At 45.6% G+C, this 57671-nt stretch carries 46 protein-coding genes (2 of these 46 running past the window's edge); 19 read left to right on the top strand and 27 right to left on the bottom strand.

Annotated elements, in window-relative coordinates; translation table 11 throughout:
• The 3 genes in view from GA520_RS10790 to GA520_RS10780 are tightly spaced (at most 33 nt apart) and all read left to right on the top strand, a layout consistent with a single transcriptional unit that may run on beyond the window.
• A protein-coding gene (locus GA520_RS10790; protein WP_163336601.1) for a 2-phospho-L-lactate transferase CofD family protein crosses the window boundary here: on the top strand, window positions 1-991 show its 3' portion. 1310 nt of this gene lie to the left of the window's left edge; the window shows 991 of its 2301 coding nt (coding positions 1311-2301); its start codon lies beyond the left edge, outside the window; its stop codon occupies window positions 989-991.
• A gap of 27 nt (window positions 992-1018) precedes the next feature.
• Window positions 1019-1402: a response regulator gene (locus tag GA520_RS10785; protein WP_240910061.1), complete on the top strand. Its 384-nt coding sequence runs from the start codon at window positions 1019-1021 to the stop codon at window positions 1400-1402.
• A 33-nt stretch (window positions 1403-1435) separates the two neighbouring features.
• Entirely contained in the window at window positions 1436-3430 is a 1995-nt protein-coding gene (locus GA520_RS10780) for a response regulator (protein ID WP_163336602.1), read from the top strand.
• Between the two features lie 121 nt (window positions 3431-3551).
• Here the strand turns inward: GA520_RS10780 and GA520_RS10775 are convergent, their stop codons facing one another.
• On the bottom strand, window positions 3552-3689 hold the full coding sequence (locus GA520_RS10775; RefSeq protein WP_163336603.1) for a hypothetical protein: 138 nt from the start codon (window positions 3687-3689) through the stop codon (window positions 3552-3554).
• Between the two features lie 14 nt (window positions 3690-3703).
• Entirely contained in the window at window positions 3704-7462 is a 3759-nt protein-coding gene (gene hrpA / locus GA520_RS10770) for an ATP-dependent RNA helicase HrpA (RefSeq protein ID WP_163336604.1), read from the bottom strand.
• 206 nt (window positions 7463-7668) lie between these two features.
• Here hrpA and galU point away from each other — a divergent pair, with 206 nt between their 5' ends.
• Both galU and priA read left to right on the top strand, forming a co-directional pair.
• Window positions 7669-8541 carry a UTP--glucose-1-phosphate uridylyltransferase GalU gene (gene galU / locus GA520_RS10765; protein WP_163336605.1) on the top strand — a complete coding sequence of 291 codons (873 nt, stop codon included), beginning with the start codon at window positions 7669-7671 and terminating at the stop codon, window positions 8539-8541.
• Window positions 8538-11060: a primosomal protein N' gene (gene priA / locus GA520_RS10760; RefSeq protein ID WP_163336606.1), complete on the top strand. Its 2523-nt coding sequence runs from the start codon at window positions 8538-8540 to the stop codon at window positions 11058-11060. Before galU ends, priA begins: the two co-directional genes overlap by 4 nt.
• A 151-nt stretch (window positions 11061-11211) precedes the next feature.
• Here priA and GA520_RS10755 read toward each other — a convergent pair whose 3' ends face one another.
• Together GA520_RS10755 and GA520_RS10750 are read right to left on the bottom strand one after the other, a co-directional pair.
• Window positions 11212-12762 (bottom strand): GGDEF domain-containing protein, encoded by a 1551-nt coding sequence (locus GA520_RS10755; protein WP_163336607.1) that lies wholly within the window; start codon window positions 12760-12762, stop codon window positions 11212-11214.
• A 200-nt stretch (window positions 12763-12962) separates the two neighbouring features.
• Complete coding sequence (locus GA520_RS10750) at window positions 12963-13991, bottom strand: KamA family radical SAM protein (protein WP_240910062.1); 1029 nt, start codon at window positions 13989-13991, stop codon at window positions 12963-12965.
• Between the two features lie 95 nt (window positions 13992-14086).
• Here GA520_RS10750 and maeA point away from each other — a divergent pair, with 95 nt between their 5' ends.
• Window positions 14087-15823: an oxaloacetate-decarboxylating malate dehydrogenase gene (gene maeA / locus GA520_RS10745; protein ID WP_163336609.1), complete on the top strand. Its 1737-nt coding sequence runs from the start codon at window positions 14087-14089 to the stop codon at window positions 15821-15823.
• A gap of 74 nt (window positions 15824-15897) precedes the next feature.
• Here the strand turns inward: maeA and GA520_RS10740 are convergent, their stop codons facing one another.
• The gene (locus GA520_RS10740; RefSeq protein WP_163336610.1) at window positions 15898-16101 is read right to left on the bottom strand and encodes a cold-shock protein; all 204 of its coding nucleotides are present in this window, start codon (window positions 16099-16101) and stop codon (window positions 15898-15900) included.
• A 566-nt stretch (window positions 16102-16667) separates the two neighbouring features.
• Here GA520_RS10740 and GA520_RS10735 point away from each other — a divergent pair.
• The 4 genes from GA520_RS10735 to GA520_RS10720 are packed head-to-tail and all read left to right on the top strand — an operon-like array spanning window position 16668 to window position 21573.
• On the top strand, window positions 16668-17534 hold the full coding sequence (locus GA520_RS10735) for an alpha/beta fold hydrolase (protein WP_240910063.1): 867 nt from the start codon (window positions 16668-16670) through the stop codon (window positions 17532-17534).
• Window positions 17531-19168 (top strand): fatty acid CoA ligase family protein, encoded by a 1638-nt coding sequence (locus GA520_RS10730; RefSeq protein WP_163336611.1) that lies wholly within the window; start codon window positions 17531-17533, stop codon window positions 19166-19168. Before GA520_RS10735 ends, GA520_RS10730 begins: the two co-directional genes overlap by 4 nt.
• Window positions 19169-19171: 3 nt before the next feature.
• Window positions 19172-20164, top strand: a complete 993-nt coding sequence (locus tag GA520_RS10725; protein ID WP_163336612.1) for an NAD-dependent epimerase/dehydratase family protein — start codon at window positions 19172-19174, stop codon at window positions 20162-20164.
• Window positions 20146-21573 carry a M48 family metallopeptidase gene (locus tag GA520_RS10720; protein ID WP_163336613.1) on the top strand — a complete coding sequence of 476 codons (1428 nt, stop codon included), beginning with the start codon at window positions 20146-20148 and terminating at the stop codon, window positions 21571-21573. The genes GA520_RS10725 and GA520_RS10720 overlap by 19 nt, the downstream gene beginning before the upstream one ends.
• 50 nt (window positions 21574-21623) lie before the next feature.
• On the opposite strand, the gene GA520_RS10715 is transcribed toward GA520_RS10720, so the two are convergent.
• The 13 genes from GA520_RS10715 to GA520_RS10655 all read right to left on the bottom strand — a co-directional run bounded on the left by GA520_RS10715 (window position 21624) and on the right by GA520_RS10655 (window position 34088).
• Window positions 21624-22352 (bottom strand): TlyA family RNA methyltransferase, encoded by a 729-nt coding sequence (locus tag GA520_RS10715; RefSeq protein ID WP_163336614.1) that lies wholly within the window; start codon window positions 22350-22352, stop codon window positions 21624-21626.
• Window positions 22353-22383: 31 nt separating this feature from the next.
• Window positions 22384-23487 carry a tol-pal system YbgF family protein gene (locus GA520_RS10710; RefSeq protein WP_163336615.1) on the bottom strand — a complete coding sequence of 368 codons (1104 nt, stop codon included), beginning with the start codon at window positions 23485-23487 and terminating at the stop codon, window positions 22384-22386.
• A gap of 29 nt (window positions 23488-23516) precedes the next feature.
• Window positions 23517-24803, bottom strand: a complete 1287-nt coding sequence (gene tolB / locus GA520_RS10705) for a Tol-Pal system beta propeller repeat protein TolB (RefSeq protein ID WP_163336616.1) — start codon at window positions 24801-24803, stop codon at window positions 23517-23519.
• Window positions 24804-24832: 29 nt separating this feature from the next.
• Window positions 24833-25672 carry a TonB C-terminal domain-containing protein gene (locus tag GA520_RS10700; protein ID WP_163336617.1) on the bottom strand — a complete coding sequence of 280 codons (840 nt, stop codon included), beginning with the start codon at window positions 25670-25672 and terminating at the stop codon, window positions 24833-24835.
• A 30-nt stretch (window positions 25673-25702) separates the two neighbouring features.
• Window positions 25703-26122, bottom strand: coding sequence for a protein TolR (gene tolR / locus GA520_RS10695; RefSeq protein WP_163336618.1), 420 nt, complete (start codon window positions 26120-26122; stop codon window positions 25703-25705).
• 127 nt (window positions 26123-26249) lie between these two features.
• Window positions 26250-26951, bottom strand: a complete 702-nt coding sequence (tolQ, locus tag GA520_RS10690) for a protein TolQ (protein WP_163336619.1) — start codon at window positions 26949-26951, stop codon at window positions 26250-26252.
• A 171-nt stretch (window positions 26952-27122) separates the two neighbouring features.
• A complete protein-coding gene (gene fabZ / locus GA520_RS10685; protein WP_240910064.1) occupies window positions 27123-27572 on the bottom strand; it encodes a 3-hydroxyacyl-ACP dehydratase FabZ in 450 nt (149 codons plus the stop codon).
• Entirely contained in the window at window positions 27573-28313 is a 741-nt protein-coding gene (locus tag GA520_RS10680) for an SDR family NAD(P)-dependent oxidoreductase (protein ID WP_163336620.1), read from the bottom strand.
• A gap of 11 nt (window positions 28314-28324) precedes the next feature.
• Window positions 28325-29728 (bottom strand): NAD(P)/FAD-dependent oxidoreductase, encoded by a 1404-nt coding sequence (locus tag GA520_RS10675; protein ID WP_163336621.1) that lies wholly within the window; start codon window positions 29726-29728, stop codon window positions 28325-28327.
• Between the two features lie 54 nt (window positions 29729-29782).
• Window positions 29783-31174, bottom strand: a complete 1392-nt coding sequence (locus tag GA520_RS10670; RefSeq protein ID WP_163336622.1) for an NAD(P)/FAD-dependent oxidoreductase — start codon at window positions 31172-31174, stop codon at window positions 29783-29785.
• 7 nt (window positions 31175-31181) lie between these two features.
• A complete protein-coding gene (locus GA520_RS10665; protein ID WP_163336623.1) occupies window positions 31182-31433 on the bottom strand; it encodes an acyl carrier protein in 252 nt (83 codons plus the stop codon).
• Window positions 31434-31581: 148 nt separating this feature from the next.
• On the bottom strand, window positions 31582-32835 hold the full coding sequence (locus tag GA520_RS10660) for a beta-ketoacyl synthase (protein ID WP_163336624.1): 1254 nt from the start codon (window positions 32833-32835) through the stop codon (window positions 31582-31584).
• A 452-nt stretch (window positions 32836-33287) separates the two neighbouring features.
• The gene (locus tag GA520_RS10655) at window positions 33288-34088 is read right to left on the bottom strand and encodes an SH3 domain-containing protein (protein WP_163336625.1); all 801 of its coding nucleotides are present in this window, start codon (window positions 34086-34088) and stop codon (window positions 33288-33290) included.
• A 425-nt stretch (window positions 34089-34513) separates the two neighbouring features.
• Here GA520_RS10655 and GA520_RS10650 point away from each other — a divergent pair, with 425 nt between their 5' ends.
• From GA520_RS10650 to GA520_RS10640, 3 genes are all read left to right on the top strand, one after another.
• Entirely contained in the window at window positions 34514-36865 is a 2352-nt protein-coding gene (locus GA520_RS10650; protein ID WP_163336626.1) for a cyclic nucleotide-binding domain-containing protein, read from the top strand.
• Window positions 36866-36881: 16 nt separating this feature from the next.
• On the top strand, window positions 36882-37901 hold the full coding sequence (locus tag GA520_RS10645) for a tRNA-dihydrouridine synthase (protein ID WP_163336627.1): 1020 nt from the start codon (window positions 36882-36884) through the stop codon (window positions 37899-37901).
• 71 nt (window positions 37902-37972) lie between these two features.
• A complete protein-coding gene (locus GA520_RS10640; RefSeq protein ID WP_163336628.1) occupies window positions 37973-38284 on the top strand; it encodes a phasin family protein in 312 nt (103 codons plus the stop codon).
• A 12-nt stretch (window positions 38285-38296) separates the two neighbouring features.
• Here the strand turns inward: GA520_RS10640 and murJ are convergent, their stop codons facing one another.
• A complete protein-coding gene (gene murJ, locus GA520_RS10635; RefSeq protein WP_240910065.1) occupies window positions 38297-39949 on the bottom strand; it encodes a murein biosynthesis integral membrane protein MurJ in 1653 nt (550 codons plus the stop codon).
• A gap of 307 nt (window positions 39950-40256) precedes the next feature.
• On the opposite strand from murJ, the gene fusA reads away from it, so the two are divergent.
• Window positions 40257-42317, top strand: coding sequence for an elongation factor G (gene fusA / locus GA520_RS10630; protein WP_163336629.1), 2061 nt, complete (start codon window positions 40257-40259; stop codon window positions 42315-42317).
• Window positions 42318-42326: 9 nt separating this feature from the next.
• Window positions 42327-42839 (top strand): molybdenum cofactor biosynthesis protein B, encoded by a 513-nt coding sequence (locus GA520_RS10625; protein WP_205749203.1) that lies wholly within the window; start codon window positions 42327-42329, stop codon window positions 42837-42839.
• An 85-nt stretch (window positions 42840-42924) separates the two neighbouring features.
• On the opposite strand, the gene purM is transcribed toward GA520_RS10625, so the two are convergent.
• Window positions 42925-43977, bottom strand: a complete 1053-nt coding sequence (gene purM / locus GA520_RS10620) for a phosphoribosylformylglycinamidine cyclo-ligase (protein WP_163336630.1) — start codon at window positions 43975-43977, stop codon at window positions 42925-42927.
• Between the two features lie 613 nt (window positions 43978-44590).
• On the opposite strand from purM, the gene GA520_RS10615 reads away from it, so the two are divergent.
• Complete coding sequence (locus GA520_RS10615) at window positions 44591-44782, top strand: DUF2065 domain-containing protein (RefSeq protein ID WP_240910066.1); 192 nt, start codon at window positions 44591-44593, stop codon at window positions 44780-44782.
• Window positions 44783-44820: 38 nt separating this feature from the next.
• Here GA520_RS10615 and GA520_RS10610 read toward each other — a convergent pair whose 3' ends face one another.
• The gene (locus tag GA520_RS10610) at window positions 44821-46038 is read right to left on the bottom strand and encodes a tetratricopeptide repeat protein (protein WP_163336632.1); all 1218 of its coding nucleotides are present in this window, start codon (window positions 46036-46038) and stop codon (window positions 44821-44823) included.
• 169 nt (window positions 46039-46207) lie between these two features.
• Between GA520_RS10610 and mgtE the strand changes: the two genes are divergently transcribed.
• Both mgtE and GA520_RS10600 read left to right on the top strand, forming a co-directional pair.
• Entirely contained in the window at window positions 46208-47590 is a 1383-nt protein-coding gene (gene mgtE / locus GA520_RS10605) for a magnesium transporter (protein ID WP_163336633.1), read from the top strand.
• 33 nt (window positions 47591-47623) lie between these two features.
• A complete protein-coding gene (locus GA520_RS10600; protein ID WP_163336634.1) occupies window positions 47624-48733 on the top strand; it encodes a S1C family serine protease in 1110 nt (369 codons plus the stop codon).
• A 57-nt stretch (window positions 48734-48790) separates the two neighbouring features.
• Here GA520_RS10600 and GA520_RS10595 read toward each other — a convergent pair whose 3' ends face one another.
• Window positions 48791-49831: a hemolysin family protein gene (locus tag GA520_RS10595; protein WP_163336918.1), complete on the bottom strand. Its 1041-nt coding sequence runs from the start codon at window positions 49829-49831 to the stop codon at window positions 48791-48793.
• Between the two features lie 213 nt (window positions 49832-50044).
• Here GA520_RS10595 and GA520_RS10590 point away from each other — a divergent pair, with 213 nt between their 5' ends.
• Entirely contained in the window at window positions 50045-51574 is a 1530-nt protein-coding gene (locus tag GA520_RS10590; RefSeq protein WP_163336635.1) for a leucyl aminopeptidase, read from the top strand.
• On the opposite strand, the gene dusB is transcribed toward GA520_RS10590, so the two are convergent.
• The 5 genes from dusB to rplI form a co-directional block, all read right to left on the bottom strand.
• Window positions 51550-52500, bottom strand: a complete 951-nt coding sequence (gene dusB, locus GA520_RS10585) for a tRNA dihydrouridine synthase DusB (protein WP_163336636.1) — start codon at window positions 52498-52500, stop codon at window positions 51550-51552. The two genes, GA520_RS10590 and dusB, sit on opposite strands and share 25 nt — an antisense overlap.
• Before the next feature lie 162 nt (window positions 52501-52662).
• Window positions 52663-53187: an LptE family protein gene (gene lptE, locus GA520_RS10580; protein WP_163336637.1), complete on the bottom strand. Its 525-nt coding sequence runs from the start codon at window positions 53185-53187 to the stop codon at window positions 52663-52665.
• A gap of 88 nt (window positions 53188-53275) precedes the next feature.
• Complete coding sequence (gene leuS, locus GA520_RS10575; protein WP_163336638.1) at window positions 53276-55765, bottom strand: leucine--tRNA ligase; 2490 nt, start codon at window positions 55763-55765, stop codon at window positions 53276-53278.
• Between the two features lie 158 nt (window positions 55766-55923).
• The gene (gene dnaB, locus GA520_RS10570) at window positions 55924-57306 is read right to left on the bottom strand and encodes a replicative DNA helicase (RefSeq protein WP_163336639.1); all 1383 of its coding nucleotides are present in this window, start codon (window positions 57304-57306) and stop codon (window positions 55924-55926) included.
• Window positions 57307-57465: 159 nt separating this feature from the next.
• On the bottom strand, window positions 57466-57671 hold the end of the coding sequence (rplI, locus tag GA520_RS10565; RefSeq protein WP_163336640.1) for a 50S ribosomal protein L9. Its footprint extends 250 nt past the window's final position; the window shows 206 of its 456 coding nt (coding positions 251-456); its start codon lies beyond the right edge, outside the window; it ends in the stop codon at window positions 57466-57468.

Genomic DNA, 57671 nt, shown 5'->3' with positions numbered 1-57671 from the left:
GGTAGAAGGGAAGATACCGATTTATCTTGATCGCTCTATTGTGCGTAAACAAGGTTATATCCCTATTGAATGTGGTATTTATTCAAGTGCAGCAATGGCTGAAAGAGGTGTCATTCAGCACGATCCCGAGAGTCTGGCCCAGGTTGTAAAGGTCCTTTATGCAACCAGGGACTGTTTGGAAAATGAACAGATTGGCGGCAAGCCTGCAGGTGGAAAACATGGCTTAGGAACGGATGAAAAGCAGCGGGTGTATACGATATTACCCAGTACACGATATGGCCAGGTTCGAACAAGGTTATCAGAGATAGAATTTATCTACCCTGAAAATGACAATCTCCCTGTCGCTGCAGAAAAACTTATAGATATCTTTACGGAAATAGTCTGGCAGCATCATGACATCCCGCTTACTCACTTAGGTTACATGAGAGGGATTCGTTTTATGGATGTCGACGGATGGCCACGTAATCAGCGCTGGGACAACGTCTATTCGTTTTTCGATCCAGAAGATATGATGATAAAGATTCGGGTAGATCAGTTTGAGGATTCAAAAAAGCTGGAAACGGCATTTCTGATAGCGCTCGGGCAGTCACTTCTTGGGAATTATGCCCATGCCAAAATGGTAAAAGAAATTTCCAGTGATAACCTGTTTCTTGGTAAGGTATATCATCTCTATCTGCGTGACGAGAGTGAGAGAGTTACACATTTTAGTTCTGTTGAATTAGATGACTACCTGAGATTTTCAAGGATGTTTCCCGGACCCGATCTTGATCATTACACCCGGCTGATTAATGGCGATGAAGGGTTTACACCGCCAGGGTTATTAATGGGGTTGATGTATGCCTGGTATCTTGAGAATATGCTGGCCACGCACATCGAGTACAAGATGGCGGTCATGAAGATTCCACAGACAAACCTCATCCCGGACCAGAAAAAAATGGTAGTGAGGCGAAAGAAAATGATATCCTTTTTCAGGGACGTTGTTTTCTCCTGAATCACTCCTGCTGCTTATTGGATCACCATGGAAGGAAATATAAAAATACTTGTTATCGATGATGAGAAAATTGTACGTGATATTGTTAGGTTATGGCTGGGACGGGTGGGCTTCGACGTGCGTGTTGCTGAAAATGGCCGTATCGGTATAGAAATGCAACGAGCAGATCCTGCCCAGGTTGTTATCTGTGACCTGATTATGCCTGAACAGGAGGGGATGGAGACTATCTCCCAGTTGCGAAAGGAGTTTCCTGATACCGGGGTGATAGCAATATCCGGAGGGGGACAAATCGCTCCGGATGCGTATCTTAATGTTGCCGGGCAGTTAGGTGCCTTTAAAATGTTCACTAAGCCGCTACCTATGGAAAAGGTGGTAACAGCCATCAATAGCTGGGTAGAGGGTGATTTCTAAAACCATCCTTTACTACATTACCCTCACATTTTCATGACCACCAAAACACTTGTCGTTGATAATAATCCGGTTCTTCTCCGGGCTGTCTCAGCTTTTCTCGAGAGGGAGGGATGTGTCGTTACGACTGCCACAAACGGCCTTGAAGCACTTAATGTTATCAAGGAGGACAGGCCGGATATTATTTTTACCGATCTCGTTATGCCGCTTGTAGGTGGCGAACAGCTTTGTAAGATTGTTCGCAACACGCCGGAGTTCAAATCAATTTTTCTCGTTGTTGTATCCGGTATTGTTTTAGAGGACCTTGAAAATATACTCTCAGCCGAATATTACGACCTTTGCATTGCCAAGGGCACACTCAAGGATTTACGGGAACACATTCATGAGGCACTTGAGCGATTTCTTGCCAGTAAGGATGGGGAAAACAAGCATGGCGATACAGTAACAACCAGGATCCCTGAAGGGTTGAGAAAATCGAATATCGCAATGGAGCTTCTGTCAGAAAGACGGCACCTTAAGACGATACTCGAAAGTTTGCATGAAGGGATTATCGAGCTTGATAAAGAGGGAACGGTTGTGTCTGCCAACTATGCGGCCTTGTCTATCCTTGAAGTACGGGAAGAAAGTATTGTCGGCAAGAGTTACAGTACTTTTCCCTGGCCGGAATACGCTGAGGAAATTAAACGTTGGGTCAAAAGCAGGGTTGTCGATAAAGAGAAAGAGCTCATTGTTGGTGAAGAAGATCCCATTCATTTCAAGGGAAAGGTGATCACCCTCACATTTATTCCTGTCAACAGGGGGGAGACTGTTTTTTCAGTTTGCATATTACGTGATATAACACGACAGTATAGGGCAGAAATGCATGAACGTGAGTTGGATAATGCAATGGGACTCCTGCGGAAAATGGAATCCCTCAGTTCCATGGCAGGTGGTGTTGCCCACGACTTTAATAACCTTTTAACTGTTATCTGTGGCAATCTTGATCTGGTGATGCATCAAAAAGATATGGGAATGCCGAAGGACCAACTTGACCTTATTGCGTTTGCCCATACGGCAGCATATAAAGCCGTTGATTTGGCAAGGAAAATATCACATTCATCACCCTTTGGCATTGTCAGTCATTTTGAAACAGATCTGGAAGAGCTTGTGTCTGGCTCAGTACAGAGCTTTAACCGTGAAAACAATTCCAATTGTCACCTGAATGTGCCGCAGGATAAGATCACCGTCAAAGTCGATCAGCAGCAAATGCATACGGCCATAGAGAATGTATTGCAGAACAGCCTCGAAGCCTCTGACTCAGAGTTTATTGATATTGACATCTCCATTAAGACATTTGAAGAAAAGGCGGTAATAAGCGGTCAATATATTCCTGAAGGGAGCTATGCCTGTGTTGCTATAACCGACAAGGGCAGGGGGATCATCGCAAAAGACCTGATGAAGGTCTTTGACCCATATTATTCGACCAAACAAAGAGGTGCTTCAAAAGGTATGGGGCTTGGTTTAACTGTGGTGTACTCAACAATGCGCAACCATAGTGGATATGCCCTGGTCGAATCAGAAGTGGGGAAGGGAACGCAGGTTAGCCTGCTTCTGCCTGTAAGCAAGGTCGAAAAGATTGCAAAGGGACTTAACTATAATGTCAATGGTGATAGAAAGATCCTGCTGGTTGAACAAGATGTCCAGGCGAGACAGATTTGTAAAACAATTCTGGAATTCATTGGTTGGACTGTTTTTACAGACGAAGATCCGGATCGTTTGTCTGAAATCGTGTTTCACGATGAAGGTGATGAGTCATGCGTCCGCTTGATCTTTATATCCAAACAGTACTTTGATCGCGCTGAATTCCAGCAGTTCCTTCAGTTCGCGAAAGGGGTTGCTCCTGCCGTGGACATTGTTGTTACAGGTCTTCCAGCAAGAGACCAGGATGCAGAACTCTATTGTGAGCAAGGTGTTAATACAACCCTCACCTTACCATATACATTTGAGGGGATAAAAAAGGTGCTTGGGGAATTGTGCCTTATGCCCCTATAGTTCAGCCTCTTCTGCAGCCGTAGATCAGGGGCAACCAGCAAACCATCTATAAATATTACAAGCGAAATATAATATTCAGGAAAAGTAAGGGTCAGGTTTTTACCGTTTAGGTTGAGGTTTCTTATTTCCTACGCCTGTTTTTCCTGTTCATTATAAGAAATCCTGCCACAAAGAGAGGGAAACCGAGCAGGGGCTGTTGGTTGTGAAGCAGGAATAAACCGGTCATGCAAAGCAGAACACCAATAAGTACTCTATTCATGCGGTTTCATTTTATTAACATTTAGCCAATAATTTCTGGCGGAATTTTTGTAACTTTTTGGGAGAGATTGGTTGGGAAGTTTTAATTTCCGGCGAAAACAGGGATATCCTATATTCACCGATAAGTACTTTATACTGTTTCAACAACTCAACCGCTTCATCATTTAATTCATCTTGTTTGTCAGTCAATTCCCTGCAACTGGCCAGGTGTGGCTTGAGTTGTGCCATCTTTTCGCCGTCTTTTGAAGGGTTTGCATAATATCTCTCTATCCTGATGTCGAGGCTTCTGAGCTGCCTGATGGCTGTTGCTATGTCATGCTTATCCTGTTCCCCGAAATAATGTACTGGCACAATTTCATCCATGAGATTGTTGAAATCCTTAACCTTCTCTGCTGAAAAAAGATGGCCACTTTTATCAAGTTTGCAAAAACGATTCAGCCTTTGCCGCACTTCGTTTTTTTTCCTGATAACAGTGATTGCCTCATCTGCGAACTGCTGGGCCTGCTTAAAAAAACCTTTTTGCCGAACCTCTGCTACGTTATTTTGAAATACTTCCCTTTCAGGTATTTCGCCATTGATAGAAGGGAAGAGCGTGCGCATGACGAAAGATATAAATTGGCCGCGCAACTCCTCTGTTTTTATCCCCTCCATGAGAAACGCCTTGGTTGATGGGCCGGAGAGTAACGATACTGCATATTTACGGAAGGATTTATATTCAGCAGCAAACTGTATCCTGTACAGATACTCAACACCCTTGCGGTTGTTTTTCCGTGCCAGGTGACGATCAGTTGTGAAATCGACAGCGACCGCCCCTTTTTCAGGTTGTATAACCAGAAACGGGTAAAAGAAACCGATAATATCGTTGGCGGCATTGTGTACCGGGATATTGCGAGGCAGATCATGAAAAGCCCATTTTTTGGTGGAAAGTGTTTTCCACTGGTTCAGAGATTCTGGCAGTGCTACCTTCTGGGCAGATTTCTGGCTACTTCCCGGGGTGGATGGGGTGAGAGTGTCAGACAATAATTTTTTGAAGTTTCTGCCAGCTGCAACTTTATTTCCATTATTATCGATAAGTACGAACCGGGCCATGAGATGGGTCGGAACCTCTGCGGGCCAATCCGACCTGTTGATCTGCAGGGAGTAGAGTTTATATATGCTGCTTTCAAGACTATGATAGAGAGACCCTTTATAGATGTTGAGGTCATCAAGTAGTCTGTCAACGGCGACATTGACAGGGACGAGGTGTCGCCGCAACTTTTTGGGAAGTCCCTTGAGTAACAGAGTGACTTTTTCTTTCAAAAGGCCGGGAACAAGCCATTCGAATATTTGGTCAGAGATGGTGTCTGCTGACATTAAGGGAATCTTTACACTCATTCCATCCTCTTTGCTGCCAGGTGAAAAAACGTAGTCTACAAGGAGTTCAATCGATCCAGCATGGATAGAGTTCGGATAATCGGCAAGCTGATTTTCGTCGGGCCTCCTGTTAAGGACATCCGCATCTGTCATAAGCAGTCTTTTATGTCCGTGTCGTTTCAGGTACCGGTTGAGTGTTGATTTATCGCAGACATGTGCAGGGAGTTTGTCAGCATAAAACAGAAAAAATGAACTCTCATCATTTAGAATGCTGCCGCTTCGGAGCTTATCCTCTTCCTTTTGCCATTTCTCAATGAGGGCTCTGTTTTTATTTAGAAACAGATACTTGCCTTGCAATCCTCCTTCAATAAGTGCGGCCTGGATGAAAATTCCCCTTGCCACAGGAATGTTTTGATCATTTTGTTTTGGGAAATTAACCGTTCTGGCAGCGACAACCACTAGCCCAAACAGGGACACCTTCTCGTCGGCAACCACTTGCCCCGACTTCTGGTTCCAGCGCGGATTAGACCAGGAATATTTAACAAGGTGGCGGCCAATACACTCAAGCCACTCAGGTTCGATTGTTGCAACTGTAAGTGCATAGAGTCGGTTTGTCTCAAGAAAGGAGCCGGCGACGATCCATTGACCACCGCTTGTGAACTGATGAGATCCGGGAAAGATCATGAGCTCTTTATTGGAGCCATTTTGGTATATCTTTCCTTGTTTTTTGCAGGCAATATTGCGAAGAAATCCGGTTGTCAGTGCCCTGTGCACCTGTTGGTAAGAGGCATCCTCGTTATTGTCGGTGAATTCCGGGTTTCTTTTCAGGAGCCTGTCTAGCTGTTCGTGGAGGTCAAACCACTCACGCATCCTTTGAAATGAGAGGTAATTCGTCTTGCAGTATTTTTTTAGTTTCGACCAGGATCGGGAACCTCCCACTGCTGTATGGAAGTGATTCCACAGGTTCAGGTATCCCATAAAGTCAGAATGCGGGTGAGAGAACTGCTTATGCACTGCATCGGCTTCTTTCTCCTTATCGGTGGGACGGGAACGAGGATCCTGAATGGCAAGGGCTGCGGCAATGATTTTTACTTCCTTGAGACAGTTTTCTGCACTGGCCTCTATCAGGATACGCGAGATGCATGGGTCAATTGGAAAACCAGCCATCATTTGTCCGGTTTTTGTGAGCTGATTATCTTTGCTTATCGCACCGAGTTCAAAAAGTAGCCTGTAACCGTCACGTATGGCTGGACGTTGCGGTGGATCTATAAAAGGATAGTCCTCAATAGAGCCAAGTCGCAGTGATATCATCTGCAGTATAACTTCTGCAAGATTGGATCGTTTAATTTCAGGAAGGGTGAATTCTTCACGATCCAGATAGTCTTCCTCATCGTAGAGCCGGATACAGACGCCAGGACCTACACGTCCGCAACGTCCCTTTCGTTGATTGCAGGATGCCCGGGATACTCTTCGAACTGGGAGACTTGTTGTTTTTGATCGCCCACTGTAGTAGGACATTCTGGCAAGACCGCTGTCCACGACATAGCGTATCCCCGGAACGGTAAGTGATGTTTCTGCAACATTGGTGGCGATGACAATCTTACCATGGTGATGCGGCTGGAAAATCTGCTTTTGCTCATGTGAGGCAAGTCTGCCAAAAAGAGGGAGTACTGAAGCCGGACTGACCTTATCGGCCACGAGTTCGCAACAGGTACGGATATCTTTCTCAGTAGGCAGGAACGCGAGGATATCACCTGGTGGTTCATTCCTGAAGATTCGGACAATTGTTTCTGCACAATGTTCTACATATCCACTCCTGTCATCCTGGCTGGTGTCTGGCAGAGGTTGATACCTGACTGTAACTGGGTAGGTCCTGCCACTAACGGAGACAATAGGTGCATTACCAAAATGTTTTGAAAATGCGTCGGTATCAATTGTGGCTGAGGTGACAATAAGCTTAAGATCCCGCCTTTTTTGCAGGAGGTTTTTGAGGTATCCAAGCAGAAAGTCTATATTGAGACTTCGCTCATGGGCCTCATCCAGGATGATGGCCCCATACTGGCGGAGGAGTTTGTCGTTTCTGCTCTCCGCAAGCAGGACGCCATCGGTCATGAATTTGATGCGGGTATTTTTATTGGTATGATCGTGGAAACGTATTTTGTATCCGACCAGGTGCCCGTCTTTCCCAAGTTCTTCGGCAACACGTCCTGAGATGGAGGTGGCAGCGATGCGTCTCGGTTGTGTGCAGCCGATAATTTTATCGCCGATATCTAGGTGTTCAAGGCATATCTTGGGGATTTGGGTAGTTTTTCCCGAGCCGGTGTCGCCAGCTACAATGACCACTTGGTTTGTGATAAGTGTTGCAGCAATTTCCTCGATTTTTTCGACTATGGGGAGCTCTTGAGGGTAAAAATATTTCATGAAAAATCGTGGCTCGGGGTGATGATTTATGTTATGTCAAATGAGTAAACTGCAATAATATAGTTTTATTTGCTGCCTAATGGCTGTGTGCCTGTCCTTCCTGCGACCAGGGATGGAATTGTTTTTGCAGAATGCGCGATGAAATATCAAACCATGACCTATTACCATAGGTTTTAAATTTCCGTCACCACAATTTAGAGGCGAATATGAAAGTACGCAAGGCGGTTATTCCCGTTGCCGGGCTTGGTACCAGGTTCTTACCGGCCACCAAGGCCATACCAAAGGAAATGCTGACCATCGTTGATCGACCTACTATACAATACATAGTTGAAGAGGTGGTTGCATCCGGTATAGACCAGATAATATTTGTAACAAGTGAAGGCAAGTCTGCCATTGAAAATCATTTTGACTACAACTTTCATCTCGATAGCGTACTGAAGGAAAAAAACAAGGTTGCCCTGGGAGAGGAATTGAACAACATCTCAAATCTCATTGATATCGTCTCTGTCAGGCAAAAAAAACCATTAGGGCTGGGACATGCTATCTGGACAGCCCGCCATGTTGTTGGCAATGAGCCGTTTATGGTCCTGCTTGGTGATGATCTTGTACTTGCCAAGACGCCTTGCGCCAAACAGATGCTCAACCTGTTTGATGATGTCGGAGAGTCGATCGTAGCTGTTCAACGGGTACCTGCGGACCAGACATATCAATATGGCATCGTGGAAGGAGAGAAAAACGGCAGGGACCGTACCCACAAAGTAACCCGTATGGTAGAGAAACCCGCACCGGGTACCACAGATTCAGATATGGCGATTATCGGTCGATATATTCTGATGCCTCAAGTATTCGACCTTCTTGGCCGGACAACACCGGGCCATGGAGGTGAGATCCAACTCACAGATGCCCTGCTTGCTCTTTCTAAAAAAAGGGCAATGTACGCCTACGAGTTTGAGGGGACCCGTTATGATGCCGGGGATAAGCTTGGTTATCTGAAAGCAATTCTCGCTTACGGACTGACTCACCCGGTATTAAAGGAAGGGCTAAAAGCTCACATCAGGGAGATCGCCGCTACCATATGATGCTGTTAGAGGTTGCCGTTGCCGCTCCAATAGGAAAAACGCTGACATATAAATATGATGACAGTTGTTTACCTTCAGGCGATGTGAAAGACATTGTTGGCAGGCGGGCACTGGTACCTCTTGGACGACGCAGGATTACAGGCTATATCCTTGGTGAAGCTGGTTCTGTCGAAAAAGGTGTAAAAGTCCGGGAAATTAGCTGCCTGCTGGACGACACCCCTTTGTTTCATCGGGAGATTATTGATCTCTTTCGCTGGACTGCGAAATACTATCATTACCCAATCGGCGAGGTTATAAAAACAGCCCTCCCGGCCGGTCTCACTCCCCACTCCGTTAAAATACTCAGCCTGTTTGAAGATAAACATGATGAATTTATTCTGAACATAGGTGAGAATTTACCGGATTGGGGAGAAAAACTTATAACCGTTGGCCGACTGACGAGTTCCCAAAGCCAGGAACTTCTTACCGGGAAAAAATATCGAAAATCAATCAACGACTTGATTGAAAAAGGGGTTCTCCGCATTGAGGATAGCCTTGTCCTGGATACTGTTCGAGAGAAACGCGAGACCTGTTATTTTTTGAAAACAGAATTACCTGATGAACTGACTCAAGGAGAGGCTCCGGACAGGACTAATTATAAAAAAGTACAGAAGGATATCCTCCACAATGGTAGTGGACTCAAACTGAGTGAGGCCAAAACACTCTATTACCTTCACCGGTTTTCAACCGCTAAAGGCAATAATCGGGTTCCGAGGAAGGAACTGGTTGATGCCTATTCAGGAGCCTCTGCAACGATTCCTGCCCTGATTGAAAACGGTTTTGTCGAGCAGGTTGAGAAAAGGGTTTTCAGAAGTCCGCTGGGAGAGCAGCTTCCATATTTCGCAAAACCGATCAATCTTACGACAGGGCAGCAACAGGTTCTTGAAAAGATTATTCCGGCCATAGAAGTGAAACAGTATGCCCCATTTCTACTTCATGGGATAACTGGTAGTGGCAAGACTGAAGTGTACCTGCGGGCTGCGGAAAAAACACTTGATTGTGGCCGAGATGTGCTGGTCCTCGTACCCGAAATAGCCATTGCCACGCAGCTTGAGGCACACTTTGTCTCGCGTTTTGAAGAAAAGGTTGTACTTCTGCATTCAGGGTTATCCAAGAGTGAAAAATATGACCAATACCATCTGGCGTTGAGCGGTTCAGCAAAAATTGTCATTGGCGCACGTTCAGCCGTATTTGCACCACTTAAGGATATTGGACTCATCGTGGTTGATGAGGAACACGACAGTAGCCTGAAACAGGACGATAAGTTGAGATATAACGGTCGGGATCTTGCCATCGTGCGGGCGAAACGATGTGGTGCTACGGTGCTGCTGGGCTCCGCCACGCCTTCTGTTATCAGCTATCATAACTGCATGACAGGAAAGTATACCCTGCTGTCACTGCCTGACAGGGTGGGGGATCGAAAGCTTCCAGCCGTTACTGTAATTGATCTTACCAAGGGGACTCCCGCAGATAAAAAAAATTTGTTTCGATTGCCGCTGAAAAATGCCCTTCGGGAGAACGTGGAAAAATCACAACAAAGTGTCATCCTCCTTAATCGCAGAGGATTTGCCGCTTCTGTCTTGTGCAAGGAATGTGGCCAGCCGGTACAATGTAAGAATTGTAATGTCTCGCTGACCCGACACCAGGCGAAACAAAAGCTCATCTGTCACTATTGCGGCTACGATGTGCATGAGAAAACGGTGTGTGCATCGTGCGGGTCGACATCGCTTGTGTCGGTGGGGATTGGTACCGAACGAGTGGAAGACGAAGTCAAGCAGTTGTTTCCAGAGGCTCGAGTTGCCAGGCTTGATACTGACACGGCAGCAGACAGAAAGGTGTTTCTCCGGCTCATCAAGGAGATGCGCCAGGGAGATATAGACATTCTTGTCGGAACCCAAATGATTGCCAAAGGGCTACATTTTCCAGGAGTGACATTGGTCGGTGTCGTCTGGGCTGATGGTGGACTCTGTATTCCTGATTACAGAGCAGCCGAAAAAACCTTTCAACTCATAACACAGGTGACAGGTCGGGCCGGGCGGGGTGATGTGCCCGGGAGAGTCTTTATCCAGACAATGAGGCCTGATCACTATGCGCTGCAGTATGCCAGGGAGCATCGGTACGAAGCTCTGGTAGAAAAAGAATTGGCCCTGCGCAGCTCACCACTGTATCCGCCTTTTGTACGACTTGTAACAATTCATATAAGTGGTGAAGACGAGTTGAAGGTCAGCCGTTGTGGTGTAGATATTGCCAATACCTGCAGGCAGTATATCGCTTCTGCAAAACTTGATCTGGAACTGCTTGGTCCAGGCCCTGCCCCCATCGATAAGATAAAAAACCGGTTCAGGTGGCAGTTACTGCTCAAGGGGGCAAACCTGGAACACCTGCACCGGCTCTGCTCTTTTATACAGGGCACAAATCGAGAGATTTGCTCTGCCGGCTGCAAGATTGCCCTCGACGTAGATCCTGAAAATATGATGTGAGCAAGGTTCGGCGGTTATCTGTTTACTTGCCTTAGGCCAACTTCATTGTTGCATTCAAAATATTATCCGTAAAATATCAAACGGATACCTTGGATGAAATTTTGAATGAGCCTCGAATAGAAAAAACTTTTATGGCTTTTCAAGTTTCTCTTTAGAACGAAAACCATTTCTTCTTGGCCTGATGAAGGGAGACTTTATTCCTTCCCTTGTTTTTTGCATCATACAGGGCTTCATCGGCCTGACTGATGAAGTTGCTCTTGGAGAAATCGTCTTCTATTCCCGGTTTGCTGGCCGCACAGCCAAAGCTTGCTGTAACATTGTAACTCTTAAGGTTGTCTTCAAAAGAGTGTTCCTCAACAGCGGCTCGTAACTTTTCTGCGACGATCATCGCTTCGCCATCTGTCGTATCCGGCAGTATGATTGCAAACTCTTCACCTCCATAGCGGGCGAGGGTGTCGTATTTACGCAAATACTCTTTGAGTAATTTGCTGAATTCAACAAGTATGAAATCACCGGTCTGGTGTCCGTAGGTGTCGTTGAACTTCTTGAAATGATCAATATCGGCAAGTAGCAGGGAGATAGAGGCCTCGGATCTTCCTGCCCGACTTATCTCCTGATCCAGAGTGTTTTGGAAATAACGATGGTTGAAAATTCCTGTCAGGCCGTCAATGTTGACGAGGTTGTCGAGTATTCTGTTTTTTTCTTCGAGTTCGCTGGTCAGGTTCTCAAGGGAGATCTTAGCTTGAATCAGCTGTTTGTTCATCTGGTCGTAATCAAGGTTAAGAAGGCTGAGGCGAATGTTTGCCTCCTGCAGGATCTCCTGAACAGATTTGGTGTTCTTAATTTTGAGATTGAAATAGCTGCCGGCCTGATCAACCTGGAAGTGAATTTCTGTGAGAACCGACTCAATGGCTTCATGGCTTAAATTCAGTAGTTTTTTCGCCTCTCTTTGAAACGCTTTGTGGTGCTCCTGTGGTTTATCAGAGAACAATATATTAGTGAGGTGGTTTGAAAGATATACTGCCTTGATGGTTTGATCAATCTTCTTGCTGTCACCTTTATAGTTTTCAGGAGCATGGTGGTAAACAATCGGCAGCAGGAGAGCCTCGGGGAAGCCCCATGCTTTGGCAACCTCAAAACCAATAGTCGCATGATCAACACCAAACATCTCCACCTCGATAGCGGTCGCTTCCTCACCATCGTCTTCAACTCGTTGCAGGACTTGGTCATATTCCGATGAGAGGGTTCTGGCCAGTATCAGTTCACCGAGATTTTGCAATAATCCTGAGATGAAAATCTCCTCGGTGTCTGCCCCTTTCACCTTTTCAAGAATAAGTTTTGAGGCTACTGCTGAGGCCAGAGAACGCTCCCAGAATTTTTGAAAATTGAATCGACTTTCGTTTTTTCCGGCCTTTATGGTTAAAAATGAAAAAGAAAGGACCAGGCTGCGGACTGCATTGGTCCCAAGAATGGATACAGCCTGTTTTATTGAGCCGATCTGTTGGGGAAAACTATAGAAGGCCGAGTTGGAAACTTTCAATATCTTGGCAGACAATGATATGTCCTGTGACACCAAGGCAGCTATGTCAGCAAGTGTTGTATCCTCTTTTGTGGTTAAAGAGATAAGTTTGGTGGCGACATTAGGGAGAGTCGGCAACTCTTCGGAGGTCGTGACTTTTTGAAATATTTCTTCTCTATTCATAACTCTCTGTAGTTACTAGTTAAAGGAGTGATTATGTGGACAGTGTTTGTTAGTACGTGTCACTGATTATAACGTTAAAGCCACGGGATTAGCAAGAAGCACTCGTTAAAAACAATTCACTATGCCTCATCGCGAATGTGAGGTGCAGTGCTTGTTATATGACTAAACTCATTGTCGGAAAAAGAAGGCCGGAGAAAACCCTAAAATGAATCAACTGGCTCAGGATAACTACAGACTTCTCCCCTGAAGTTTCTAAAGACAAGATCTCTGCCAGACTGCAGGAGGTAGTTTGGGGTCAAGGGAATTTTACCTTTTCCACCAGGGGCATCGAGTGCATATATCGGTATTGCCATACCGGAAATATGTCCATACAGCTCTTGCATAATCTGGATACCGCACTTCGTGGTGGTACGGAAGTGGTTGGTGCCGCGGGTAAGATCTCCCTGGAAAAGGTAATAGGGTTTAACCCGGATACGGAGCAGTTTGCAAAACAGTTCTGCAAGAATCTTGCTGTTATCGTTGATGCCGCGAAGAAGGACCGTCTGGCAGCCAACAGGTATGCCGGCATCAGCAAGCATGGTACAGGCTCTAATGGACTCCTTCGTCAGCTCTGCAGGGTGGTTGAAATGGGTGTTTATGTAAAGCGGGTGATGGCTACTGAGCATTCGTACCAGTTGCGGCGTGACCCTCATCGGCAGGCTCGATGGCATGCGGCTGCCTATCCGAATAATTTCAACGGATGGTATGGAACGAAGTTTGGTAAGAATTCTATCAATTGTGCTATCGGGAAGGTGAAGGGGATCGCCTCCTGATATGAGGACTTCACGTATGGTGGGATTACTCCGGATATACTCAATGCTGCGATCAATGGCTTTCTTGGATATTGCCATCCGCTCGGTGCCGACTTTTCGTTTACGGGTACAAAAACGACAAAACGCACTACATTGACCTGTGACGAGAAAAAGAACCCGATCCGGATATTTATGTACGAGGTTTGGTGTTTTACTGAGATCTTCTTCGCCAAGGGGATCAGGGATACATGTAGTGTCTTGAATTTCCTGAACATCAGGAACGTATTGTGCGCGAATTGGATGTCCGTGTAGACGAATCTGGTTCAGTATATATGAGTTGATCCTGACAGGAAATTGATTGATTACATCAGGAAGTTCAATAAAATCACATCCAAGATGTTTCTTCAAATCTTCAGAAGTGGTAATACTGTCTTTCAAAATAGTTTGCCAGGTTTCCATGGGCGGACATTATGTGAATGGGGAGTGGGATTGTCAATACGTCAATTTCATGAGATCAGGAGAATAATTAAGCAATGTCCAAGATACAGTATAAATTTAAATACGATGAATACGGTAATACCAGGGAAATAGTTGTCTATAGCAGTGGAACCGGTGTGAGTTCAATGAGCTTTGTGAACAAGGGTACAGCCTTTAACAGTAAGGAAAGGGTCCAGTTCGGTCTTGAAGCATCCCTGCCTCCAGGAATCCGCGATATTGACGATCAGGTTGCTAATACCCGACGTATTGTTGAGAGCAAGGTGGATGATATTGAGAGATTCATTTTTGTTCGGGCACTGTACGATCGCAACGTAGCCCTTGCTCATGCACTGATCCGTAGCGATCTCGAGAAATACATGGGCATTGTCTACACTCCAACCATCAGTGAAGCCGTTAAAAAATACTCATCCCTTTACAGACAGGCAAACGGCCTGCACTTCAATCCCGGTAATATAGATATGGCGGAGGATATATTGCGCCGGTACATGAACAGGGATATCAGGGTAGCCGTTGTTACAGACAGCCAAGGCATACCCGGAATGGGAGATCAGGGAGCAGGTGGCATCGCAATATGTCTAGGAAAACTGATGCTCTATACCCAGGGTGGAGGGATTGCGCCCTGGCATTGTCTGCCAATATCGCTTGATGTCGGTACTGATAACGAATCATTATTGACAGATAGGCAATACCTTGGTTGGCGAAAAAACAGATTGCAGGGTGAGGAGTATCTTTCATTCATCGGTCGCTTTGTTCGGGCTTTCCGGAATGTTTTCCCGGATGCCATCTGTCAGTGGCAAAATTTTTCACGACCTAACGGGTTCAGCATTCGCGACGCTTTTGCCGATGAGTTGATCTCGTTTAACGATAACATTCAATCAACTGGTGGGTTGGCTCTTGCTGCAATTATGTCGGCCATGCGGAAGAAAAAAGAATCGATCCGTAATCAGAAATTCCTGGTACTGGGTGATGAATCTGAAAGTATAGGAATTTGCGAGCAGATTCTGTCGATGCTGGTTAACGAGGGATTGGAACGTAAAGACGCCTTGAACAGTATCTTCCTTGCAGACAGGGCTGGCATGATCACAGAAGAGCAGGTTGGTGAGTATTACGTTAGGCCTTTTGCTAAGGATCCATCTCTTTTCAGGAGTTTAGGCGTGTCTGCAAACCCGACTATACCAGAGTTTATTAAACATGCAGGTATCACTGTCTACATTTCGACCCTTGAAGGTGATGGCTGCATAGATAAACAGGTTGTGTCGGCACTTCTTGAAAATAGCGAAAGCCCTGTGATCCTGCCGCTTCACCCGTCCACGGATATGAGTGATGTATGCGTCAGGTCTATTTATGATTGGAGCGGTGGCAGGGCGTTGGTTGCAAGTGGAAGCACGAAAAAAGAGTTCACCACTTCAGGAGTAGAATGGCAGGTAAGTCAGGCTCATAATGTGCTGATTTTCCCTGGAATCGCTTTAGGGGTTCTGGCATCAGGTGCCCGTGAAATCGTACCCCAGTTCTTCACTGAGGCCGCCCGGACGGTTTCTGGAATGGTGACTGGGGCTGAACTCGAAAAGGGAATATTGCTCCCTCCCTTGCATGACCTGGAAAAGATCAGTAATAAAGTAGCTCTTGCGGTGGCGATGTGCAGTGTGAAGGAAGGGTTGAGCAGACCCTGTGCCTTTTCTACTTTTAAACATGAAACGGATGAGAGCAGGCTGCGTGAATTGATCAAGAGAATGCGCTGGGAACCGAATTACCTGCCGCTTGTTGCAATGTAACAAGGAGGGGTGAGGGTTTGGCAAAAAAAAAGCCCTGCCGAATGGCAGGGCTTTTTCTCTGATATACTAAAGTTCTAAGCAACTTTTTGAACATTGTCAGCGGCAGGTCCTTTGGGGCCGTCAACGATTTCAAAACTTACTCGTGATCCCTCTTCAAGAGATTTAAATCCTTCAGATTGGATTGCAGAGTAATGGACGAATACATCCGGTCCACCGTCTTGCTCGATAAACCCAAAACCTTTTGCGTCATTAAACCACTTCACTGTACCTTCTGCCATTGTGACTACTCCTTTTGTACTCAGGCTCCCCCAAGGAACCTCATAATAAAAACACCAACACTTTCGTCGGCTGACTTTCAGCTGATTGCCAAAACAAAAAAGACACTTCCAATTGGTATGTGCGGTAAACCATTATTTAACGGGTAAATAAGGATGTTTTGAACCACAGCGTTACAAGCCGTTTAGCACAAACCCTATGTAAAAGCAACAGTTTTGTGTGAGGAAACAAGATTTACTGTAAATGTTAGGAGTAGTTACGGGAATGGTTATTAAAAACTGTTAGTCATGCATGTATCGGTATTCCAATTCCATTCTATTTGAATAGTATATTGCGGGTCGAGTTTTTATTTATTCCAATGAGATGTGAAATAATCAGAATTTGATTGGAAAAAGCAGTGAAATACGGAAAGAGGTAAAAGCAGTTGACATTGCTGAACCCCACTGTTTAATCTACCAGCGTTATATGAATTATGTATGTAAAATGTCTTTTATCCGCTACTTAAAGTATCATATTGCCAGAACATTAGCTTTAAATTGATGCCAAAAAATATTTAGAGGAACTCTCTTTGCTCGCTGAATACCCTTTTTCATTAAATACCTTCACCATCGCCGGCCATAAAATGAACTATCTGGATGAAGGAGAGGGGCCAGTCGTCGTACTCGTGCATGGCAACCCGACCTGGTCCTACTATTACCGAAACCTGGTGCTGGAACTTCGTAAAAACCATCGGGTTATTGTGCCGGATCATATCGGTTGTGGTTTATCTGATAAACCACAACAATATAGCTACACACTTTCACAGCATATATCAAATCTTAGCTCTCTTTTATCTTCTCTGGAGTTAACCGAGTATTCACTTGTTGTTCATGACTGGGGTGGGGCTATCGGGATGGGATGTGCAGTGAAAAATCCAGATCAACTGCGAAAGATAGTTGTACTCAATAGTGCTGCTTTCAGATCCTCCAGGATACCTTTCAGAATCAGTGTCTGTCGATGGCCTATTCTGGGACCATTGATTGTCAGGGGGCTAAACGGTTTTGCCCGCCCTGCGACATTTATGGCAGTGAATGTGCCACTGAAAGAAGATGTAAAAAAAGGTTATTTACATCCATACAATAGCTGGGCAAGCAGAGTAGCTGTGTCGGCATTTGTCCAGGATATACCCCTTAAACCTTCTCACCAGAGCTATGACACACTGGTAGAAGTAGAAAATGGTTTGCAGGGTATTGCAGAAGCAAAGATACCAATGCTCATCCTCTGGGGTGGTAAGGATTTTTGTTTTAACGATCATTTCTACGATGAATGGCTGGATCGTTTTCCCGCTGCGGACCATTACTATTTCCAGAATGGTGGTCATTATATTCTGGAAGATAAAGCGGAGGTTATAATACCCCAAATATCTGAATTCTTAAGAACGGAGATGGAAAAATGACAGGGAAACCTGTTGTAAATATCGCTGATATTTTCTCCCAAACTGCTGTAGAGCAAGGTGAGAAGACGGCTGTTATCGAAGCTTCTTCCGGAAAAAAACTGAGTTTTAAAAATTTACTCAAACTTTCAGACGGCTATGGAGGATACCTCTCTGAAAAAGGTGTTCACCCAGGCGACAGGGTCATGCTCATGGTTACGCCGTCTATCGATTTTATTGGCCTGACATTTGGCCTTTTTAAAATCGGTGTGACAATCATTCTCATCGACCCGGGTATGGGATATAGGAATCTTCTTCGATGTATTGAAGGAGTTCGGCCCGATATCTTTATCGGGGTGCCCAAAGCGTATTTATTCTGCACCATCTTTAAGAAGCCTTTTCATTCCGTTCGGAAAAAATTCTGCTGTGGATCGTCTTTTGGTATATTGGGCCAGGATATAAGAAATAAGGCTCGAAGTTGGGGGCAGACGTTCTCAGCTTATAAACCCGTGAAAGACGATCTCGCCGCAATAATATTTACCACTGGTTCAACGGGTCCCCCAAAGGGTGTGCGCTATGAACACTCAATTTTTGCCTCTCAATTAGACCGTATTCGTGATTATTACGGGATTAACGCCAGTCACACTGACCAGCCAGCTTTCCCACTCTTTGGTCTCTTCTCCGCAGCACTCGGAGCGACGACAGTTATACCTGACATGGATCCGACAAAACCAGCACAAGTTGACCCAGTTCGTTTTGTCGCATCACTGCAAAAATATGATGTGACATATTCATTTGGTTCGCCAGCTATCTGGAATGTGGTGAGTAAATATTGTTGTAAGAATAAAATTATTTTACCAGGTCTGCAAAAAGTTCTTATGGCAGGTGCACCGGTTCCTGGTGAAATGCTGAAGAGGGTAACGTCCATACTCTCGCCAGCCGCAGAGGTCTATACTCCATATGGCGCGACCGAGAGCCTCCCGATCGTTTCTATCGAGAGCCGTGAAATTCTTGAGCAGACATTGACTCAAAGTAAAAGAGGTAAAGGTACCTGTGTCGGGCGACCTCTCCCTGGTATTGATATAGAGATCATTCAAATCGATGAAAATAGAATTGATTCATACCAAAATGTGCGGCCGGTTGCCACAGGCGAAATTGGCGAGATTATTGTCCGGGGTAATGTTGTAACCAGGGCCTACGAGAATAACAGTGAAGAGACGGCCATGGCCAAGATAAAGGATGGCGCAGGGTTCTGGCATCGAATGGGAGACACTGGCTATATCGACAAAGAAGGGCGATTGTGGTTCTGTGGGCGTAAAGCCCACAGGGTGAAGACTGTTTCAGGAGTGCTGTATACAATCCCCTGTGAGGCAATCGTTAATGTTCATCCTGATGTGTATAGGTCGGCCCTGGTAGGTGTACCTGTTGACAATTACAAAAATCAGGAACCAGTCCTTATTGTTGAACCTGAAAAATCCTTTACTGGGGATATCGACTATTTGCTGGAAGGGGTTCGCAACCTTGCCGCGCAAAGTGATATTACGAACACTATTAAAATTTTCTTGGTTCATAGAGATTTCCCTGTTGATATCCGTCATAATGCAAAGATATTTCGTGAAAAACTGGCTGTGTGGGCGGCGGAGCAAATAGCGGGCTGAGATATGAAAAAGATACTTGTAACTGGCGGTGGTGGATTTGTTGGTAAGAGTGTGGCCAAAATGGCAGCTGCAAGAGGGATTGAGACAACAGTAATAGGACGAAACAGTTATCCCGAAGTTGAAAAGCTCGGGATTCGCTGTGTGCAGGGTGATATTCGGGATGCCTCTTTTGTCAAAAATGCCTGCAGGGATGTGGACACAGTTTTTCATGTTGCCGCCATAGCCGGTATCTGGGGTCCATGGCAGGATTATTATTCTATCAATGTACTTGGCACGGAAAACATCATTAACAGTTGTCGTGAAAACAAGGTGCCAAATCTTGTATATACATCGACTCCTTCAGTTGTTTTTAACAGGGAAAGTATAAAAAACGGAGACGAAAGTTTACCATATCCGGAAACTTTTCTTTGCAACTATGCAAGAAGCAAAGTTATGGCAGAAAAAATGATACTGGCTGCCAATTCGTCAGCTCTTTCTACCTGTGCCCTGCGTCCCCATCTTATCTGGGGACCCGGAGACCCTCACCTTGTTCCACGGCTTCTGGAAAAAGGACGGCGTAAACAGCTCAGAGTCGTCGGAAATGGCAACAATCTTGTAGACATCTCATATATCGAAAATGTTGCCCATGCTCATTTATTGGCAGGTGATAATCTCTCTGGGCCTGCAACTGCAGCGGGTAAACCTTATTTTATCAGCCAGGGGCAGCCCGTCAATTTATGGGATTGGATTAATGATTTGTATCTCAAAACCGGGATTGAACCAGTAACCAAGTCAGTGCCATTTACGCTCGCCTACTACGGCGGTGCAATACTGGAAACAATGTATACTGTTATTGGTAAGCGGCAGGAGCCAAAAATGACACGATTTCTTGCCGAACAGCTGGCCAAATCTCATTATTTCTCTATTGCCAATATAGAAAGAGACCTCGGATATCGACCGGTTATTTCGACCGAGGAAGGTATGGAGATACTTCTAAAATGGATCAAGAATTTATGATGAAACGATTCAGGGCAATCCTGGCAACACTTCTGGCACTACTTGTATTCAACCTGACCCTCATGGAATCAGCTCATGCCTTTAGTATTGGGGAGGAACGGGAAGTAGGGGAGAAGCTGTTATATTCAGTGCGGACTGCTTTCCCGTTGATTGATGATCCGGATCTCGTAGCGTATCTGACAACTTTAGGTGAAGATGTGCTTGAAGTTACCGGAATCCAGTATTTTGACTACCACTTCTTCCTTATTCAGTCTAACGAATTCAATGCTTTTGCTGCTCCTTCCGGGCTGGTTTTCTTCTATACCGGACTTATCAGCGCCATGAACAGTGAGGAGGAGTTTGTTTCTGTGTTAGCCCATGAGATAGGTCATGTGGTGAAACGACATCTAGCCGGTCGTATTGAAAAAGGAAAGATTATCGGAGTTGCCTCCATGGCTGTTGCCATTGCAGCCCTTGCCCTTGGCGGAGGGGAGGCGACTCAAGCATTATTAACAGGCTCCCTGGCTGCTGGACAGAGCGCAACCTTGCATTTTAGTAGAAAGGATGAAGAAGAGGCAGATCGACTTGCCTATGACTGGATGAAACAACTGGGCAAGGATCCGGCAGGGCAGGCTGCCATGCTCAAGACCATGCGCAGGGTCAGCCGATATAGAAGCGAAAAACTCCCTCAATACCTGCTCACTCACCCAAATCCTGAAGACCGTTTGGATTATGTTGAAGGGTTGATAAGCAGTGATCATGAGTTACCCAGACGGAGAGAGGAACGAGATCAATTCAACTTCCTGCGTTTCAAGTACAGAATTATGAGTAAAGTCAGTGACAGTGTTGTTTACCGAGCACACCTGGCTAACGTGCTCAGCGATTCACGCTCAACAGAATTTGACCGTATTATGGCGAAATACGGTCTTTCACAAATTGAAAGGGTAGCAAATAATCATGTACGCTCCCTCAAACTCTTGGACGAAGTGTTGGAAGTATTCCCGGATAGGCAGATCCTGTACACTGATAAAGGTGTTTCTTTGTATAGCGCAGGTCGTCTAGCTGAGGCAATCTCAATCCTTGAGAAGAGTTGGGCGCTCGACAATGAAGACCTCTACGCAGCCGAGTACCTGGCTCGATGTTATCAGGCCCTTGGCGACTTTGAACGGGCAAATACTCTCTACAAAACCGTTTCGTATGGTTTACCTGAATATTCGAAAATCTATTTTGAGCTTGGCAAGATAGCAACCAGCCGCCAAAAACAGGGTGAGGCTTCGTTGTATCTTGGAAAGTATTATTTGTATGAAGGGAAATTGAAATTGGCGACCTTCAGCCTGCACAATGTTGCAAAGTTGAAAACAGCTGATGATGCGGTCCGGAAAGAGGCAGAAACACTCCTTGAACAGATTAAAAGGCTCGAGAAGAAATAGTTGTGGTGGATTGCCGGGCACTCTGTTCGGAGAAGTTGCTTTTTACCTTCTCATTGAGACTCAAGAAGGATAAGAAATTCTGTATTTCCTTTGGGTCCCTTAATGGGTGAGGTAATAACACCCTTATCTACAAGTCCAATGGATTCTGCAAATTCCTGTATTCGCAGAATAGCCTCACGATGCAGTTCAGGGTCTCGTACCACACCGCCTTTGGCGATTTTTTCCCTGGGCAGCTCAAACTGGGGTTTTATAAGGGCAACAATCTGAATTGTCTTATCAAAGAGGCCGAATAGCGGTGGAATGAGTTGTGTGATGGAGATAAAAGATGTGTCCATGACGGCGAGTTGCACTGAGTCCGGCACTTCTGTTCTGGTGATTTTCCTGGCGTTAAACCGCTCGATGACAACCACTCGCGGGTCCTGCCGGAGTTTCCAGTCAAGCTGACCGTACGCAACGTCTACTGCGTAAACCTTTGCTGCACCGTTTTGCAGGAGACAGTCAGTGAAACCTCCGGATGATGCTCCAACATCAATACAGCATAAACCTTCAGGGTTTACGGGGAATGTGTTCAGTGCTTTTTCAAGTTTATAGCCGCCCCTTGAAACATAGGGACACCTCTCCTTGACCCGCAGGGTTACCCCCTGTTGGTATGAACTGCCTGCCTTATCAGCGACTACTTCATCAACAAGTACTTCGCCGGCACCAATAATACCACGCGCAGTTTGGATGTCAGGAGCCAGGCCTTTCTCGACAAGGAGCTGATCAAGCCTTTTTTTCACGTATTATCTAGATACACAAGAGCGTTGTCACTTACAGATTGTTCAGTTTATCCTTGGCAATCCCGGCTTCCGGAGATGACCCATAATGGGTGATGATCTTTTTGTAAATCATCTTCGCAGTCTCATTATCGGCAAGACGCTCGAATGCCATAGCCTGTTTCAGGGTTGCTGAAGCGGCTTTCGGGTGGGTTGAATGTTGTGAGATGATCTTTTGGTATTGGAGAATTGCCTTGTCGTATTCTTTTTGTGCAAAGAGACTTTCTCCCATCATAAAGTTTGCGGTGACAACGGTATCTTTGTCATTGTTTGCTGAAGCAGCCTTACTGAAGGCTGAATACGCCTTGGCAAATTGATTCTGGTCAAATAACACCTGCGCTTCGTGTAGTGGAGACGCTTCGACAGGAGCGGTTTTGGCATTACCTGAGGTGGCCTTGACTTTGGTGGCGGCTACGTCCTGAGTAGTGGTTTTGGGTGTGTCTGCTGGTTTTGGTGTTGAGCTTGTGCTCGGTTTAGCGGTTGTTGATGCAGCAACCGAAGAGCGTGTGGTAAACACCTGTTTTTTCCTGTCAGCAGTAATGTTTTTCACAGTACCTGATCCGCTTTGCATAGAGGTACTGGCTGCAAGTGCCTTGGCTTTTGCCTCATCTGCTTTTCTCCTGGCCTCTTTGGCACGTCGCTCCGCATCACGAACCCGTGCATCCTGAATGGCCTGGAGATTTTCCTCCTGTACTTTTAGTTTTTCGTTGAGTTCGGCAATGCGTGCTTCTTTTTCTAACTGCTCCTGCTGGATTCTGCGTAAGGCTTCTTCACGTTTTTCAGCCTCGGAGGTCGCAATATGGGTAATATTCTGCTCGAGATTTAGGTTTTTTTCCTTGAGCATGGTGTTCTGACGACTCGTTTCGTCTAGCTGGCTTTTGAGGCCGAGGATCTCACGTTCCAACTGGTCCATCTGGTTGGAAGAAGCAGCCTGTCGTCTCTGAATATCACCGACTGTTGTTGATTTCATTTCCTCAAGCCGTTTGTTAACAACATGCAGTTGGTACTGCAGTCGCTTCACTTCATCCTGTGAAGCACAGTTGGTGAGAAAAGGTGCAACAGCTATAGCCAGGAGTATATTTCGAAAAGAGTTTTTCATCGTTCTCATCTATTTGTAATTATATATATTTATCGAGACCACTGAGGGTAGGTGTGGCTTCCCGGAAAGGCAAGGACCCTTCTCTGGAATGAACCGTTCTTCATGATAGCGTAGATCTGGTGTTTTTTGCCATCCCTTTTTGAAAAGATGATCTGGTTACCGTCCGGGGACCACATTGGCGATTCATGGTGACTTAAGTCAGATGTGAGCTGCTCAGCAGGCGCTCCCGGTTCTGGTTTGGTGGTGAAGAGTTGGTAGACACCGTCACGAAGGCTTGAATACACAATAAGGTCTTCCTTCGGTGACCATGAAGGTTCAGCGTTTTCAGACCCCTTGAAGGTGATACGCTGGGTATTTCGGGTGCGCAGATCCATCACGTAAAGCTGTGGTTTACCGCTCCTATCCGAAACAAAAACTATACGACTCCCGTCAGGTGACCAAGTCGGTGAGACATTAATTCCCGCTCTCTTCGTGAGCTGTTCAATGATACGACCTTTGTCATCAAGCATAAAAAGATCAGGATTACCATTGACTGAGAGTGTCAGGATCATTTTTGTGCCGTCGGGTGACCAGGCCGGGGCCAGGTTCATACCTTTTCTTCTTGACAGTGCGCGGGTAACCTTGGATTGGTTGAGTTTCGTGATATACAGATTGGCATTGCCGGTGTGGTATGAAGTATAGCTAAGTGCTTTGCCATCCGGTGTGAAGCGTGGGGAAACAATCAGGTTTCTGTGTCTGGTGACTTGCCTCAGTTTACGGCCCAGTATGTCAGTGAGGTATACTTCCTTCGCGCTTTTGTTATGTGACACAAAAGCAATCTGACTTGAAGCGATTCCTCTGGTTCCGGTTAGTTCCTCAATAACATCATCACAGAACTTGAAAAGCATCGTTTCTTTCTGTTTGATGGTTCCGGAAAAGGATTTGCCCATCATGGTTTCATTGCCTGCAACATCAAACAGGCGCAGTTCAAGGGTAATTCCTTTTGAGGTCAGGGCATAGCTGCCTTGCACAACAAAATCGGCACCCAGGTTTTTCCAGTTGGTGTTTTGTGTCCCACCGTATTCTGAAGAGGGTATGATTAAAATAATCCCATGAAACTTCAGGGCTTTGGCAAGAATGTCAGCAAGATCTCCGCCAAGTTTCTGTTTCTGGCCATTCAAATCTTTATTCAGCAACCAGGGAACGGCAAATGAGATTTTGCGTGCTTCAGGGGCAGAAATATCGAGATAAACACGATCGGCTCCATGACTCAACTGAGCAAAGAGCAAAAATGATATGAAAAATATATTGAATTTTATGAGGTTGAAGAATTTCATAGGTAGTAGGTTGTGTATGTGAATTAAGATTATCTTATTTGTCCGGGGGAGAAAATCAGCCCTATCTCCAAACGCTGCTTTTTAAGGACAGGCGGTATGGGGGGGAGTTTCCCGACGTCCTGCAGGGTCTTGGTGACAAATCTGTCGAAGATGCGATCTCCTGATTTCTTTTCAAAAAATGAATCAGCTATCTCTCCATTTTTACGTATAGTAATAACAACACTGGCACTTAGTGAAGGATCCCATGTTTTGTATTCGGGAAGGCTCCAGAGTGATTGCAGCCGGGAGTTTATGGTTGCATAATATTGTGTCTCAATGGAACTCAACTGTCCGCCTGAACGGGCGGAAGATGGTGTGTCCCCAGTTGAATTAGTGTTCCTGGGCGTCGGTTTGGTGCGAACCTGCTGCAACATCTTTTTTTCGCGCGCGGCCTCTTCAGCCAAAAGTCTCGCCTGCTCATCGGCCTCCTGCTGAGCTTTGAGCATCTCAGCAAGTTTCTGGCGTTTCAGCGCATCCTGGTTGGTCTTTTGTGGCTCCGGCTTTTTGACAATTTTCTTTTTCTTCTTTTTCCGAAGAGGTTTTATCGATACAGCTTTAGGCGGAGCGGCTAGTGGTTCCGGTGCGGGTGGTGCAACAGAGACAGCTTTTTCTGGTACGGTTTCCTGAAGAGGTTTACTCTGTGGCTCGGGTGCACTGATTGACTCAGGTGCTGCCGGTTGTTCAGTAAGGTTGACAAGGTTGACCGTATAAATATCTTCATATCGCGGTTTTACATCGAAGATATCAGGTAGATAGACGGCGGAAAGCCCAACGAGTAGATGAAATCCTACTGCCAGATTGAGTGGGATTTTCCAATGGTTTCCCGTCATATATGTCACCCGGTATTGCTGTGCCACGTATTATTTTTTTTCCTCTGCAGGTTTGGTTACCATGCCGAGCTTGTCAAAGCCAGCCGCTTTGATATCGGCCATCAGGTTCACAACTGCACCGTATTGTACCTTCTTATCTGCTTTGAGATAAATTGGTTGTGATTTCTGTTCCGGTGAGAGCTTGTCAAGCTGTTGAAAGAGTACAGCCTGGTTCATCTCGGTTCCGTCCAATTCTATTTTACCGTTCTCATCGATAGTGACAACGTGTATGTCTTCATCCTGGCGCAAGGCCTTCGACGTCGTTTGGGGGAGATCCACATCAAGTCCCTGGGTCATCATCGGTGCCGTCACCATGAAAATAATGAGTAAGACAAGCATGACATCGACAAGAGGAGTGACGTTGATATCCGATACCAGTTTCTTTTTTCTGTTATTGGTTGCAAAACCCATAGTTGTCTTGTGCTTCCGGTTCTTATATGTGTTTTCTGGTTAGGAATTAGCTCATTTTTCTCACAAATGTTACCTGCAAACATCCGTGAAACTTAACATCCCTGTCTGATCTTCCGTATCGTATTTTTCATACCCGGCTGAGCAGATCCCGTTCGACCAGGTTGAGAAAATCTGTACTGAATTCCTGCACTTCATCTCCGATAGAATCAAGTTTGTTGGCAAAATGGTTATAGGCAATAACAGCTGGAATGGCAACGGCGAGTCCGGCGGCGGTTGCAACGAGGGCCTCAGAAATACCGGGTGCGACGACTGCCAGTGATGCGGATCCTCTTTGGCCTATGTCGTGAAATGAGACCATGATGCCCCAAACGGTACCGAATAACCCTATAAATGGGGCTGCACTTCCGGTAGTGGCAAGAAAGGGAAGGGCAGAGCCCATCTGGTTGATTTGTTTTGCTTCCTCTTTACGAATAGCCCTTTTAAGATTGTCCATGGTGGCGAGCTGCATATCAAGGGACTCGCCTCTCTCTTGATTTTCCTTTCTATTTCGTATCTTGTTGATCTTTTGCAGCTCGTTATAACCGGTAGCAAAGACAGCGGCTTCAGGGCTGTATTCAAAATCCTCAGCGACCTTGTAGGCTTCGCTTAAATTGGTCGATGACCAGAAGGTGTCGAGGAAGTCCAAACTGTCCAGCCGGACAGTTTTGAAAAGGCGGTATTTCATAAAGACAATGGACCAGGAGGCGATTGAGAAAATCAGCAGGGTCAGCATGACGAGTTGGCCGACAGGTCCTGCATGGAGAATCATATCTGTTATGGAAAGCTGCACGTGATCTGTTCCTTAGGGTTGTTGTTATGTAATTTGGCCAGGGACTGACCTGTAAGATGAAGTGTCAGTTTACAGCGATGGTATTGTACCCGGTTTGGGTAAAAGTTCAACATGCCTGTTTGCAGTTGTCCTGTTTCTGGATAGTAAACAGACCACTGAAACAAACTGAAATTACGCCGAATCTGTTACGGTACATGCGAAATTGGTTTGCACTGCAATCTTACCGTCAACTCGTATGGTTCCCCGCATAAAACAGACATTGGAGAGAATCTCTTTAACCTTCACATTAATTTCCAGAAGGTCTCCAGGCAGCACTATACGCTTGAATTTCGCACCTTCTATTCGGGTGATAACAGGAACGGTACCTGCACTTACAAATCGACCGTTTTCACGCATATAACATAGGAGCAATGCTCCTGACTGAAAGATGGCTTCACAGAGCAGAACGCCGGGCATGATTGGGTTACCAGGGTAATGTCCCTTGAAGATGTCCAGGTCATCTGCGACTATCTTTGACGTAACGATGGAATCGCCCTCAACTGCCTCAATTTGGTCAACCCAGAGAAAAGGTTCCCTGTGCGGTATGCGTTGCAATATATCTTCTTTGGAGTAGTCTGCCAATTATAACCCTCCGTTGATATCAAGGACTGAGCCTGTGATATAACCTGCGCGCCTTGAGGCCAGGAACAGGACTGCATCAGCAACTTCATCAACTGTGCCGAAACGTCTCATGGGAACCAATTTTTTGTATCCACTTAACTGTTCGGCCGGCAGGTCATTGATGAAGTCCGTGGCGATAAAACCAGGTGAGACGCAGTTGACCGTAATTTTCTTTTTGGCAGTTTCTTTGGCGAGGGATTTGGTAAAAGCGATTTGACCGGCTTTTGAAGCACCGTAGTTTGCCTGTCCGGCAAACCCTAGATTCGCTACTGGAGATGTGATGGTAATGATACGACCATATTTATTCTTCATCATGAGAGGAATAACTGGCTTTGACATCAGGAAGGTACCTGTAAGGTTGATATCGATCACCCTGTTCCAGTCTTCCCCTTTCATCATGGCGACGACAGCATCCCTGCGTATACCTGCATTGTTGATAAGAATCTCTATTGAGGAATGGGTCTGTTCTATCTCTGTATAAAATGCAGTAACCTGTTTTTCGTCGGATATGTCGCATCGGTACAATCTGAGTTTGTCACCGTACTCCTTAAAAGAGTTGGACATTTCTTCAGCAGCCTTTGTGTCGCCGCCATAAATACCAAGGACCGTAGCGCCGCGTTTGAGGAGTGTTTTACTGATTGCCCTGCCTATTCCGCGGGTTGCTCCTGTAATTATCGCTGTCTGATCAGAAAAATTTTCCATGTTCTTCCTTTTCAACTGCGGAGATAGGTGTCCACATCATTGGCGACGATAACACCGTAATTAATTGCACCAAGCCAGCCTGACATAATAATGCCGACAGAGCCAACATGAAAAAGACCTGGTACTTCTTTGAAGATGGAACGTGAGATATCAAGTCCCTCGAATTTGGTTCCGAAAGAGGTCCCAAGAGTATGTAAAGTGTAACGGTTGAAGGTGAGTGGGGTCGCTGATTCCATCCAGTCAATCTTCCCTTTCACATCAGGGAGGTAACGAGAAAGATCTTCCACGGCACGCTGGGCCATCCTCTCTTTTTCAGCCCGATATTCGTCATCGCTTAGTGTCGCCCAATCGTCATAGCGGCTATTCATCGAAGCTACTATAGTGTAGCGGTTGTGGCCGGGACGTGTTTTCGGGTAGTAGAGTGAAAAGGTCTTAGAACGGGTATGCAGATCAAGCAGTTCTGCCGAATCAAACTCTTCGCTGGTAGAGGTGAAAAGCAGATCTCCAACATCTTGGATTGATTCTTCCTCCTTGATCCCGATATATACCTGGCAACTTGAATTGTTAACCCTGATAGCATCAGCTCTTTCAATGAATTCATCGGAAAAACAGGAGCGGTCAGTAAGGTTGTGAATAGTATTGGTAATACCGCTGTTGGAAACGACGGCACCAGCTTTGATGACTCTGCCGTCGACCTCAACACCAATAACCTTATTCTTTTCTGTTACGATCCTGTCCACCCTGGATCGAGTGCTGATGGTGACACCGTTTTTCTCCAACTCATCCGCCATCATATGAATTAACTTGTCGGTTCCGCCTTCAAAGGTGTATACACCGCGGTTCATAAAGTTGGAAAAAACGATGCCATAGGTAATTGCAGGATCGTCCAGTGTCGAACCATTGGCGTAGGTGATAGGCTCCATCAGAAGCCGGTGGACGTCTGTTCTGCCAGGAAAAAACTGTTCAAACAGTTCCCTGGTTGTCATGGTCTGGTCATCGTAGAAATTCATTCCGGCAACAGTGGTGAAAAAGTCGTTGATGACGGTGAGTGGAATCTTGAACTTTATGTTGAGAATGGAGGTGAAGTCATCCTTGTCAAAGGTTGTTCTCAACGAAAACTGAGGATTGTCAAAAACGATGTTTTTTAACTGGACAATCGACCCCATGATCTCCCTGTTCCAATATTTCTTACAGGTCTTGATCATCCCAAATGGGAAACCATGCAGGGAAATGTCGAATATATGGCCCTTTCGCTTAAACCATGTCGCGAGTCCCCCGAGTCTGTGATGGTGCTCAAGAAGGAGGACAGAGTGGCCGCAATAGGCAAGACGATTTGCGGTGGTGAGACCACCTAGTCCGGAACCTATGACAATAACATCGTAACTGTCAGAACAATCAGAAAATGGTACAGGCATATCTGCTTATAAGAAAGTAGAGGGAAGTATTACCGGTTATAAAGGTTGAAGTTTCTAAAACCGGGAGAGAACATGTTGATTCACAATTGAAACACCGCTCAGCATTGAACCGACAATCCCGAGAAAACCCTGATCTGTCCCTGCAAGAAAGAGGTTTTCGAGACCGATATCTCCATCTTTAATTTTCTTGGGGCTGCCGTAAATGGCGCCATTTTTCTTTGCTGTATACCTCTCGATGGTGAGAGGGGTGAAAGTGTCTTCATATACAACGTTTACATTTAATTTACCAACGATTTTCTCTATAGAACGACGTGAGTGGATACGTGCGGTCTCTTTTTCCTTGAGGTACTTCTGTGGGTATTCCTTTATGGTCTTCCAATGTCTATAGGATGCCAGGTGGGTGGAACGCATTTCAACATGAGTGCCGGGTACAAGATTCTCAAAGTTAAAGGGGAAGCAGATAACACCACTATTGAAATCGGTAAAACTCTGAGGCTGCCTATAGTTGAAAACTTCACCTGAGTTATAGAAAATAACTGTTCTATCTGATGGAAGTTGATCCCTGTCCTGAGAGTGAAATTGGTAAATGGATTCTATGAAACCGAGCCTGTCTTCTTTTGTTTCAGGCAATTCTTGATCAAGAAGGTCGAAGGTCTCTTCGTAGCCGGCGGTGGATATAATAAAATCCGCTTCAAGGATATCGCCGGATTCCAGTATGATCCTGGATACCCGTTTACCTTTATGATCACGTGTGAGGCCTTTGACTCGGCTACTGAGTCGGATAGTGCCGCCAAGGGATTCGAAATGTTCTTTCAGGCTATCCAGGAACTCCTTTATACTATGTTCCGGTCGAAACATACCTTCAAGGAATATGGCCTGAAACATGATCGTGAACTGGGAAAGATCCATATCATCCTCGACGCTGGACCCGTAATACATAAGTGGGCAGAGGAGCATGTCGATCAATAACGGATCTTTTATCAATTCTGCAAGAAATTGACGGGTGGAGCGAAAAGGGAGGGGTACAAAAGGATCAAAGTCACGCATAAAATCGACAAGTTGAATAAAACCGTCGATGGAATTTGGGAACTTTTGGGCTATTTCATTCTCCAGTAAATTAAAATCATTGGAAAAAAGAAGAGACTGACAACCGTAAAAATGTACCTCACTTGTTTTCTGCTGGAGCAGGGTAAAGTTTTTCCTGTTCAACTTCAATTGCCTGAAAAGGCGATTGAGCGGAGCTCTTTTTTCTCCGGGTTCTGCATAGTTTGTTATTGCGTGCAGACCGGTTTCAAACAGGGTTCTATTGCGATAGTAATAAGAGTTTAATCCACCAAGGCGAGAGTGCTGCTCCAGCAGGACAACATCGGGGATAAATCGGGCGAGGCGAATAGCGGCGGCGAGCCCTGAAAGACCGCCGCCGATGACGACACAAGGGATTTTCACAAATACGTTAGACGTCTTTCAAAAGGGGTTCCAGGTAGGTGACACAACTATTAAGGGTTGCAAGCTGTGGGTAATCCTCTTCAGGAATCTGTAGCTGGTGTCTCTTTCTCAGTTCCATGACAATGTCGAGGAAGTCCATGGAATCGAGATCGAGTTGATCACGGAGCGGTTCATCAGGGTTAAGGCTGTCAAAATCCGCTTCATCATCAATATCTTCAATGATCTCAAGAACGAGATCCTTAATCTCTTCGGTGGTCATCAGTTTCTCCAAATTCTCTTTAAAGCACGACGGTTATGTCGTTGTTTGCGGTATATCCATTCACCTGTATACGGTGTGATTTGCAAAACTCCTTGTATACCATAGACCGGCACTCTTTTTAAGGATTTTTTGAGTACAGGTCCTTTTTTCAGCTCAAAGCCTGGCTTTCATGCTTTTTGACAATCACCGTAGAGTTGATGCCGAGCATACCGAAAGAGTTATTTAGGATGGTTGTGATATTCTCCGCCTGGGTTGGCTCATTAATAACAAGATTGTTAAGGGCGCAATCAGGATCCAGGTTCTCCACATTAATAGTCGGGTGAATGAGGTTGTCGTCGAAGGTGGGAAGGTTACCGGCAAGTTCAAGGACTCCGGCTGCTCCCATTGCATGACCGATAATCGATTTTGTATTATTCACATAAACAGAGCTGTCATTTCCGAACACCTCACGGATTGCGCTGCACTCTTCAACGTCACCCTGTTTGGTACCTGTTGCATGGGTGTTGACGAGGTGAATATCCTTCGCGGTCAGCCCCGCCCGCTTGATGGCAAGATTCATGCATTCAGCCTGGCGCTTTCCGTATGGCAGCACAAAGTCTCGGGCATCTGAATTCATGGCATAACCAATGATTTCACCGTAAATATGGGCTCCTCGTTCAAGAGCACGTTCCAGCCGTTCCATTACATATATACAACCACCTTCAGAGATAACAATGCCATCTCGGGATAAGTCGAAGGGGCGGCTTGCTTTTTTGGGATCTTCATGAGAGCCAAGTGCGTTCTGGGCCTTAAAGGAGGCAAAGATGCCAAAGGAACCGGTCGATTCCGAAATACCTCCGGCCAGAGCCATATCGATTTCTCCAAGTCTCAGCATCTGAACTGCCTGAATAAGAGATGCGTTACCTGCGGCACATGCGGCACCAATGGAGTAATGTGGACCTGTTATACCAAGATTGAGGGTTATTTCCCCTGCGGGATTGTTAAGTACCGTACGTGGATTGTGATGATGGGTCCAGTAATCGGTATTATATTCATATTGACTGATATTGTAGACTTCGTTTTCTGTTTCAACGGTGCCATGCTCAGTCAGGCCAATATAAACACCGATCGTGGAAGGATCGTAAGTGTCTTTTTCGAGCCCTGCGTCAAGCAATGCTTCGTTTGCACAATACACCCCGATACAGCCGGCGCGTGTTCCTTTTTTATTTTCTTTCTTTTTTCTATATTTTGTTTCAGGGAAGGTGCAAAGACCGGCGGGTGCCTTACCAAAGTAGCGGAAATCCTGCATCGTGATTTCACTCTCGCCATTCAGTAGTTTTTGCCGATATTCACTGAGTGAAGATGCATTTGGCGAGGTGAGGCCTACACCGGTAATGACAATTCTGTCTAGATTTTTTTGCATGATTGTAATGTGAGTTAAGGCTTTTGATAAAGGAAGAGATACATTGTAGCACCCCTGGGTTTTCGTTCAATACGGAAATTTAAAAAAAGAAGGCTCTCGTCTGCCTAAAGGCGACTTGACAGGGGTGCATGCACCCAGCCTGCTTTGCGCGAGGGCAACAATCTATGATAAATATCATGAAAAGACAAGAATAAGGTGTTGGTTCCCCTGCAACCCCCATCGGGGGGATGTGCAAGCCAATACAAATAATAGTTTAGTTCCCGTCCTAAAACTACCCTTCTGCCCAATCTCAGCGTTCCGGCTACATTATTTATCCTCCGAATATCGTACATATGCGTGCGGTAAATAATGTAGCCACGCCTCGATATTGAACAGAATCCTGAGTTTTAGGATAGAAACTAGTTTACTTTGTTGTACAACGCATCGAAAAAATCAGACAGCTTACCATTTGGTCAATATAAGGAACGTTTCTTCTTTCTAGGCCTTGAAATTTTTCCGGTAATGATACCAAAAAGAAAGACGGCAGAGCCTGCCAGGAACCAGTATACATTGCTCTTTTTCTTCAATTCCAGGTTCTCGGCCGTCAGCTGTTCGATCTTTGCCCTTTCGGAGCCTTTGTAGTCCTGAAGTTTTTTGATAGTTGCATTGAGGTTGTCAATGTTTTGCTTGTTCTCTTTATCCTGTTCTGCTTTTTGGGCGATGAGATTTGTGTGGGCTTCTTTTATTCTCGAAAACTCCTCAGTGGCCTTAAAATCAGGTGTGGACATAAGCTTAGCCACTTGTTCCTTGAGTTCTGAAACCTGGGTGCGCAAGGTGTTTCGCTCGTCAATGAATTGTTCTGCCTCACCACTGGATGGTATAGCTGTAAATTTTTCTTTTAGACTTGCAAGTTCACCAATTGCTGTGTCTAACTTCCGCTGCAACTCTTCCTTTTCATCGCTGAGCTGCTCTAATAACAGAGATTTTGGCAAGGTGTCTTTCACATATTGTTGAGATATCCAACCCTGTTTGCCGTCTTCTGTTTCTACAAAGTAATATTTTTCTTCAGTACGGATGATTTTCAAGGGGTCGTCAGAATAAACAGAACCAATAACAGTATATGGCGATTTAATACTGCTGCGGATATTGATGACAAGAACGTCTGAGACATATTTGGTTTCAGCAGCAACACTTCCAGTTGTGAGAAGGATCACAAAAAGTTGTGAAAGGGTAAAAGCAATACCAGAAATGAACCGGTGTCGATATTCAGTCATAAATAACTCCGATCATGACAGGACATCCTGTCGATTAGCAGTAAGGTAATGATGAGAAATGCAGGTTAGGTAAAAGCTATACATGCGGTTGGGTGCCATGTCAAATTTAACTTGCAGAAAGGGGAGAGTGGATTACCCCTGATGCACATGATTTAAACGAGAACGATCGACGTCCTGCATGAGGCAAAAAAGAAAATGTACCGAAAACTGATTGTGATGAAAGAAAGTGGCAATTATTCCAAAGAGCAAAGGTGTACGGGTTGGCGTAAAAAGGAGAGTTGGACTTATTAATGAAAGTATAGAAATAATTAGTGTTTCGGTTGTAGAATTTGCTATAATGTCAGATCCCTAACTTGTGCTTTGGGCTCACGGTAAAGTAGATACGATTTTTTTATATATGGACTACGTATGCAAGGGTATGCTGGATGAAGATAGATAAGAAAATGCAGGCCAACGCCCTCTCTAAGGTGCAGCAACTGCTGCAAAAGAGTGAGGAGGAGAGGAAGCAGCGACGCCTTGAGAGGGGAATAACTGATTTCTCAACAGGCAAACATGACATGCTGCATAACGATGAGTTGGCGATACAACTCCCTGCCTACATAATCAACCTTTTCCAGATCGGTGAAGACGAAGAGGCAATAACCGTATTACGTGTTCTTGGTGAATCCGTTATTGGCGAAGATGTAATGCTGCGAAAGCGTGCAGTTATGGTTCTTTCCCTCTTCGCAGAAGAATTGTTCGCTTCAGAAAATCAGGAATACTTGCTCTTTTTCACAGGACTACTTGTTGAGTGGCTTTCCCGCGAAACAGAGTTTATCGCCGGGTATGAGGTTATCGGTCGTCAGATTGAACGAGCAGGCACCTGGCTGATGGAGAACAGGTATTGGCAAGAGACTGAATACCTCCTTGCCACCTTGTATAATATTCAGACCGGAGTTATAGAAAAAAACGACTTTATCAGGAACACCACCGCAAAAATCCAGGAAAATCTTGGTACGAAGAAAAATCTTGAAAAGCTCTTCACAGATTACATGACCGGCAGTGAAGAGGACAAGCAGAGTCTGGAGCAGTTGTTTTTTTATCTCAATAAGCATTTTGTTCATTTTGCTTTTAAAAAACTGGACAATGGTTGTGGGGAAAAAGAGAGGAACGCCCTTATCGTACTCATTTCCCAGTTGGGTGGTTCTGTTACACCAATACTTAGAGACCAGTTGCAGGACAACCCAACTGCCACCGTCGTACACAACTCCATTGAGATTATTACCCGACTTGGAGACAGTTCGAATTATCCCCTCATAGAGAGGTTCCTGACCCATCCGGATCTCACTATCCGGCGCGAGGTCGTCGAGTGTATAACAAATCTCGGTGGAGACAGTGTTACTGCCCGCCTACTGCGAGCCCTGCAGCAGGCGGATGATACGCTTAAGATAATGATTATACGCAAGTTGGTGCGAACTGATAAAAGTGAGGCGGAGTCAATCCTGCATGAGCAGTGTTCTCAAATACTTAGTCAGAAAAGGATCAATAATGTTATTCTCCTGAATACCCTTATTGTTGCCTTGAGAAAATATCCATCGGCCAAGAGTATAGAGATTTTGCAACATCTCAAGTCGAGGTTCCCTGAACTAATGAAGGATGGACGGTTCAGGTTGCAGGTTGAAGAAACTCTCCGGTCTATGGAGTCCTACATCCGGCACGAAACCCATATTGAGAAGCATAAGGCAATTGATGTCAGCTTTCACGAGGATCCGATAGAAGATTTTCTCTCCCAGAAAAAGACCCAGGGGTTTGAGAAGGACCTTCAAGTCCTTATTGGTGAAAATCGTATTGATGACGCGTCTTCAAAATTGCTCTCCAGAGCAATTGAAGCTGCCCGTGAAAAGGATTTTGTAACGGCAGAGCGAATGCGTGATCGTATCCTTGAAATCCATCCACAGGCTTACTCGAAGGTTCTTGAGGCTGAAGAAGTTATCATTGAAGAGAAAAAGACCTCTGTACCCCGCAGTTTTATCGATCTTTGGGAGGGATTGCGCGGGGTGATGGATGACAGGGAGATCGAATCTCTCTACCGGGGGCTGAAGAAAGCAAAATACCGTGATGAGGAGATTATTGTCCGTGAAGGTGAAATGGATGACAGGATGTACTTCATCAACAGCGGTACTGTTTCAATGAGTTGCAGCACCGGCACAAGGGATGTGTTTCTGAAGAGACTGAAGCAGGGAGAATTTTTCGGTGTTGAGCAATTCTTTTCAGTTTCGGTCTGGACCGTAACCGTTGCAACTCAGTCGGATGTCGATCTCTATGTACTGTCCAGGCGCGAGTTCCAGGAAGTTTTGGAAGAAAATCCAGCCATGTTGCAAAAACTGGAAACCTTCTGTTCAAATACCAGGCGAGTTCATGAGCTCATTGACATGGCTGGCGAGGAGAGGAGGAATAGCCCACGCTATAATATTCATACGAAACAAAAAATCATGTTGCTCGATAGTTATGGAACCGTAGAGACACGTTCGCTTACCAGTGAACTAAATGATATTTCAGAGGGTGGTTTTTGCTTTACCATAAAGATAGCCAACAGTGAAAATGCACGACTTTTACTTGGCCGACATATCAAAACGGAATTCAGACTGTCCGGCGGGAAGAGCATGGTCTGTGAGGGGCTGGTCGTCGGAGTTCAACAATACCAGCGCAAGAGCAAGGAGTTCCGTGTCCACATCAAAATGCTTGAGAGTATGGCGACTGAAAAAATCCAGGAAGTTGTTGAACTTCTTGAGGTCTGATTTACATCATTCAATAATGAATTCTGAAACTGCTCTGGTATCGAGCAACACTTTGCACCTGCGTCACCTCACGGTTTCCCCTCCGGTGGCATTGGCTCCGATGGTTGGTCTTTCTCATTCAGCAATGCGCTCTATGCTGTTGTCAATAGGCGGTGTCGGGCTGTTGTATACAGAGATGCTGGCCGCCAGGCATATACCGCACGAAAATCCTCAAAGTTCACCGTTCCTGGTTCGTGGCAAGGATGAAAACCCTCTCGTCTACCAGATATACATCTCAGATGAAAAATATGTGCCTGAAACGGTTAAAAAGCTCGAATTGATAGGTGCCGATGGGATTGATATTAATCTTGGCTGTCCCGCTCCCCAGGTACGCAGGAGTGGTGCCGGTGCGTTTCTGGCTGAAGATCAGCAAACCGTCCGGAAGATAGTTGGAAAGATGCGTAAGTCAACAGAGCTGCCGATAAGTGCCAAAATTCGTCTCGGCAGAACACTGGATCGACAAAAGCTTATAAATTTCTGCAGGATGCTCGAGGGAGAGGGGATTGATATGATTGCCGCTCATGCCAGGTTGCATGGGGAAAAGTTCTGCCGAACTCCACGATGGGCTTGGGTTGGTCACGTTAAAGAATGTGTAAAAATACCGGTGTTGGCAAATGGTGGTATCTTTAGTATTGAGGACGCCAGACGATGCCTTGAGGTGACTGGTGCAGATGGCTTGATGCTTGGCCGCGGCGCTATTGAGAATCCTTTTTTGATGAAGGAAATCGGCGAAAATATATTTGGTGCAGAAAAGAGTGACTGTGTGGTATCTGCGCAGGACCATTATATTCGTTTTATTGAACTGCTGGAAGATCGGTTTGCCCTGGAACGACGACTTGGCAGGTTGAAACAGTACACGCATTACTTCTCGAGAGCATTTAAATTTGGTCATCAACTTGCAACAACTATCCAAAAAAGCGAAAATATAGAAGATGCCAAAGAAAAAGCCGGACAGTTTTTTGCCCGGAACAAGCCCGATATGTTCTTTCCCTCATGAATGAAAAGGCAGGGAGATATCACAATGGAAAAAGACCGCTTCACATCTTAAGCACCTCAGAGGAGAGTATTATGATAGAGCTTATTAAAAAAGCGATGTTTACAGGAATCGGAGTCGCCGCCCTGACAAAGGAAAAAGTTGAGGATGTAGCAAAGGTTTTTGTCGAGCAGGGGAAGCTGACCGAACAGGAAGGGAAGAAACTGGTAGAGGAGATTCAGGCACGCTCTAAAGAATCGCAGGAAGAGCTGACTGGCAGGATCGAGGCAGTGGTTCAAGCCAGTATTGCAAAGCTGGATATTGGCAAGGCTTCTGATTTGGAAGCATTAAGGCAGGAAGTGCAATCCTTGAAAAAGCAGATTGAAGAGCTGGAAAAAACAGAGTAGCCAGGGCTATTGTTAATTCAGCCTTGATTGTACTTTCCTGACCAGTACAGTGAACTCGTTAAGCCGTAAGAAGTGGAGTACGATGCAATAGAGTGCTGCAGCACATACGATGGTAGTTAAGACTCCAATAAGCTGCTGCAGCACATTCCCCCCCATCATATCGCCCATCAGGGCTTTACACCCGACAACTGCGATGGCAAGCACCAGGCTGCCAGCCACGGTCTTACAAAAACCATTGAGAAGATATCTCAGGTCAAGTCCGCCAATTTTCAGGTAGAGTACTGATATGAGAAACATGAAATTTATCAACATCGTGATGGATGTAGAGAGGGCAATTGCAAGATGTTGAAAGGTGTCTATGGTGAGAGTTATGAAAAATATATTCATACCAACAGCCAGGAAACTTGCGATGACCGGATAGCGTGTCTGGTCGATCGCATAAAATGCCGGTACCAGAATCTTGTTGGCTGAGTAGGCGAATAGCCCAACAGCGTAACAGGAGAGGGTGGCTGCTGTCGCTCTAGTGTCGTGGTCTGTAAATACCCCGTGTTCGAAGATTAAGCGGATAATTTCTTCAGAAAGAAATATGAGGCCAGCTGTAGCAGGGACTGTAAGTGCAAAGACCATGACCAGAGATGAGATAAGAGTCGTTTTCATCTCATCAATTTCTTTTCTGGCCGCCTGCTTTGCAAGTACCGGCATCATGGCAATGGAGAGGGCTACTCCGAATATTCCGATAGGCAACTGCACAAGTCTGAATGCATAATTGAGCCATGAGACGGAACCTTGGGCACACGACGCTGCAAAATTTGTATTGATGAAGATGTTAAGCTGAACGGCAGAAAGTCCGATTGTTGCCGGTCCCATTAGTCTAAGTATTCTAAGAAGTCCTGGATCTTTCAGGTTAATATTAGGTGTAAACCTGAAACCAATTCTACGTAATGCCGGGAGCTGAATGGAAAGCTGCATAAAACCACCAATGAGCGTTCCTATGGCCATGCCTACTATAGGCTCCTGTCCGTAGCGGGGGAGGATATATGCAAGAGAAACTCCACCGATAATTGAGCCGAGATTAAAAAAACTTGAAGCGAGGGCAGGAACAAAAAAGCGACCTTTGGTGTTTAACATCCCCATGACGACAGCTGCAAGAGATATAAATACAAGGAAAAAAAGCATGATTCGTGTCATGTAGACGGTCAAATCTGTTTTGCCTGGCTCTTTTGCAAAGCCTGGGGCAAGCAGGTCTACTATTGTGGGGGCAAAAGCGCAGCCAAGCAAGGAGAGTACGCTTAGTCCGATAACAAAAACACAAAGTACGTTTGATGCAAGTAACCAGGTTTCCTCTTTTGTTTTATTGGTATCATAGTCTGAAAAGACAGTGACAAAGGCAGCGGAGAGAGCACCTTCCCCAAAGAGATCGCGCAGCAGGTTGGGAATCCTGAAGGCCACAACAAAGGCATCGTAGGCATAACCGGCACCAAACAGGGCGGCAAATGCCTGTTCCCTGACAAGCCCGAGCAGCCTGCTAAGCATAACAGCTATTGAAACAACTCCTGCCGATCTGGCAATTGTAGAGCTGTTTTTAGAAGATTTGTTCAATGATGTATTCCCAAGAAACAACTGGATGATATTATTCCCGCCGAAAACATACCGTTTATCAGACAAATTTGCCAGTCCTTGGTGGCAAAAAGTAATAATCGAATCATAGTCATAATTTATTTTTTTCTAAACCTAAAGCCTGTGATGTTCATGCTTGACTTTGCTGATTGAAATTGAATATATGATTAGTGCTTTACGCGAATTTTTACTTCGCTAATTGTGTGAGAAGGCTTGTAGGTGTAAGGTTGTTTTCCGGCGTCGCCGGTTTTTTGTTCACAGGTATCTCGTAATTTGTATTTCAATATTGACGGAAGGGTGTTGCTCTCTTTAGTTGAACTATTGAATAACCTTTGATTTCTTTGAGGAGAATAATATGCAGGACACGGGTAAAGTCAGGAATATTGCAATAATAGGTCATGGCAACTGCGGAAAAACCTCTCTCGCGGAAGCGATGCTCTTTACCGCCGGAAAAATCAAAAGGTTAGGGAAGGTCGACGATGGCAGCTCTGCACTCGATTATGAGGAAGAGGAAATTAATCGCAATATTACCATCAGCTCCAGTTTCCACAACTATACCTGGGACAAACATCAGGTTTACCTGACAGACACGCCTGGTGATGACAACTTTCTTAATGAGACCCTTTTTGCCTCAAGCGTTTGTGACGGGGTTGTGTTTACTATTGGTGCCGTATTGGGCGTCAAGGGTCAGACAGTTAAGTTTGCAGACATCGTTGCCGAGAAAAAACTTCCAACCATCATCGCAGTAAACAAAATGGACCGTGAACGGGCCAATTTTGAGAAGACCATGGACGAGATCAAAGAATCTCTTCCACTGTCACCGGTAGTACTGAATATGCCTATTGGGTCAGAGGAAGACTTTAAAGGTATTGTTGACGTGGTCAGTGGTAAGGCCTATTTGTTTGATGGTGATAAAGGCACGATGACAGAGACGGACGTGCCATCTGATCTTGAAGACGATCTTGCCATACTGCGAGAATCGTTAATGGAAAGTGTTGCGGAAACCGATGACGACCTGCTGGAAAAATTTCTCGAAGAAGGTGATCTCACTGAGGAAGAGATTCTGAGTGGACTGAGGAAGGCGGTCAGTGAAGGCGAAGTTGCTCCTGTATGTGTATGTGCTGCGACAAAGAATATGGGGACTTCAACAGTCCTTGATTTCATCAATACTTATCTGCCTTCACCTGATTCAAGGCCCAACCTTGTTGCAACAGTCAAAGGCAGCGATGATATTGTTGAGAGAAAACGATCTATTGATGAGCCGTTTTGTGGTCTGGTCTTTAAAACCATGGCAGACCCTTATGCAGGCCGGCTGACCCTGATTCGTATCTACAGCGGTACACTCGAAGGGGATAGTTTTTATAATGCCAGTAAAGACACCACAGAACGTTTCGGTCAACTGTATGTACTTGAAGGTAAAGAGCAGAGGCCTGTTGACAGTGCAACACCGGGTATGATTGTTGCCGTTGCCAAATTGAAGGAGACGGTGACTGGTGATACACTTTGCACCCAGGATGCACCACTCATACTTGATAGCCAGAAACCTCTCGCCCCTGTCATTTCCTTCGCAGTAAGTGCAAAGAAAGGTGACGAGGAGAAATTGTTTGGCTCGATAACCAAGATGCTTGATGAAGATCTCACCTTGAAACTCACCCGGGAACAGCAGACGAAACAGGTGCTTATATCAGGTATGGGTAAAGTCCACCTTGAGGTTGTCGGCTCCAGGATTAAGCGTAAATTTGGGGTAGAGATGGAATTGGAGCTGCCCAAAATCCCGTATATGGAAACTATTCGAGGCAGCGCCAGGGTTCAGGGTAAGCACAAGAAGCAGAGTGGCGGGCGAGGTCAGTTTGGTGACTGCTGGATAGAAATTGCCCCGCTACCCGGCGAAGGGTATCAATTTGAAGACAAGATTGTTGGTGGTGTTATCCCACAGCAGTATCGTCCGGCCGTCGACAAGGGAATTCAGGAGGCAATGGAACGAGGTGTGCTCGCCGGTTATCCTGTTATTGATGTAAAGATAACCCTGGTAGACGGATCGTTTCACTCAGTTGATTCCTCGGAGATGGCTTTCAAAATCGCCGGTTCACTTGCTTTTAAGAAGGGAGCTCAGGAAGCGGGTCTGGTATTGCTGGAACCGTATATGGATATGGAAATTCGGGTTGGTAAAGATCATGTCGGTGATGTCATGGGGGATCTGAACTCACGACGCGGCAAGGTTATGGGTATGGATTCCGATGGAAAATCTGAAATCATCAATGCCCAGGTACCACAGGCTGAAATTCTATCATATGCAACCGAACTGACATCGATGACAGGCGGTCTTGGTAGCTTTACCGTTGCATTCTCCCATTATGAGGAGGTTCCCTCCCAGATATCTGAAAAGATAATTGCTGAGAAGGAAAAAGAGGATTAGTCAGCGGCCATGGATGATAACAGGAGGTTAGCCATCACTTTTGGTGTCGTTACCATGAGTGATAAAGGGTCACGTGGGGAGCGTGAGGATACCAGTGGCGCATATTTACAGGACGCACTTGCAGGTAAAGGCTACCGTTTGGCCCATTACTCTGTCATTCCTGATAAGAAGGATGTTATTATCAAAACTTTGACCTCCTTGGTAGATGATGAAAAACTCTCCCTTATCGTGACCACTGGTGGCACTGGTGTTGCACCGACTGATGTTACGCCGGAAGCCATGGTGGAAATTCTTGACAAGGAAATACCCGGCATCGCAGAGCTAATGAGACTTGAAAGTCTTAAGAAAACTGTACATGCAGCCCTATCCCGAGGAAAGGCTGGGATTCGAAAGGAAACTCTTATCATTAACCTCCCGGGAAGCCTCAAGGCGGTGCGTGAAAACCTGGATGCTGTCATCGATGTTCTGGATCACGCGATAGAAAAAATCCAGGGTGATGAAGGGGATTGCGGGAAGCTGTAGGGAAAATCACGAAGAACCAAAAAAAAACAGGCGGTCTCCCCACTATTGGGGAACCGCCTGTCTTTGTATTTTGCCTGGTTAAGGTTTAGAAAAGAAGTTCAACCTCATTTTCATCTTCACCCTTGCTCGCTATTTTTCCGATTATACATGCTTCTTCACCGGCTGCGTTAAAGTGATGGGCGATATCGTTGGCCTTGTTCTCAGCGACGATTACCATCAGCCCGATACCCATATTAAAAGTTCTGTACATCTCATCGCTAGGAATCTTTCCCTTGTTTTCAAGGAAGTCAAAAACAGGAGGGCGATTCCAGCTGTTGGTATCGATTACTGCCTTGTACCCCTTGGGGAGTATGCGAGGTATATTGTCTATGAATCCACCACCGGTGTTGTGGATCATACCGTTGATCGGATAGTGTTTAAGGACGTTTAAGACGGACTGCACGTAAATGCGTGTCGGTTTGAGAAGTTCCTCGCCGAGAGTGGAATTGAATTCGTCCATGTGTTGGTCGACAGTAAGTCCAAGCTCTTCGAAACAGACCTTGCGTACCAGGGAAAAGCCGTTGGAGTGAAGGCCACTGGAGGCGAGTCCGATAATCATATCACCATCACGAACGTCAGAACCGTCAATGATAGCGTCCCGTTCAACGATTCCTGTGACAAAACCGGCCAGGTCGTAATCGTTATTGTTATAAAGTCCTGGCATTTCGGCAGTTTCACCTCCGACAAGAGAACACCTTGCTTGACGGCAACCTTCTGCTATGCCCTTGACGACCTCTGTCGCAATATCAAGGTCAAGCCGGCCGACTGCGAAATAGTCGAGAAAACTTAAAGGGGTCGCTCCGCCAACAATGATGTCATTTACACACATTGCTACGAGATCAATACCTATCGTGTCATGTTTACCACATAGGTGAGCTACGGCGAGTTTTGTGCCAACGCCATCAGTAGAATTAACAAGCACAGGATTACTATACTTGTTAGTGTCAATAGCTATTAACGAAGAAAACCCTCCCAGGTCATTAAGAACACCAGGGCGATGTGTGGAAGCTACCTCTTTTTTGATCCTGTGTACAAATTCATTGCCTTTGTCAATGTCGACGCCGGCATCACTGTATCGTGACGATTGAGTCTTGGTCATAGTAGTAGAGAAAAGTAGTCGCTGATAAAATTATATGGAATGCAAAACCTTATGGTATTGTATTCACTCGTCTTAGAAATTGCAATTGAATATGTGATGATCGACTAAGAGGTCGTTCGAGAATAGGCTTTTTTTCTCAAATCGAGTCATTTTATAATAATAGGCGCAGTCATGTGTTTGATAATCCGAGCATTATCATTATATAATAATGAAGAGCTGGGGAGAAGGGCACTCTCTGACAGCCTCCTGGAGCAAAGATAATCATTTATTACGTATCCTGATAAAACCTATAATTCAGTATATTGCCTTTATCAGAGGGCTGAACGTTTACAGGGCACTGTATTCTGCATGGCTGCTGAGAAGCACTCATGGGTGTTTTTATAGCGGCCCGTTGAAACGGATGGCCCTGGTCCGCTTAGTTTACTGAAGAGTAGGGAGGATAAGGTGATTTACTGAGTGTCCTATCATAAATACTATGATAATGGAATATATTATTTTGCTAAGGTTCAAAAGAATATAAGAAGCGTAAACGTAAAAAATTGGTTCAAAAAATGAGGGCATCTACCGCTTGAATTGGAAAGGTGTGTCTGGTAGATAACGGATTATGAAATTAATGATTCTTCTAATCGGAATGGTATTGATACTGGAGGGCTTGCCTTATGCGGCTGCACCAGAGGTGATGCGTGACTGGCTTGGGAAATTAAGTCAATTGCCGGCCTCACAGTTGCGAGCGTTTGGGTTTGTCGCCATGCTAATAGGGCTGCTTATATGCTTTGTCGTCCAGAAAACCACCTTCTTTTCATAAAGATACGTTGACACTATCCTCTTGTCGCGAGGATAGTGTCAGATACGGCTGGCGATCCAGAGATCGCCTTGTATCCAATCTCCTTTTTCTTTTCGTAAATCGGCATCTTTACAGACCAGTACTTCCCAACCGTTCAGAGCCAAAGTTTCATGAATATAGTCTCGTGAGTGAGCATAACGGCCTGATGGGCGAAGTTGGTATCTCCTCCCGGATGCTGTTTTCTCTGTTGAAAAGCAGAAAAGAGCGTGTGCTGAACTGCAATTTCTTATCGTTTCGAAGAATTCATTTAACTCGCCCAGATAGATGAATACATCGGCGGCTAGAATAAAATCGTATGGTTGGTGATCGATTCGTTCTTGCAGAATATTGAGTATATTACCTGCAATGAGGTTGGTGTAGATGTTTTTCTCCCTGGCACGTTCTATCATCTTTGGGGATAAGTCGATGCCATGAAACTCTTTGACAACATCCTGGAAAGCAAGTGCGGACAGACCGGTCCCACATCCAAGATCGATTCCTCGTTCAAAAGACTCTGATGTTCCTCGAAATGTATCCATTACCGTGCGAAGTTGCTCCGGCACTGAATAATCGAGTTTTTTTGTAAGGCTTTCCTCGTATGTGGCAGAGTAATTGTCGAAAACCTCCTTTATGTATTCGTCCGGGGGCTGAGTTGGTGTGGCCCCCTCAAGGGCCGCAATCATGTGGGAGGCAGGGGCATGATTGGGGCGGAGTCGAAGTAGTTGCCTGTAATAATAAAGGGCTCGTTCCAAATCACCTGTCAGGTGGAATGTGAAGGCGAGATTATTGGTGGCAGCATCATTTTCAGGGTCGTGGAGCAGCACCAGTTCATAGTATCTGATTGCAGCTTTCGTTTCTCTATTCTCACGGTAACAGCCAGCGAGATTATATAGTGCATCTAGATGTTTGTCGTTAAGTTCCAGGAGTTGCAGATAGCTGGCAATGGCAGAGTGTGTATCTCCTGAAGCCTTTTGAGATATTGCCAGGTTAAAGAGCATATCCTGGTCTTCCGGTTGCATCGTAATGCCAATCTTAAATTGTTCCGTAGCTTTGGTATACTCCTTGAGGTCGAAATATACGAGTCCGAGGTTGTACCTGAGTAAAGGGCCGTCAACATGTGTGAGCATATGCAAGTAGATAGCTTTCGCTCTATCGTACTCCAAAGAGTTCTGGTATTCACAAGCCGTGGCAAACATGTCATTGATTTCGTCGGCTGACAAAGGGGTGGTGAACGTCATAACACATTAAAAATTGGTTAAATTTCCTAAAAGAACAATTGAAAGGTAAAAGGGTTTGACCCGAGTATGGGAATAGTTGTAATGTACGATATTTTCGGGTCAGTATACCCAAGAGTGGTCACGAATTTCAACAATGGTTTTATACCTTCCTCGAACTGCGGTAAAAATTATGGAAGATAAGGGAAGAAGAGAACTTATAGGTAATGAGGGAAATGTAATCCTCGATATGGTTCGCAGGTTAAACCGGCGTGGTGCCAGTGAAAACCTGAGAAAGCTTATCTCCAAAACGCATCCGGCCGACATGGCCTGGGTCTTCAGACACCTTAATGATGAGGAGCGAAAGCGCATATTCAACATTGTTGCCCAAACCGAATATGTAGGCGAATTCCTAAGCGAACTAGACGATGCCTTGGTCGTAAATCTGGTCCAGGAATTGAGCGTCCAGTATATGGCGGATATTATTGGTAGCATGCCGTCTGATGACGCTGTCGATATCCTCGAAATTTTGCCGGAAGAAGTAGCAGAGACTATTCGGGAACATATGGCCAAAAAGGATAGGGAGGAGGTTGAGGATCTTCTTCAGTACCATCCTGAGTCGGCCGGTGGTCTTATGTCACCGGATTTCATGTGTCTTGATGAAGAACTGACCGCCGCTGAGGCGATTGCCCATATCCAGAAAAAAAGTGAAGAGATGGAGATGGTATTCTATCTCTACATAATCTATGGGGATGACAAACTAGCCGGAGTCGTATCTCTTCGTGAACTTCTTACCCACCCGCCTCACCGGCAGTTGAAGAATATCATGAACCCAAATGTAATTTCCGTTACCACCGATACGGACCAGGGGGAAGTGGCACACGTGGTATCCCAGTATAATATTCTAGCTGTTCCTGTCGTAGACTCTAATTATAAGTTGGTGGGGATCGTCACCGTAGATGATATTATCGACGTTATCAGGGAGGAGGCGACAGAGGATTTCCTGCAAATGGCTGGTGCAGGTAAGGATAGGGAAATACTGCTTAAATCGACAAAGGATAACGCTGTGTTGCGGGCACCGTGGTTGTTCGCATCTTGGTTGGGGGGGGTCATGGCGATGTTTATCATCGGGGCGTTTGAGCATGAACTGAAACAGGTTCTTGCCCTGGCCTCCTTTATCCCTATTGTTATGGGTATGGGTGGCAACATCGCGACACAATCATCAACTATTATCGTGCGTGGGATTGCCACAGGCAGGGTTAATATTAATGATTTTATTCGTCTGATTTTCAAGGAGATGAAGGTCGGTATGATACTGGGGATAATATACGGTATCTTCCTTGGCGTCGTCGCCTATCTCGGATTTGCTGAGCCAGCAATGTTGGGTGTAGTCGTCGGTTTGTCGATTTTTTTCTGTATGACAATGTCGGCAACTGTTGGGACGCTTATCCCATTAGTACTGAAAAGGTTCGACATTGATGCGGCGATTGCCACCGGACCCTTTGTGACGACCTCAATCGATATCCTTGGGGTATTGATGTATTTTTATATTGCCAAGACTTTTCTGCATCTTTGAAACAGGTTTCATTTCTAAAGGTGGACAAGAGCCATGAGTCGCAAACCTGCACAATCCTGGTTGCCTCTAATCCTTTTCGTTCTGGTGATGATCGGGTTGTGGTTGGTCTTCAACCCGCTGCAGAGACGTTTATTCAACCCTCAGGCAGAGCCGCGGGCTGTAACTGCCAGAGGGGATTTGGCAGCGGATGAACTTAACACCATAGATATATTCAGGGAGAATTCAACATCAGTTGTGTACGTTACCTCTATCGCTCTGAGAAGAGGACTTTTTTCCCTAAATGCCGTTGAGATTCCACAGGGAACAGGAAGCGGATTTGTCTGGGATAGAGAAGGCCGCATCGTTACAAATTATCATGTCATCAGTGATGCCAGCAGGGTGCAGGTGACGATGGCTGACCATACCAGCTGGAAAGCGGTATTAGTCGGTGCCGCACCGGATAAGGATCTTGCTGTTTTACAGATCCTGGCACCAGCCGAAAAACTTCGACCTATACCCCTTGGTACCTCCAGTGATCTCCTGGTTGGGCAGAAGGTTTTTGCCATCGGCAATCCTTTTGGTCTTGATCAGACCATTACCTCAGGAATTATTTCCGCACTCGGGAGAGAAATAAACGCCATTACCGGTCGGACAATCCAGGGTGTTGTGCAGACCGATGCCGCCATTAATCCAGGTAATTCAGGAGGCCCTCTCCTTGATAGTGCCGGTCGCCTGATTGGGGTGAATACCGCAATCTATAGCCCCTCGGGTGCGTATGCTGGTATTGGGTTTGCTGTCCCTGTAGATGAGGTGAACAGGGTTGTTCCCCAACTCATACGGCATGGCAAAATGATAAAGCCAGGTATAGGGGCGACGCTTGCGGATGAGCGACTTGCCCGGCAACTCGGCGTGCAGGGCGTACTGATCCTGAATATAGAAAAAGGCGGGCCTGCGCAGGAAGCAGGGCTTCGACCAACGACTCAATATAGGGGTGAAATAATCCTAGGGGATATAATTACAGGCGTGGCAGACGTTCCAGTCAGGAACTATGATGATTTGCGGGAGCAGTTGGAAAAGTTCGAGGTTGGCATGGAGGTGATTGTCAATGTGTTCCGGAACGGGAATACATACGACGTCCCTGTCAGGCTTGGAAGTATTAATTAAAAGAGCCAGCACCTGTCGTGACATAACGACAGGTACTGGCTCTTCCTCCTGTTAACGCTATTGTTGCCTACCCTTGTCCGCAATATTGCGTGAGCGGGCAAGTTCCCTCATATCGCGCGCCTTGTCTGACTCATCAATTATCTCTCGGCCGACGATCTCTTCAAGTACATCCTCCATGGATATTATGCCGGTCATCGAACCGTATTCATCAACCACGACGAACAGGTGTTGCTGCCGATCAAAAAAATCCACCAGTATCCTGTTTAATGGTGCGGTTTCCGGGACAAAATGAACGGGCTGCATAAAGTTTGACAGAACTGCGTCATCGGCACCTTCGGCAGCGGCTTGCAGGATGTCCTTTCTCATTACGATACCGGTAACATCGTTTGGCTCTTTTTCATATAGAGGGATGCGGCTGTGACTCGAAAGCCTGTTTATCATGCCCATTGCATCAGCGACGGTGAGGTCTTGTTCAAGCGAGAAGGTAACCGTACGTGGTGTCATCGCCTGGCGCACCATTTTATGTTGTAGTTGAAGTATGTTAGCAATAACTTTCTCTTGATCCTCTTCAATTTCCCCGGACTCTCGTGAGAGTGCAGCTATTGTCTGCAACTCTTCGGCAGAGATATTTTCATCTGATGTTTTTTCCGGTAACAGACGGGTAATTGATCGGCAGAGCCAGACAATTGGTTTAAGTACTATTACCATCCATCTCAGGGGGTGCGCGATAAAGGGGGCAAGGCGATAGGCGAAATTGACGCCGATTGTTTTCGGTAATATTTCGGAAAAAATAAGGATGGAGAGGGTAAATATTGAGGAGAACCAGATTATATTGTGGTCTCCATACAGTTTAGCCGCAGCCGCACCGGCAATAGATGCTCCAACTGTGTTGGCAATGGTGTTCAGGGTCAGGATGGCGGTTATCGGTTCATCGATATCAGAACGAAGATCCTGAAGATGAGAGGCGGAGCTATAGCCACTTTTTTTGAGCATTTCAACCTGACTGGCGGAAAGAGAGTATAAAACTGCCTCACAGACGGAGCAGAGGGCCGAAACGCATATCGCTAGTGAAACTGACGTGATTAGGGTTTGTAACATGGTCATAGTTTATGAAAGATAGGGAGTAGAGATATTTTAAGAGCTTCTCGTTATATAATGAGATGTTTTCATAACCGAGATGCTTAAAGGTGATTACCGTAGTATAACAGTACTATTTAGCATTATTGGTTAATTATTGGTAATAATAAATCTGATACCAGCTGAAATGATATTACTCGTGAGAGTAGCAGCCATTACATAAGGATAATATTAATGATACATACAGAAGTTGTTGTTTCTACCGAAGACCCGATAAGTTTCAAAGGTGACCTCCTTGTTTGTTTTGTTGCTTCAGGTAGAAAAGATAGCCTGGATTGCGATAAGAGAATTTTGCAGGTGGTATATGAGATTCAGCAACTTGGGGATTTTTCGGCAAAGGAAAATGAATGTATTCTACTCTACCCTTCGCAACATCCAAAATTGCTGAATAGCAGTGCCAAAAGGGTTCTTGTTATAGGCTTGGGTGAAGGCAAAAAGAAAAGGTCTGAAGCAGAGCTTGCAGAACTATTTCGATTAGCTGGTGGGACGATTAGCAGCTATTGCGAAAAATATAAAGTTTCTGACATGATGATATCTGCCGGTCCGGATCTTGGCTTTAACCAGGCTCAACTCGCAGAAAGCCTGATTGAGGGCGTCTTGCTTGGTGATTATCGTTTTTCCAGGTTCAAGAAAAAGGATGAAAAAGAAAAACCCTATGTGGGGATAGAGAAAATTCTTGTCTCAGCTGTTGGCTGGAAAGTGAAAAGTACTGCTCTTCGCAGGGCTGTCAAGAAAGGTGCTTATACTGCTGTTTCGGCTAATGAGGCCCGTAATATGGCCAACGAGCCGGGTAATCACTGGACCGCAACTCACTTTGCCGAATATGCCAAAACAATGGCTGACGAATTGAATCTTAAATGCAAAACACTTAACAAGGCTGAGATGAGTAAGCTGGGCATGGGAGGGATTCTGGCGGTGAATCAAGGATCGTCGGAACCACCAAAACTTGTTGTTCTGGAACATAACCCGAAAAACTCCAAAAAGACGATTCTTCTTATTGGCAAAGGTCTGACTTTTGATTCCGGTGGGGTAAGCTTAAAACCTGCCGCCGGAATGCAGGACATGAAATATGATATGTGTGGTGGCGCGGCAGTACTTGGAGCAATGCGGGCCATAGCTGCAGATAAACCACGAATCAGGGTGGTGGCAATTGTCCCGGCAACGGATAATATGGCTGGAAGCGCTGCCTTGAAACCGGGTGATATAATTAAGCACTATAACGGTTTGACATCGGAGATTGTTAATACCGATGCAGAAGGTCGACTCATCCTGGCTGATGCCCTGGCCTATGGCATAGAGAAATATAATCCGGATTGTGTGGTGGATGTCGCGACGTTGACTGGTGCTGTCATAATTGGCCTGGGCCATCACTATACCGGGTTGCTCTCCAATGATGACAAGCTTGCCGGGAGATTGCTAGAGGCAGGGGATAGAGCTGGTGAGCCTGTCTGGAGGCTGCCTCTAGGCAAGGAGTATAGTAAACAGATAGAATCGAAGGTTGCAGATATTAAAAATGCTGGTGGACGTCCTGGCGGTACAAGTACTGCTGCTGCTTATCTGGAACATTTTGTCGGTGAGACGCCTTGGGCTCATCTCGATATTGCCGGGACTGCCTGGGATTTCACCGAAAAAACATATATCCCGAAAGGTCCCTCGGGAATTATGGTGCGTACACTTGTTCAGCTGGTTCGGGATTGGCGATAAGAGGCGGACTGCAGCAACTCCTTTAAGGAAGTAAAATCGGGACTGTCATAGACTGCCTTTCTCATTGAGGAACTCCCTGGCAGTCCCTTAAAATACCTGCCGAGCTGGTTTTTGATGTAGCCAAGCATCCTGCTTACAGGTAGAAACTGCTCCATCAATAGAGCATGTTCCAAGGCGCCTGCAACAATCAGAGATGACTCTTGCGGTCTGTCACTCTCAGAAAATATCCAGGGGTTGCCGAGAGCTGCGCGTCCAATCATGACTCCGTCGCAACCTGTTTGATCCATCATGGTACGGCCATCCTGATGGGTGAGGATATCGCCGTTGCCAATGACAGGGATAGTCACATTGTTTTTAACTTCCCGAATATGGCGCCAATCAGCGGTACCTGTAAAGCCCTGTGCCCATGTCCTTCCATGTACTGTTAGTGCCGAAGCACCGTTTGCCTCGGCCATTTTGGCAAATTCTACACAGTTAATCGTTTTGCTGTCCAATCCTGCACGAAATTTAACAGTCACCGGTAGATTCGTGTTACTGCAAACATTTTTAATAATGAGTGCAGCTGTGTCAATTGTTCCCATTAATGCCGCCCCTGCTCCACGCTTGGTAACTTTTTTTACCGGGCAACCCATGTTGATATCTATCATATCACCGGCAAAGGAGCTGACTATGGCAGCCGCTTCCCCCATTAGGTCCGGGTCGGCCCCAAAAATCTGAAAGGCAACCGGTTTTTCCTCCTCAAGTGAGAGAAGCATATCCATGGTCTTCTGCTGTTGGTAATGGAGACCATGACAACTGATCATTTCTGACACAGTATATCCTGCTCCATATCTTCTGCAGAGCAGGCGGAAGGAGAGGTCTGTATATCCTGCAAGTGGGGCCAGGACATAAGGTGAATCAAAGGTCAGGGGGCCGATAGACAACATGGTGTGTTACTGCTTAGAATGGATAACTGGGAAGATAAGGTGATCTCGCTGGCGTTTGTTGTGGGCACTTGCCCAAATATCTGTTTGAGCAGGACAAGCGATGAGCAGGAAATAAAGGCGGCATCTGTTGTGTGTCGATACCGCCATAACAAGAAAACACAATTAAAGTTTAGGTAATTCCACTAATGTTTGCTGGTATATCTTCTGACTGAGATCGTCAATAATTGTTTTAATCGCCTCATCTTGATTGTCGCTCGTTTCAGAGGAGCTTGCACCTACGAGATACCCTTCTGTCCACTGTTCTTTTGGCACTTCCATGACGACCTTGCCGCTCGTAAGATCCTTAAGGATGTATCTGACTGTCAACTTGACTTTAATCTCAGAAGTTGTATTTCCGGCACCATACGAGAGACTGGGGATACTGATGGAAACAACCTCGCCGGCCAGCACAAGGTCAGCGCCTTCTTTTTGTTTACTGATCTTAATAGAACCGGATTTCTGAAACCATCGAACCAGGCTTTGATAAATATCAGAATCAAGACCGAGTTCGCTGGTTCTGTTTTTCCAATTGGTGATATAGATGACTTTTTCAGGTCCTGAATAGACATACGGGTTGTAGTATCCGCAGGAAACAAGAAGAAACATCAGAAACGGGACGACAAGTAAATATCTGCTGTAGGTTTTCAACTGAAATCTCCTCGTAGTGTGGTTTTATATTTTGAATGGCACCTAGTAGTTCTGTATTTACTAGGTACACAAACTATAAATAGTAGTATTAAACAACAATATTAACAAGTTTCTTCTTGACGACGATGGTCTTTTTCACCTCTTCACCATCTATAAAGCGTTGAACATTCTCATCCGCATGAGCCATTGTCTTCAAGGTTTCGTCATCAATATCAGCAGGGACCTGTAATCTTGAACGTACTTTTCCACGTACCTGTACCACAATGGTGAGGAGATCTTCCTTGGCTGCCTCTTCATCGTAATTGGGCCACTGCTGCTCTTCAATGCCACTTTCCTTGCCTATGGCATGCCACATCTCTGAACAGAAATGTGGGACCATCGGGAACAGAAGGACAAGCATGGATTCAATTGCTTCGCATATCGCCGCATCTTCTGCTGGTTCACCTTCTGCATTGTCAGTTGTTGCTGTCAAGGTATTGAAAAGCTCCATAACACCACTAATAGCAGTATTGAAATGAAAATTGTTTTCAATATTTTCGGTTACCCTCCTGATAGTCTGGTGGGTTTTTCTATGCAGGGCCCGACTGTTTTCATTCAAATCTGTTGGTAATTCTGAGTGGGTGGCAAGATGCGGCCGTAAAGAAATAAATCGGTAAACACGGTTAAGAAAACGTGAACAGCCTTCAACTCCCTGGCTATTCCATTCGAGATCTTTTTCGGGCGGAGCAGCAAACAGGCTGAAAAGTCGCGTGGTATCTGCACCATATTCGCCAATCAGGTCGTGTGGGTCAACAACGTTGCCCTTTGATTTGGACATCTTTGAGCCATCTTTTATTACCATGCCCTGAGTGAGAAGATTGGTGAAAGGTTCATCAATCTTCAGATATCCGAGATCACGGAGCATTTTGGTAAAGAAACGGGAGTACAGAAGGTGAAGGATGGCGTGTTCAACACCACCTATATACTGATCAACAGCAAGCCAGTATCCTGCCTTGTCCTTGTCGAGTATATCCTCTTCGTGCCTTGGACAACCGTATCGCATATAATACCATGATGATTCAACAAAAGTGTCCATAGTGTCGGTTTCACGGCGCGCACTATCCCCGCATGCCGGGCAGGTTGTTTCATAAAATTCGGGGCGCTGATGCAGGGGGCGGCATATTCCGTCGCCAGGGTTCACGTCTTGGGGCAGTTCGACAGGCAACGAATCAAGAGGTGCAGGCACTATGCCACATTTGTCGCAATAAACGATAGGGATGGGGGCACCCCAGTAACGCTGGCGAGAAATCCCCCAATCACGAAGGCGATAGGTGGTGTGTGCTGAGCCAAAGGTGTTGGTTTCGGCATATTGGATGATGGCCTGTTTGGCTTGCTCCGATTCCATACCGTCAAATTGTCCGGAACCGGTTAAAGAGCCGTAAACAGTCGAGGCGTTTTCCATCTCTTCAACGACGAGTGATTCACCCTTGGGGATAACGACCGGTTTAATCGGCAGGCTGTATTTTTTTGCAAATTCAAAATCTCTTTCATCATGGGCAGGAACAGCCATAACGGCGCCGGTTCCATAGCCAATAAGTACAAAGTTTGCGATATAAACAGGAACCTTTTCATTATTAAAGGGGTTGATACAATAGCGGCCGGTGAAGATTCCTTTCTTTACCGGTTCATCTGCAGGTCCCTGTTGTTGTTTTTCACTTCGAATATCTTCTATAAAATTTCGAATTTCCTGTTCGTTTTGCGAGCCTGAAATAAGGGTGTCGACCAAGTCATGCTCTGGTGCTATGGACATGAAAGTCACACCAAATATGGTGTCAGGGCGGGTGGTGAAAATTGAGATTTTCTCTTCAAGTCCGTCAACAGCAAAATCGCAGGAGAGGCCGGTGGATTTTCCAATCCAGTTCCTCTGCATGGTAACGACTTTTTCTGGCCAGCCTTCAAGCTTATCAAGATCGTCGAGCAACTCTTCGGCATAATCGGTGATCTTGAAAAACCACCCATTCATCTCTTTGGGTTTAACTTCTTCATCGCAGCGCCAGCAGAGCCCATCGATAACCTGTTCGTTGGCGAGAACGGTCTGGCATGAATCACACCAGTTCACAGAGGTGTTTTTCTGGTAAGCCAAGCCTTTTTCGAACATTTCGATGAAGAGTTTTTGTTCCCAGCGGTAATATTCCGGGCGACATGTTGCAATTTCCCGGTCCCAGTCATAAGAAAGCCCTAATTGACGCAATTGGTTCCGCATATAATCAATGTTGTCATAAGTCCAGACTGCTGGGTGGCTGTTGTTTTTCTGGGCAGCATTTTCGGCGGGAAGCCCAAATGCATCCCAGCCCATGGGGTGAAGTACATTATAGCCACGCAACCTCTTGTAACGGGCAACTACGTCACCAATGGAGTAATTACGTACATGGCCCATATGAATACGACCAGAAGGGTAGGGGAACATCTCCAGCACATAATATTTTTCCTTATCCGCATTCTCGGAAACCTTATTAATTTTCGTTCGTTCCCAGTGTTCCTGCCATTTTTCTTCTATGGATTTAAAATCGTACCTGCTACTCGTTTGAGAACTGGTCATGTCTGTTCCTTAGTTCGAAATAATTGTATACTGCCACCCCTGAAGTTTCAGGGAAAAAGCGAGGTGGTTGCTGACCAAATGGTTTACTGTCAAGATCTTGCCCGTAAAAATGATTATTTATCTATCTAAAGGGTGTTTACGATAGTATATACCTGCTATTATTCATACTGTCCGTAATCCTCAGCACCGTCATAGGTGCTGAGATTTTCAAACATAGTGAAAGAATTCAGGAATGTCAATTTGACGGTACCCGTTGGACCGTTTCTCTGTTTACCGATAATGATTTCGGCAATACCCTTGTTTGGGTTGTCCTCTGCCTTGTTGTACACCTCATCCCTGTAGATGAAGGAAATAACATCAGCATCCTGCTCAATTGCTCCAGATTCCCGCAGGTCAGACATCATGGGTCTTTTGTCGGTACGGCTTTCCAGGCTTCTGTTCAGCTGGGAAAGGGCGATGACTGGGATTTTGTGTTCCTTGGCCAGGGCCTTAAGTGAGCGTGATATCTCGCTGATTTCCTGGGTCCTGTTTTCAGTGCTGGATCGCCCCCTCATAAGCTGGAGATAGTCGACCACGATAAGGCCTATGTCATACTGTGCAGCGAGACGACGCACCTTGGCCCGCATTTCAAGAACGGAAATGGCCGGGGTATCATCAATATATATAGGGGCACTCTCCAGGTTGCCAACAGCGCGGCTAAGTTTAGGCCAGTCCTGGTCCTGCATGCGTCCGGTACGAATTCGCTGAGAATCGATACGCCCTACCGAACTGAGCAGGCGCATAACCAGCTGCTCTTTGGACATCTCAAGGCTAAAAACAGCAACCCCTATTTTACTTTCAATTGCAGCATTCTGTGCAATATTCATGGCAAAAGAGGTTTTACCCATTGAGGGCCTTGCAGCGAGGATAATGAGGTCGGAAGGCTGTAGCCCAGCGGTCATTTTGTCGAGTTCGTGATACCCGGTAGGGACACCTGTGATAAGTTCTTTTCTTTTAAAAAGCTGTTCGACTGTCTTAAATGCGCCGGGAACAATTTGCTTGATCGGAGTAAAGCTCTTGTCGCTTTTGGTACCCGCAATATCGAAGATTGCCTGTTCTGCCTCATCTACAAGTATGTCGATATCACCCTGTTCTTCATAACAGCGTGCGGCTATATCGGTATTGACTTCGATCAATCGCCTGAGAATGGATTTCTGACGGACTATTTTGGCATAGGAGCTGATGTTAGCAGTAACAGGGACGATTGAAGTCAGGGTTGCCAGATATGCTGCTCCACCAACTTCGTCAAGCTGGTTGGAGTCCTTTAAAAGATTAGTGACGGTGAGCAGATCGTGTGGTTCGTTGCGATCGAAAAGCTCGATCATCGATTCGAAAATGATCTGATGTGCTTTGCGGTAGAAGTCTTTGGCCTCAAGTAACTCAAGAACCGTACCGAATGTTTTGTCCTTGAGCAGGATGGACCCAAGCACAGACTGTTCGGCTTCCAGGTTCTGCGGAGGAATCCTGGATCCTTCATTAGATATAGAAGCAAACTCATTCATTACTGTACGGGATTAGTATAATTGCTTTAAAAAGAAATAATTTGCAAAAAAAAAACACACCGAAAGGCCGTGCCTTTTGGTGTGTTTCGAAAGGACCTTCGACAGCCGGCAATCAGCCGTCTAAGGTATACATCTAAACCTGCCTGTTTGGCAATACCATTATACTTCTGTTGCTACTGGTACAACCTTGACCGTGATTTCTGATACCAACTGGAAACCAACCTTTACAGGCACAGAAACATCGCCAAGATTCTTGATCGGATCGGAAAGAACAATTTGCTTTTTATCGATGACAATATCCGCTTCAGCAAGTTTGGCACAGATGTCTGCAGCGGTAACGGAACCGAAAAGGCGTTCGTCTTCAC

The organism is Desulfopila sp. IMCC35008, from assembly GCF_010646885.2.
Classification (GTDB): Bacteria; Desulfobacterota; Desulfobulbia; order Desulfobulbales; family Desulfocapsaceae; genus Desulfopila.
This window is presented reverse-complemented; position numbering and strand designations above follow the sequence as displayed.

What these genes read in the sequence shown, in the direction of transcription:
- GA520_RS10730 (WP_163336611.1), top strand. Translation starts at nt 17,531, where the DNA reads ATGACAGGGAAACCTGTTGTAAATATCGCTGATATTTTCTCCCAAACT.
- GA520_RS10595 (WP_163336918.1), bottom strand. Translation starts at nt 49,831, where the DNA reads ATGTTACAAACCCTAATCACGTCAGTTTCACTAGCGATATGCGTTTCG.
- GA520_RS10610 (WP_163336632.1), bottom strand. Translation starts at nt 46,038, where the DNA reads ATGACGTTCACCACCCCTTTGTCAGCCGACGAAATCAATGACATGTTT.
- GA520_RS10775 (WP_163336603.1), bottom strand. Translation starts at nt 3,689, where the DNA reads ATGAATAGAGTACTTATTGGTGTTCTGCTTTGCATGACCGGTTTATTC.
- leuS (WP_163336638.1), bottom strand. Translation starts at nt 55,765, where the DNA reads ATGACCAGTTCTCAAACGAGTAGCAGGTACGATTTTAAATCCATAGAA.
- hrpA (WP_163336604.1), bottom strand. Translation starts at nt 7,462, where the DNA reads ATGAAATATTTTTACCCTCAAGAGCTCCCCATAGTCGAAAAAATCGAG.
- GA520_RS10780 (WP_163336602.1), top strand. Translation starts at nt 1,436, where the DNA reads ATGACCACCAAAACACTTGTCGTTGATAATAATCCGGTTCTTCTCCGG.
- GA520_RS10740 (WP_163336610.1), bottom strand. Translation starts at nt 16,101, where the DNA reads ATGGCAGAAGGTACAGTGAAGTGGTTTAATGACGCAAAAGGTTTTGGG.
- GA520_RS10650 (WP_163336626.1), top strand. Translation starts at nt 34,514, where the DNA reads ATGAAGATAGATAAGAAAATGCAGGCCAACGCCCTCTCTAAGGTGCAG.
- mgtE (WP_163336633.1), top strand. Translation starts at nt 46,208, where the DNA reads ATGGAAGATAAGGGAAGAAGAGAACTTATAGGTAATGAGGGAAATGTA.
- GA520_RS10640 (WP_163336628.1), top strand. Translation starts at nt 37,973, where the DNA reads ATGATAGAGCTTATTAAAAAAGCGATGTTTACAGGAATCGGAGTCGCC.
- GA520_RS10785 (WP_240910061.1), top strand. Translation starts at nt 1,019, where the DNA reads ATGGAAGGAAATATAAAAATACTTGTTATCGATGATGAGAAAATTGTA.
- GA520_RS10700 (WP_163336617.1), bottom strand. Translation starts at nt 25,672, where the DNA reads ATGACGGGAAACCATTGGAAAATCCCACTCAATCTGGCAGTAGGATTT.
- priA (WP_163336606.1), top strand. Translation starts at nt 8,538, where the DNA reads ATGATGCTGTTAGAGGTTGCCGTTGCCGCTCCAATAGGAAAAACGCTG.
- fusA (WP_163336629.1), top strand. Translation starts at nt 40,257, where the DNA reads ATGCAGGACACGGGTAAAGTCAGGAATATTGCAATAATAGGTCATGGC.
- dusB (WP_163336636.1), bottom strand. Translation starts at nt 52,500, where the DNA reads ATGTTGTCTATCGGCCCCCTGACCTTTGATTCACCTTATGTCCTGGCC.
- GA520_RS10665 (WP_163336623.1), bottom strand. Translation starts at nt 31,433, where the DNA reads ATGACCACCGAAGAGATTAAGGATCTCGTTCTTGAGATCATTGAAGAT.
- GA520_RS10725 (WP_163336612.1), top strand. Translation starts at nt 19,172, where the DNA reads ATGAAAAAGATACTTGTAACTGGCGGTGGTGGATTTGTTGGTAAGAGT.
- GA520_RS10600 (WP_163336634.1), top strand. Translation starts at nt 47,624, where the DNA reads ATGAGTCGCAAACCTGCACAATCCTGGTTGCCTCTAATCCTTTTCGTT.
- GA520_RS10655 (WP_163336625.1), bottom strand. Translation starts at nt 34,088, where the DNA reads ATGACTGAATATCGACACCGGTTCATTTCTGGTATTGCTTTTACCCTT.
- GA520_RS10720 (WP_163336613.1), top strand. Translation starts at nt 20,146, where the DNA reads ATGGATCAAGAATTTATGATGAAACGATTCAGGGCAATCCTGGCAACA.
- maeA (WP_163336609.1), top strand. Translation starts at nt 14,087, where the DNA reads ATGTCCAAGATACAGTATAAATTTAAATACGATGAATACGGTAATACC.
- GA520_RS10615 (WP_240910066.1), top strand. Translation starts at nt 44,591, where the DNA reads ATGATTCTTCTAATCGGAATGGTATTGATACTGGAGGGCTTGCCTTAT.
- tolB (WP_163336616.1), bottom strand. Translation starts at nt 24,803, where the DNA reads ATGAAATTCTTCAACCTCATAAAATTCAATATATTTTTCATATCATTT.
- tolR (WP_163336618.1), bottom strand. Translation starts at nt 26,122, where the DNA reads ATGGGTTTTGCAACCAATAACAGAAAAAAGAAACTGGTATCGGATATC.
- GA520_RS10625 (WP_205749203.1), top strand. Translation starts at nt 42,327, where the DNA reads ATGGATGATAACAGGAGGTTAGCCATCACTTTTGGTGTCGTTACCATG.
- GA520_RS10680 (WP_163336620.1), bottom strand. Translation starts at nt 28,313, where the DNA reads ATGGAAAATTTTTCTGATCAGACAGCGATAATTACAGGAGCAACCCGC.
- GA520_RS10645 (WP_163336627.1), top strand. Translation starts at nt 36,882, where the DNA reads ATGAATTCTGAAACTGCTCTGGTATCGAGCAACACTTTGCACCTGCGT.
- GA520_RS10710 (WP_163336615.1), bottom strand. Translation starts at nt 23,487, where the DNA reads ATGAAAAACTCTTTTCGAAATATACTCCTGGCTATAGCTGTTGCACCT.
- galU (WP_163336605.1), top strand. Translation starts at nt 7,669, where the DNA reads ATGAAAGTACGCAAGGCGGTTATTCCCGTTGCCGGGCTTGGTACCAGG.
- GA520_RS10755 (WP_163336607.1), bottom strand. Translation starts at nt 12,762, where the DNA reads ATGAATAGAGAAGAAATATTTCAAAAAGTCACGACCTCCGAAGAGTTG.
- GA520_RS10675 (WP_163336621.1), bottom strand. Translation starts at nt 29,728, where the DNA reads ATGCCTGTACCATTTTCTGATTGTTCTGACAGTTACGATGTTATTGTC.
- dnaB (WP_163336639.1), bottom strand. Translation starts at nt 57,306, where the DNA reads ATGAATGAGTTTGCTTCTATATCTAATGAAGGATCCAGGATTCCTCCG.
- GA520_RS10660 (WP_163336624.1), bottom strand. Translation starts at nt 32,835, where the DNA reads ATGCAAAAAAATCTAGACAGAATTGTCATTACCGGTGTAGGCCTCACC.
- purM (WP_163336630.1), bottom strand. Translation starts at nt 43,977, where the DNA reads ATGACCAAGACTCAATCGTCACGATACAGTGATGCCGGCGTCGACATT.
- GA520_RS10590 (WP_163336635.1), top strand. Translation starts at nt 50,045, where the DNA reads ATGATACATACAGAAGTTGTTGTTTCTACCGAAGACCCGATAAGTTTC.